Origin of the sequence: Mesonia oceanica (assembly GCF_902499555.1) — a bacterium.
GTDB lineage: Bacteria > Bacteroidota > Bacteroidia > Flavobacteriales > Flavobacteriaceae > Mesonia > Mesonia oceanica.
Window position 1 is genome coordinate 57672 of the sequence record NZ_CABVMM010000014.1, and the last position, 57671, is coordinate 115342.

Sequence of the window (57671 nt, forward strand, 5' to 3'; positions counted from 1 at the left end):
AATACGGAAATACAACTGCAGCTTCCATCCCCATTGCATTGACGGAAGCTTGGGAGCAAGGTAAAATAAAAGAAGGGGATCACGTAATTTTAGCCGCTTTTGGAAGTGGATTTACATGGGCAAGTGCGGTAATTAATTGGTAAAAAATAACCCTTCAAGCTAGTGCCCAAAGGGTTTATCTAAATAAATCTGTTAGTTGATAGATTTTTTAAAGGCTAATTCAAATAAATTATAACTAACACCCATTATTATAATAGACGAATAAATTATTAAAAAGTTGCATTTAACAATAGTATTTAACAATTTGTTAATATTCGTTGTGTATTTTATAAACCCGTCAAAAAAAATGACGGGTTTTTTATTAACCAAATAAATTTCTTTACCTCAACTATGAAAATTTGGTTAAATATTTTCTGGTGTTTATTTCATCTTCTATCTTAAGGACGAACTAAAAAAATGCATGTTACAATAATGTCTGAAAAAAATGAAACTTTAGTAATTGGGGCTTCTTTAAAACCAAATCGATATTCCAATATGGCGATTAAAAGATTGCGTGATCATAAGCAAAACACGAAAGCAATTGGTTTACGGGAAGGCGAAGTAGAAGATGTGAAAATAGAAACCAAGCAGAAAGGTTTTCAACATATAGATACAGTTACACTCTATTTAAATCCGAAGCGTCAACGTGACTATTATAAATACATTATTGGCTTAAACCCAAGAAGGGTGATTTTTAATCCCGGTACAGAAAATCCTGATTTTTATAAGATGCTTCGGGAAAATAATATACAAGTTGAAGTAGCTTGTACACTGGTTTTACTTTCGACGAATCAATACTAAGCCAAGAAAAGTAATTAATCCGTTTACGATAAGTAACTCATAATTAAAATGATAACCGCCAAGGTATTCTGCGGGTAAATTCCCTAAGACTGCTGTTATCGCTACAGAAATAATAGCGACTAACCAAACCCATTGGTCATTTATTTTCCATTTAGTAAAAATTCCGAAGCTGAATAAGCCTAATAAAGGTCCATAGGTATAGCTGGCCACGGTAAGTAAGGTATCAATCACACTACTATCCAATAAGTATTTAAAGGAGATAATCACCACAATCAAAAGAACACTTATCACGATGTGAATTCTTTTTCGGAGTCCTTTTTGAAGGGAAGCTTCTTTCTTTTCAATGTCTAAAAAATCAACACAAAAACTCGTGGTGAGTGAAGTAAGCGCACTATCGGCACTAGAATAGGCAGCAGCGATTAAACCAAGTAGAAAAATGACGCCTAGGCCAAGTCCCATATTTCCGTTAAGGGCAATTTCGGGGAACAACAAATCGGTTTTTTCTTTTCCATCCAAGATGGGGACCCCAATACCTTGCTGATCGGCATAAATAAATAAAAGTGCTCCTAAAAATAAAAAGAGAATATTTACCGGAATAAACACAAAACTATAGGAAAGTACATTCTTTTTAGCGTCGCTTAAGGTTTTACATGTTAGGTTCTTCTGCATCATATCTTGGTCTAAACCCGTCATACAAATCGTAATAAACATACCCCCAAAAAAAGCTTTAAAGAAATAATTCTTATCGAGAATACTTTCAAAATGAAAAGTTCTTGTATATCGTTCTAATTCTGGAGCCGTAAAAAAGTCTTGAAAACTCCATTGCAGTTCTTGAGAAATAAAATAAATAGAAATAATAACCGAGCCCAGCATAAAAAAAGTTTGTAGCGTATCGGTCCAAACAATGGTTTTAATTCCGCCCCGTGAAGTATAAATCCAAATCAATAAAATGGAAATAACAACGGTTACCCAGAAAGGAATATTCCACGCATCAAAAACAAAATATTGTAAGACGGTAGCCACTAAAAATAGTCGGAAAGAAGCTCCCAAAACCCGGGAAATAAAGAAAAAGAAAGCTCCGGTTTTATAACTTACATTCCCAAAACGTTCCTTTAAATATTGATAAATAGAAGTGACATTTAAGCTGTAATAAATGGGGAGCAGCACAAATGCAATCACAAAATACCCCACCAGATAACCTAACACCACTTGCATGTAGCTAAATTCAGAAGCTCGAACCCAACCTGGAACCGAAATAAAGGTAACCCCTGAAAGGGAGGCACCTACCATACCAAAAGCCACCACATACCATGGTGATTTTCCTTCGGCTTTAAAAAATGCATCATTACTATCATTTTTTCCTGTGAAATAAGAAATGAGCATTAATACAGCGAAGTATAAACCAATAAGTAGAAGGATATGGATAGGTTTCATACGGAATGATAAGTTTTATGCAAACTTAATAATATAGATGATGCAAATAACAATCTTCTAAGTTTGAATTTTATCGAGAAGTAATTTATTCAGAAAAACTTTTATAAATTGTAAGCCATATCCTAAACTCAACTAACATGATGATTAAAAAATATTTACTTGTGGGAAGCTTCTTGGCCAGTGGTTTTTTGGTAGCACAAAATCAAAATACCGAAGAAGCCGATCAACTTTTCGCTAATTATCAATACGTAGATGCCATTGATGAATATTTAGAATTAGTAGATAAAGGCAAAGCCAATAGCTATGTATACAAACAATTAGGCGATAGTTATTACAGAATCTTTAATATTCAAGAAGCAGCTAAATGGTATAGCAAAGCTGTACAGAAAAAACAGGATGCTGAAACCTATTACAATTATGCGCAGACCCTAAAATCACAAGGGAAATATAAAGAAGCTAACGAGCAGTTAGATAAGTTTGCGGAGTTAAAACCGAAAGATCCCCGCGCCATAGCGCATTTAAAAAACCCAAATTACATTCCGAAGTTATCTTCAGATGATGCGAAATTTACGGTAGAAAAACTTCCATATAGCAGTAAAGAATTTACTGATTTTGGACCCATTGCTGTCGGAAATACCTTGTATTTTGTAAGTACCAGAAATAAAAGCAATAAAAAAGATAAATGGTCTAACCAGCCATTTTTAGATATTTTTCAAGTAGATCTAAACGGAAAAGCAGAGCCGGAGCCTGTAGAGAATATTAATACTAACCATCACGATGGCCCTGTAACTATAAGTAAAGACGGGAATTTAATGGTTTTTTCTAAAGATGGTCACGAAGAAGGTTTATATAAAAAAGGAAAAGGAAGAACCAAGATCGCGCAACAAGGTTTGTATTTAGCCAAAAAAGTAAATGGCGAATGGGAGTACATTAAACCGCTTTCCATCAATAGCTCAGCATATTCTGTGACGCATCCGGCCTTGAGCGATGATGGGAAAACCTTATATTTTGCTTCTGATATGCCGGGAGGTTTAGGCGATACCGATTTATGGAAAGTTGAATTTTCGGAAGATTCCCTTGGGAAACCAGTTAACTTAGGTGATAAAATTAACACACCAGCCAAAGAAGGGTTTCCTTCCGTTCGGGAAAATGTATTGTATTTTTCCACCAATGGAAGACAAGGATTAGGCGGATTTGATGTGTTTAGCTTTGACTTAGAAGAAGAAGAAAAAGCAGAAAATATGGGCGCCCCTATTAATACTGAAAAAGATGATTTCTCCTTCAGTATGGATATGGAAAATAAAAACGGTTATTTTGCTTCCAATCGTGACGGCATTGACCAACTTTACATCGCTAAAGGGATTTGTAAAGCTGAATTACTGAATTTAATTAAAGATGAAAAGACGCAAGCTCTTATCGCCAATGCAGAGGTGGCTATTTTAGATGAACAAGGAAATAAAATTACCACGACTAAAACCAACGCTGAAGGAAAAGTAAGTTTTGAAGTTTCTTGTGAACATCCGTATCAATTAGAGATCTCTAATCCGGGCTACGAAACCAAAATGCTTATGATTGAGAAACCCGTTGATGGCGTGAATGAAAAAGAAATATTATTAACTCCGGAAGAAGTAGAAATTACAGAAACTGAAGTAAAATTAGATAATATCTATTTTGAATTTGATAGAAGTTTTATCACGCAACAAGGAGCTAAAGAATTGGATAAATTAGTCCGTGTGATGCAGAAATATCCAACGATGAACATTATGGTAAAATCACACACCGATTCTAAAGGAAGTGCTTCGTACAACAAAAAGCTTTCTAACGAACGTGCACAATCTACCGTGCAATATTTAATTTCTAGAGGAATTTCAAAAGATAGATTAAGTGGACAAGGAATGGGAAGCACCGAACCGAAAATAGATTGTGGAGCTAATTGTACCGAAGAAGAAGACGCGCAAAATAGAAGATCGGAATTCATTATTGTCAAGGAGTAAAAATAAATTGTAATTTTGTAAAACATAAAGTCAGTCTTCATTTTTAGACTGACTTTTTATTTTCCTTTGTTTTATGAAATTTGTATTCCTTAGCTTCCTCATCATGTGTCCTTTTTTTGGGATTGCACAGCAACCCAACGATTGTGTAAATGCAATCGTGATTTGCGGGAACGGGAGTTTTAGTTCTAATGCTAGTGGAGCAGGAGTGCAAGAAGTTTCCGGTTGTTCCAGTGAAGAACATAATTCTATTTGGATACGGGTAGATATTGTACAATCAGGTACGTTAGGTTTCGATTTGATTCCTGAAAATACTGATTTATCAGTAGATTATGATTTTTGGGTATATGGTCCCAATGAAGATTGTTCCAGTTTAACTACGCCTATCCGGTGTTCTACGACAAATCCCATTGCGGCAGGACAAACCAATAATCATACAGGTATTGGTGACGCGGCGATGGAAACTTTTGAAGGTCCAGGAGAAGATGGAGATAGCTATGTGGAATGGATGAATGTGTTGGATGGAGAATCGTATTATATTGTTATCGATAGACCAGTCGGCAATGGTGGTTTTGAAATTAATTGGACAGGAACTGTCTCTGAAGGAACCGGAGCATTTCCTGAACCACCTGTGGCAAATTTAATTGCAGATATAGAAGAATGTAGTGATACCGGTAGTGCTAATTTTAATTTAGGAAATTTAAGAAGTAGTATTAATCCGGATTTATCGGAGAATGTGGTCAATTTTTATGAAACTTTAGCCAATGCTACCGATAATCTTAACCCGTTAGCAGATACTTATACTTCCTCACAAACTATAAAAACCATTTATGCGAAAGTTACCAGTAATCTTACTCAATGTACCAATGTTACTGAATTCAATTTAATTATTAACCAAATTGAAAACGTGAGTATTGCTGTTTCAGAGAATCCAATCTGTGCTCCAAAAGAAGTAGAAGTCCTATTTTCAGGATCAGAAAATGCGATAGTAGAATACCAAATTAATGGCGGAAGTACACAAGAAATTCAATTAGATGCTGCAGGAAGCGCTGAAGTTGATCAATTTATTAACTCAACTACAGACATTACGGTAATCAATACCTATGTGGAAGACATCGATGGAAGTATTATTTGCTCCGCAAGCCAAAATGAATCTATTAGCGTAACTATTGCAGGAATTTCAGTAGGTGATAATTTAATCGATTTTTATGAATGTGATGGAAATAAAGACGGGAAGGTTGTTTACCATTTAACAAGCAATGATTCCATTGCGTTGTCAAATGTGGGGAGCGGTTATCAAGTCAATTATTATACTTCTCAAGATGAAGCAGAGCATAGAAATAATCCAATAATTACCCCTGCTTCTTTTGAAAATACCACCTCCCTTCCACAAGAAATCTGGGTAAGAGTAGAAGATGCAAGTTTTACCGATTGCTATGCAATAAGCAGTTTTCAATTAGATGCCTATACCGATGCGCCACCAAGTTTTGAGGTAAAACGAAGTAATTTGAATTTTGAAGAACAACATAGCATCACCATTTCTAACGTTACCGGAATAGGAACCTATGAATTTAGCATCAATGGTGAAGATTGGAAACAGCCGGATGAAACCAATACGTTAACTTTAACCGTAGAAGGTGGCGGACAATTTGTAGTTACGGGGCGTCATACCGAAGGTTGTGGAAGCAGTTTTAAAACTACCACCTTTATTGATTATCCCAGGTTTTTTACGCCTAACCAAGACGGTATTCATGATACGTGGAATATAAAAGGCTTTCAGCAACAAAACGCTGACGCAAAAATTTTAATTTTCACAAGGTTCGGGAAGCTTTTAAAAAGTTTATCACCTTCTTCAAGAGGTTGGGATGGAAGCTATCACGGAAAACAAATGCCTTCTAACGATTATTGGTTTTTGGTAGAATACGTAGAGCAACTTCCAGACGGGACCACCATCAATAAATCTTTCAAAAGTAATTTTACGTTAAAACGCTAATCACCCGTTTTAAATTTGTAAATTTGCAGCTATGGATTTTTCTTCAAAATTGTTGGAAAATGCTGTACATGAGATGGCACAACTTCCGGGAATTGGAAAGCGTACAGCGTTACGTTTAGTCTTACATTTATTAAAACAGCCTGAAGAGCAAACTACGCATTTGGCAAAAGCTTTGGTAGATTTAAAAACCGAAGTGAAATTTTGTAAAAACTGTCATAATATTAGTGATTACGATGTATGCGAAATTTGCGCCAGTCCCAATCGCGAAAAAAGTATCGTTTGTGTAGTAGAAGATGTTCGCGATGTGATGGCTATTGAAAATACCAGTCAATATAAAGGTTTGTATCATGTTTTGGGAGGGAAAATAAGTCCGATGGATGGTGTTGGACCCAATCAATTGCATATTTCAACTTTGATAGATAAGGTGAAAAGGGGAGAAGTAACTGAAATCATCTTTGCTTTAAGTAGCACGATGGAGGGTGATACAACCAATTTTTACATATATAAACAGTTACAGGATTTTGAAGTGACTACTTCTACTATTGCACGGGGAATTGGCGTAGGGGACGAACTGGAATATGCCGATGAGGTGACTTTAGGGAGAAGTATTTTACACCGTGTACCTTTTGAAAATTCACTAAAATCATAGTCGAATTGATGGAACATTAATTAGCTATTTTTATTACTTTATGAAAATAATATTAGCAGATTAAATGTTACATCACAATCATTAATCATCAAAACGGTAGGTTTTACATTAATTGTTTTTAAATGAAGGAAGTACTAATTAAGCATTTTAAAACTATTATTTTATCTCAAAAAAATCAATAAGTAGTAAATGAAGGTGCTAACTTTAAACACTAAATCTTTTGAGGCAAATAGTTTGAGATTGATGTCAAAACTTGATGCCGCACCAGATTTAGTTGTAGGTATATTAACTGGTGGTGGCTATGTGTTAGAAGCTATTAAAACACATCCTAATATTAAAGACTGCTTGTTTGAGGTTGTTACTTTACAAAGAACATCTACCCATTTTAAACAACGTTATCTAAAACCGATTTTTTCGATTTTGCCGTATTTCATTTTAAATTGGTTCCGGGTTTTGGAATCAAAAAAAGTAAAGCATAAAATTTCTAATTTAGATCAGAATAAATTGCAGGAGACCAAATTAGAATTTAATTTAGAAAGTGAAGATTCAAGCTTTATCAAAAAAATTCTTATTGTAGATGATGCTATAGATACAGGAAAGACAATGTTCATTGTAAAAAACAATTTGCAAAAAAAGTTTCCTCATGCAACAATAGAAATAGCAGTAATGACTTGGACTATTGAAACTTCGGTTGTAAAACCAGATTATTATATGTATAAAAATACACTACTAAGATTTCCTTGGTCTAATGATTATAAGTAATAAAAAAGTAAATAAAAAAGTACTTGTAATAGATTTAGATGGTACGCTATATCGTATAAATACCTTTCATTTTTTTATCAAGTATCTGCTGAATTTTAGTTTAAAAAAACTTCATGTTAAATTATTGTATACTCTTTTAAAAGCTATCTTTTTAAGACTGCTGAAGATTGTTAATCATTCTAAAATGAAATTTCTAATCTTAAAAGCTATTAAAGAATATGATGAAATAGATATGGAGGGTTTTGTGTCTAGTTTAAAAGAATATAGAAACCAATTGCAAATACTTGAAGATGCTACTTTTGGTATTAAAATTTTAGCTACTGCAGCGCCAGATTGCTATGCGAAAATTATAGCTTTAAATGAAAGATTTGATGTTTGTTTAGCAACAAATACCCCTGTAGCTAACTATCAACATGATTTTGAAAATGTTAGAAATGTTAAAAAACAGGGAGTTGTCCATTATTTAAATTCAATTGAAGTAAACCACTTAGATACTATGGTAACAGATCACTATGATGATTTACCTTTAATGAAAATCTCTAAACAGGTAGTTTTAGTAAATCCAAGTAAAGAGACAAAAGATATTCTCAAAAAAAACCAAATATTTTTTAATATTGTATAGAAGAAAAAGAATTAAGATTTATTTAGGTTGATGTTTTAAATTTATTTAACCTTATGATTGATTTTTTAATTAAATTCGCAATCGATAATAAAAAAAACACCTTCAAGTTAACAATATGGCAAGATTTGAACTGAAATTACCCAAAATGGGAGAGAGTGTTGCGGAAGCAACAATAACTAATTGGTTAAAAGAAGTTGGTGATACCATCGAAGAAGACGAAGCAGTATTGGAAATTGCCACCGATAAGGTGGATAGCGAAGTTCCCAGTGAAGTAGATGGGGTCTTGGTAGAAAAACTTTTTGAACCCGATGATGTAGTTCAAGTAGGGCAAACCATAGCGATTATAGAAACCGAAGGCGAAGTAGAACAAAGTGAAGCCACTACTTCAACAAAAGAATCTTCAGCAAACGTAGCTGCTGTTGAAGAAACTGTAAGCCAAGCTAAAGCTACGGCGAGTAACGATGATTATTCTGATAGTGAGCGTTTTTATTCTCCGTTAGTGAAGAATATTGCCAAAGAAGAAAATATAGGATTAGATGAACTTGAAAATGTAAAAGGTACCGGTAAAGATGGCCGTGTCACCAAAGACGATATTTTAGCGTACGTAAAAAATAGAGGGCAACAACAACCGCAAGCGGCTTCAAAACCGGCTAGTGCTCCTCAAAAAGCTGCACCTAAACCAACAGCAGCACCTATCAGCGTAAATGGGGAAGATGAAATTATTGAAATGACCCGAATGGGCAAAATGATTTCTCACCATATGGTGAATAGTGTACAAACTTCAGCACACGTACAATCTTTTATTGAAGTAGATGTTACTAAAATCTGGAATTGGAGAAATAAAGTAAAAAATGAATTCGCTAAGCGTGAAGGGGAAAAGTTAACCTTTACTCCAATTTTTATGGAAGCGGTAGCAAAAGCCATCAAAGACTTCCCGTTGATTAATATTTCGGTTGATGGAGATAAAATTATCAAACGTAAAAATATTAATTTAGGAATGGCAGCCGCACTTCCTGATGGGAACTTGATTGTACCGGTAATTCATAATGCAGACCAGTTAAACTTAGTTGGTTTAGCCAAAAAAGTAAATGACTTGGCCAATCGTGCACGTGGAGGAAAATTAAAACCGGACGAAACCCAAGGCGGAACCTATACCGTAACCAATGTGGGAACTTTTGGCAGTGTATTAGGAACACCAATTATCAATCAACCACAAGTAGGGATTTTAGCTTTAGGAGCGATTAGAAAAGTTCCTGCGGTAATAGAAACCCCGGAAGGTGATTTTATAGGAATCAGACACAAAATGTTCCTATCGCATAGTTATGACCACCGTGTGGTTAATGGAGCTTTAGGTGGACAGTTCGTACAACGCGTAGCTCAATACTTAGAAGCTTTTGATGAAGATAGGGATTTTTAAATTATAGAATATAGATTACAAGAAAGCCTCAAGAAATTGAGGCTTTTTTTATACAATCTTCAAATTACTATAGCCTTGTCCGTTTTGTGTAAGTTGAATTTGTGTAGCGATGCGCTCTTTTAAACTTTCTACATGGCTAATCACCCCAATCATTTTGGAAGATTCTGCTTGTAAAACTTCTAAGGTATCTAGCGTCTGGTCTAAAGTTTCCGGATCTAAGGTCCCAAAACCTTCATCGATAAAAAGACTATTGATTTCGATATTTCGGGAAGCTAAATCAGAAAGTGCCAAGGCCAAAGCTAAACTCAAAATAAAAGTTTCTCCACCCGAAAGGGTTTTGATAGAACGACGTTGGCGACCCATATGTTCATCAATGGCAACTAAACTATCGTCTTCCTCATCAGTGGGTTGGTCAATGCGGTAGCGATCGCTCAAATGCATCAAACGTTTGTTAGCTAGTTGCAGCAATTGCGCTAAGGTTAAATCTTGCGCAAAATCGTTAAACTTATTTCCGGTTTTATCGCCAATCAAATCATTTAAGATTTTCCAGTGTTCAGATTGTTCTAATTCTTTTCCAATCTCATGTTGTAGCTTTTTAATTTTATTTAAATTTTCTGTTTGGTTTTTCAATAAGCGCGAAACTTCATTGAGTTCTTCCTCATTTTTGGTCAAGCTTTCTTTTTCTTGCTGGAGTTTTTCCTGTAATTGTTCTAAACTTGTTTCAGTGTCTTTTTCCTTTAGCAACTTAATCTCTTCCTGTAATTTTTGCTGAAGTGTTTTTAATTCAATATTCTTTTGTTGAAGCTGCTCTCGTTCTTTTTGCCAAGTTTGCGCTTCGTAAGCTGAAAGTCTTAGGGATAAAGCTTTTTCGATACTAGCATAGCCTTTTGCTTGTAATTTGTTGGACAAGTTTAGATTTAGTTTTTCCAACTGCTGGTTAACTTCTGCTAGGCTCTTTTCAGTAGTTGCTAACAGTTGCTGCTGTTGGTAGATATTTTGCTCATTACGGTTCCAGGAAGTTTCTGCAGTGCTAATTTCATTTTCAAAATGGGTCCCTTTAAAAAGTGATTCAATGGCTTCACTTTTTGCTTTTCCTTTGGTAATCAGTTCTGCTAACTCTTTTACTTTTTCTGCTAAGTTTTGAAGTTGGTCTAAGTCTTCCTGAAGTCGTTTTGCTTGGTCTAATTCTTTTACATTAGTTTCTAGTTTCGTTTCCATTTCAGCAAAAGATTGCTCTTTTCTCTGCTGAAGAATTACCTTGAAATTTTCTTCAAACTCCTTTTCTTTTTCAGCTAACAGTTTTTCAGTTGGTGTAAATTCTTTTTCAAGCTTTTCCTGTTGCTGCCGAAATTGTTGAAGTTGCGTTTCTAATTGCGTTAACTCTTTTTGTAATTGCTGAATTGTTTTTTGCAACTGCTCAACCTCTGTTTTTAAAGAGTTTTCAACTTCGGGATGTGCTGAAGCAAAAGGGTGATGAGTCGATCCGCACAACGGGCAAGGTTCATTTTCTACTAAATCTTTGCGATAATCTTCCAATTTTTTTTGCAATTGCTCAACTTCTAAAGTTTTTTGCTTGGCTTCTAGCTGTGCATTTTTCAGTTTTAATTCTTGCTGAAGTTTTTCAACTTGTTGAGGTAATTTTTTTAAGGAATCACCTAAACTTTGAAGCTCTTTTGTTTTTTGATCAATTTCTTTTTTGAGTTGTTGAATTTCAAAACTTTCTTTTTCTGCTGCTCGATTCAGTTTTAATTGTTGCTGAATTTCTTCTTGCCAAACAGGAATATATTTTTCTTGGAGCTGAAATTTCTCTTTCAATTTTTCAAAAGAAGAAGATTTTTCAGCTTGTTTTTCTTTTACTTCTTGCAAAAAAACTTTTGTATTCGAGGGTTTCGATGCAAACTGAAAACCTTTCATAAACCCGGAAATATTTTGTTCTGAAGTCTTATAAATCGATAATAATTCGCTTCGTTCTGAAATTAATCTTCTAAGGTTCTCTTTATAGATAGCTAATTTATCTGAAGCATTTTCTGGAGTGATCTCGAGTTGAAATGTTGATGAAAATTCAGTTTGTAAATGCGTTCGTTGTTGGTTGAATTCTTTTAAATAATGCTGAATTTTAGCAATTTCTTCCGTATTCTTTTTTTGCTCGTTTTGTAAGTTTTGCCACAAATTCAATTCTTCTGAGAACAATTGAATTTCTTCATGCTGTTTGAGCTGACTGCCTTTGTCCTTTTCAAATGTAGTGGTTGCAGCTTCCACTTCAGTAATTTGCTTTTCTGTAGTTGAAAGTTGATTTTGCTGTTCTTGCAACTTCTTTTTTAACTGAAGTGCTTCTGCGTTTTTTTCAATAGAAAGACTTAGATTTTTCTTTTCCAATTGAAGTTTTTCAGCCTGATTTTGTTTTTCCGCATAAACTTCTTCAGCTAATAATTGTTCTCTAAAGGTTTCAATTTTTAAACGCTTTCCTTCAATTTGCGTTCCTATTTCTTTATATTTTAAATACGCTTCCTGACCGATGTTTCTGTAAATTTGCGTTCCGGTAATCTTTTCGAGTAAAGCACCACGTTCCTTTTTGGGTACTTGCAAGAACTTAGCAAATTCACCTTGCGCTAAGACTACCGATTTGATAAACTGGTCGTAACTTAGTCCAATTAATTCTTCATTTTTGCCGGGCACATCAGATTTTTTTAAATCGAGATGCCCGCTTTCCAAGTTTGCCAATTCCATATGGTAATCCCGAAGGTTTCCGGTTCTAGCGGTAGAAATTTCCCAAGTGGAAGCAAAAATTCCTTGTTTACATTCGTAAGTGATTTTGGCGTAGGCTTCTTGCTGATTTCGGGTAAGAATAGCTCCTTTCTTAAGAACTTCTGTGGTACTCAATTTTCCCAATCTTGGTACTTGATTAAACAAGGCCAAGGAAATTACATCGAGAATCGTAGTTTTTCCACTTCCGGTAGGTCCGGTAATCGCAAATAAACTGTTCTGCAAAAACGGTTCTTTAGTAAAATCTATTTCGTGCTCGCCGCGCAGCGAGTTAATATTTTTAAAAGCTATTTTTAATATTTTCATTGAAATACGAGCTTGTCAACTCGAGCGGAGTCGAGTGATTGTTCATTCGTTAATTATTGTTTATTCCTTCTACCAATTCTTGAAAAGCGATCGTAACTTTTTCTTTTACATCTTCAGGATAACTGTGTTGGGCTAATAATTTTTGAAAGACTTCTTGTGGTTTTAAATCTTCTAAATGTCGATGGCTTTCAAATAATTTTCCGCTTTCCCGTAATTGATTTTTAAAGGTGGCGCGGTGTTTAACAATTTCAAAATTAGGTTGTTCAAAAGTGGTTACTAATTCATCCAATTGTGCAATTAAGTTAGCGTCGTAATTTTCTTCTTTTAGTTCAACTTCAATTAAATTGGTTAGGCTTCCTTGAAGTTCAAGGTTTTTTAATTTTCCTTTAATTTCAGGAATGCTTCCGCTAATGCGAATTAATTTTCTAAAGTTTGGAATAGAAATGCTTTCCGGTTCAAAACCTTTTTCTGTATCAATGAGTAGTAATCGCTTTTCATCTTTACGTTCACTAAACGAGAGTGGGAGTGGAGAACCACTATAAAATGTGGGAATTTGTGCACTTACACGCTGTGGTTTATGAATATGTCCTAAGGCCATATAACTAAATTCTTCACCAAACTGACTCGCTTGAAAAGCCGCTTGATTCCCGATTTGGATATCCCGTTCGCTATCGGAAGTTTCGATGCCCGCTGCATATAAATGCCCCATTGCTATAACAGGTAGTTCAGGATAAAGACTTTTGCTTTTTTCTGCAGCTTTGCTAAAAGTTGCTTCGATGCCTCTTCGAATGGCTTCAATTCTATTTTCGTAGACTGTACCTTCTTCAATGGAGCGTAAATCGCTATCGCGTAAAAAGGGTATCGCTGCGACAATTACTTCGGTTTCTCCTTTTTTGTTCTGAAGCGGAATTAAGCATTCTTCTATTTTTGCCGGCATTCCGCCAACAATAGTTACATTTAATTCTTGCAAAATCTCTTTAGGAGCGTCGAGCATACTGGGAGAGTCGTGATTTCCGCCGGTGATAATGAGCTGGCAATTGGTTTTTCTAAGCTGAAGTAAAGCTCGGTAATATTGTTTTCTAGCTTCGGCAGAGGGATTGGCCAAATCAAATACATCACCGGAAACTAAAACCACTTCAATTTCTTGTTCTTGAATTAATGGAATTAACCAATTGATAAACAAGTTGAAATCTTCATATAAATAATGTTTATGCAGTTTTTTACCAATATGCCAGTCGGCCGTATGTAGAATTTTCATAAAATTGAGCTATCAAGAAAAAGAAAGTTCAATTTACAAAGTAAACTGAACGTATAAAAGTGTGCTGCGTTGCTTTTGTAAACAATTATTTATCTTTGCTGAAAAATAAAAATGGCAAAGTCAGGTGCTCAAAAAAATACAAAGAATAAAGCGAAGCATGCCAAATTGATGGCACGTAAAAAGAATAAACTTCGCCAAGAAAAAGAAAACCGAAAAGCCAGATTGAAAGAACTGACCGCTAAAATGAATACGCAAAAAGAAAATTAGAGATCGGTTTTTCCTTTTACATGTTTATAAAATAACTGAAGCAGTTGATAGTCTTTATCATAATTTCCGGTAGGATAAAATGCTTCTCCAATTTTCACTACTTTTTTTCCATAATCAAAAGCCACAGGAATAATGGGAACTTTTGCAGATACAGCAATCCAATAGAAACCACTTTTCCATTTTAAAACTTTTTTACGGGTTCCCTCGGGTGCTAAGGCTAACCTGAATTCTTCTTTTTCCTCAAAAAGCTGAGCGATAGCTTCTACTTTGTTTTGTCCCTTTGTTCTATCAAGCGGGCTTCCCCCCATCCATTTTAAATAAGCGCCAAGCGGACCTTTAAATAATTCTTTTTTTGCAATGTAATTAATATCTACCTGAATGATTTTTCGGGTAAATGCACCTACGTAGAAATCATGCCAACTTGTATGCGGAACCACGATAACTACTGATTTTTTAATGGATGGATCAAATTTTCCGTCAATTTTCCAACCCATTAATTTATTAAAAATGAATTTGAACATCTTCTAAATAATTCGGAGATAAATTTAATTTTTTTGAATTAATTATTTCCTGATTGTCTGAAATATATCATAAAAGTTACCCTAACCACAGGAATAGTTTCAGTACTTGATTCTTCAAATTCTGTTTTTCAAATCTGTGTTATTCTAGATCAAGCCTGCTTTGTAAATAGGTAATTGCTTCATAAATAATATTTTAAAATACATAAAAATAATTAATGGTTTGTATATAATATATAAATAAAAATATATGAATTATGTTTTAGACATTTGCACCGATAAATAATTTAACACAGAAAATGTTCGTGAAATCTCCACAAGTAACCGCAAACAAAAACGCTACAGGCCTTTTTTCATTAGCAAACTTACTGCTTTGGGTGCTGTTTGTTACTAACCTCGTATTTCTTATGGTTTGTTATTCAAACTTACCTGAATGGAAATTAGGAGGAGTAATTTATATCAATAGTTTTAGCTTTCTTATCTGGACAGTTGTATTATTCTTTGCGGCCCTTATTACCAGCTATTCCAAAAATTACCTTGTTGGTTTTAAATTCAGGAGAAGTTTTATTTTAAATTGTTTGGGCTTTACGCTCTCGGTAATAATTCTGGTAATAGCCAATCATATCCTGCTGTTTTTAGCCTGTTGGTTTTTTATGGGAATTTTTATGGCCAATTTAATAGGTGTCAATAAAGATTGGCCTGAGGCAAAAGCGGCAGCTAGTTATGCCCAAAAGTTTTTTCTCTTGGGTTCTTTTTGTCTTGGTGTGGGCTTATTTTTATTGGCTTGGTTCACTAGTGAGTTCACTATAGTAAAAATAAGCGAACAGGTGAGTAATTTACCTTTATTCGCAAAAATTTCAGCAGCCTTGGCGATAATATTAGCAGCCATTATTCAATCTGCCATATTCCCGTTTCAGCGTTGGTTAATGTCGGTGATGACGTCACCTACGCCTGCTTCAGCTTTAATGCACGCCGGTTTTGTGAATGGAGGCGGAATTTTATTGGCCTTCTTTTCCAGCTTGCTTTTTGCATCTCACACCTTAACCATTCTTTTTGTGATAGGTGGTGTTACCGCAGTTACGGCGCAGTTCACCAAACTTCTGCAGGTAAATATCAAGCAAAAATTAGCTTGTTCTACCATCGCACAAATGGGCTTTATGATTATGCAATGTGGTTTGGGATTTTTTAATGCGGCTGTAGCTCACCTTATTTTACACGGCTTTTACAAGGCTTATCTATTCCTTTCTGCAGGTGAGGAAATTAAAAAAAGTGAGCCTGCTTCAAAATTAAAAATTAAAATAAAACCCCTGCAGGCTATTGCTGTTCTCATTTTTGGAAGTTTGGGAGCACTTCTGTTTTCTTTCTTAACCGGTAAAGGGACCAGCGCCGATAGCGGAATTATTTTAACGCTGGTGGTAGCCATAACGGTAGGTCAAGTAGCTTATAACATTTTTAAAGAAAAGAGCTTAACAACGTCTCAAAAAATAATTTATCCTACACTAATGTTTGTGTTAGGGATTGTTTTATATGCAGGGCTTTATAATGCTGTGACCTACTTCATGCATCCATTACCACTAACAGATCACCCTGTAGATATTTCTTGGGTACATATTGTTTTTGGAATTATATTTTTAATCGGCTTTTTCTTAATGAAGTTAGGAGTCTATAAAAAGTTCCCCTGGCTTTACCTCAAGTTAATCAATGATTCGCAACCCTATCACAAAACCATTTTCAATTCTAAAAATAAGTAAGATGAAAATAACTGAATGGAAAAAATCCCTGGAAGAAATCTCTAAAATTGTAGATAAAACTTCGCCATTATATGCTTACATCACTTCCAATCAACTTTCAGGTTTTGAGGAACATCATTTCAAGGAAGCCGTAAACAAAGCTTCTACATTTTACAATGCACAAGGATATCCTAAAGCCGAAGTATTTAAGGAAGCACTGGATAGAAAAGAACTTCACAGCCGCGAATTAGAGAATTTATTGATAGAAAATGGTTACCAAGATCCTGTGGAAACGTATTTGAAAATCCTTGATCAAACTTCTGCAATAAAAGAACAAACCGATAACCTGAAACTAAATAGATTAATGCTCAAGTGGCTTTCTATTTTTTTAGATGAAGGTTTGGCAGAATGGCCAATGCCCAACCGGGAAAAAGGCTTCTATAAAGCTTGGTTGGGTTTAGCTAAATACGATAAAGACTATCAGATAGATAAAGATACGCCACAATCAGCCTCTATAGCTTTAGACCAATTATTTAAAAATTGTTCCGAAGAAGAAATACATCATAGCATTCAATTTCATTTAACGAGTCTTCCAGGTTGGGTGGGATATATTAAACAACGTCAATCTTCCGACTCGGGATGGAAAGAAGAAGCACCCATCTCTATGTTAGAATATTTGGCCGTTAGGCTTACAATCGCAGAAAAATTAAACCTAAAGATAGAGGTAGTGCCTACTTTTAAAACTACCAATGAAAAACAACAGGAATTGGCTTATTTATTTTTAAAAGCTTGGGAAATAAGCTGGCAAAAAGAGCTTGCTGAACAACTTACCCATAACCAATCACCTGAAAATAGCACTATACCAGACGCTCAGATGGTATTTTGTATCGACACACGATCTGAGTTAATAAGAAGGAAAATAGAAGAATCAGGAAATTATGAAACATTTGGATATGCAGGTTTCTTCGGTATTGCCATGGATTATAAAAGTACAGAAGATGGATTAACAAGAAAATCCTGTCCTCCAATTTTGGATTCTGCTTACAAAGTTTTTTATCGCATAAAACAAGAACAAGAAACTCAGGCCAAAGCTTATAAAAAGCAGCTCAAAAAAATTAAATTCAAAAACTATTTCTTTAAAAGATTGAAAAATATGCTGCCTTCTGCCTTTGGGTATGTAGAAGGAACAGGAATCTTGTACGGTTTATCTTTGTTGGGGAGAACTTTGTTGCCTACCAAATACCATCAATTAATGAATCGTGGTAAAATAGCTGCGGAAAAAAGCTACGAACCTAAACTGGGAAAAAAGGAGCATCAACACGATATTTCTTTAGAAGAAAAAGTAAATCTTGTAAAAGCAACCTTTAATTTAACGGGTTGGAAAACCTTTGCTCCAGTCATCATTTTTACCGGTCACGGAAGCCATACTTCTAATAATCCATTTGCTTCCAGTTTAGATTGCGGTGCTTGTGCAGGAAATCCGGGAAGACACAATGCCCGAACTTTAGCTTCTATTGCTAATGAAAAAGAAGTAAGGCTAGCATTAAAAAATAATTTTGGAATCGATATACCGGAAAGCACAATATTTCTGGGAGCCGAACATAATACGGTTACTGATGAAATAGAGATTTTTGATACCGAATTTGCTCAGGATCACAAAGAGGCGCTTCAGAAAATTAACGAAAACTTGAAGCAAGCGCAATTAGAAGCGACTAGGGAACGATTGGGAACTGAAAAAGAGAGTTTAAAGATAGCCCACAAAAAATCAAATAACTGGTCGGAGACCAGACCAGAATGGGGCTTGGCTAAAAATGCTAGTTTTATCATTGGCCCAAGAGAGCTTACTAAAGGGCTCAATTTAAACGGCAGATGTTTTCTGCAATCTTACGATTGGAAAACAGATAAAGACGGCAGTGCGCTTTCTGGAATTATGCAAGGGCCTATGGTAGTTACCCAATGGATCAATAATCACTATTACTTTAGCACGGTAGACAATGAAAAATTTGGTGCAGGTTCTAAAATCACGCATAATATAACCGGCAAGTTTGGGGTGATGCAGGGCAATGGAAGCGATTTAACCAAAGGTTTACCATTACAGTCCTTAAAAATGAGTGACTCAGAGATGTACCATCAACCCTTGCGATTATCGGTCGTGATTGAAACACCTATTGATAGGGTAGAAAAGATTTTAAAAGAACAACCTCACTTAAAAAGCTTATTGGATAACGAATGGATTTACTTATTGGTAATCAACCCTGAGGAAGACCGTCAAATAAAGCGTTATGCATCGGGTTTAAAATGGGAAAATCTAGATAAGAATTCGACCAAGGATGCTGTAAAGCTTGCTGTTTAAATCGTGTAAATCTGAGTTTTACGGAGGCTGAGTGAAACCTTTGTAAAAATTTTTATATCGAAACTTCCCTTTTCGGTACAAAATGCCAGTAATATTCTAACGCAGGTTATCATCAATTTTCCTGGTTATTTAATAACTAGATAACCAGGAAAAATTTGCTTCATTAATACTTTCAATATGTTCGGTAAGGAAATCTAAATAAGCCACACCCGCGGGCGAGAATTTTTTACCCTTTAACCAAATTAAATTCCAAGAGGTTACAATGGGTAATTTTTTGATAGGTACAATTTGTATCTGCTTGTTTTTTATTTCATTCTCCAAACCAATTATAGGCATAATGCTATAGCCAAGTCCCGCCAAAACCGCTTGTTTTACAGCTTCGTTGGAAGTAAGCTGAATTTTTTTGGTTACCGGAATTTTATTCTGACTTATAAATTTTTCCATTGCCTGTCGGGTAGCAGAACCTTCTTCCCTATAAATCAGAGGTAAGTTTTCAGGAATTCTTTGGCCTTTAATTGGTACTGATTTTATAAGAGAAGGACTACCAAATAAGAAAAGTTTATTGTCTATAAATGTTCTTTTCTCGATCTGTAAATTTTCCGGTAGTACAGAAACCAAAGCAAAATCTATCTCATTTTTTTCTAAAGATTCCAATACCTGATAACGGTTGGTTACATCCATTACCAGATTTATACCATTGTGATTACTTAAAAAAGGAGCTAAATAAAAAGGCATTACATATTTTCCTGTAGAAACTACAGCTATGGTGAGTTGTCCCACCAGCTGACCTTTAAAAGCTAAAGACTTTTGCTTCATGTTTTCAACCTCCAATAAAATTTTTTCAGCAGCTTTTGCTATTTCTTCACCATAAGGAGTAACATATAATTGTCTGCCGATAACTTCGGTTAGCGGAATATCAAACTGATCCTGAAAATTCTTTAGTTGAATAGAAACTGCCGGTTGGGTAAGATGTAGTGATTCTGAAGCTTTAGTAATGCTTTTTAGCTCTGCTATTTTTAAAAATATCTTTAGCTGATTTAGGGTATAGTTCATAAAATTAATTAATGTATCACATAGTAAATATAAATAATAACTTATGAATTTCATCATTATCTTTACTTCCTAAAAAAGTAAAGATGGACAACTTTAATGAAGTTAAACTAATCACTGGAGAATTTAAACCTAACGAAGCTGAAGAAATTTTGTTTAGTATTATTGAAGATAAAATTAGTTTTAATACCAGACAAATATTTAGTTATGAAGAACGTGGTCTTGATGGTGCAGAACGCTATAAAAATAGGATAGTGGAATTACAGGAATCTAAAAAGAAAGTTGCAGATATGATTAATAGTTGCAAAGCAAAAAACAAAATCTTAAGTATAGAAAGCTCAATTGTAATTAAAGAAAAACCGGAGCTTTCTACTAGTTAAAAATTGGGAATAACTCTTTAGATGCTAGTCTGTCCAGATTACTTCTAAAGCAGATAAGAAAATAACAGGGCTGTATGGCCCTGTTATTTTTTGGCTAATTTAAATAAAAATTGATTTTAGGGGAAGACTTATAAATAACTGTGGTTAACTAATTTAAAATTTATAGTTTAAACTTAATCTAAAGTTTCTTCCGGGTTCACTTTGCCAATACACATAGCTGCCATAGTTTGCTCCAGAATATAAATATTCGTTTAAAATATTATTCATGTTTAATGCAATTTTGAATTTATTGTTTTCCCATGAAATACCTCCATCCATTCTAAAATAGTCAGGTAAATCTGTGTTGCCGTTTGCAGCCCAAGCCCAAGTAGAACGATCAACTAAATATTGATAACCTAATGAAATCCCTAAACCTTTAATTTCTTCTTGCTGAAACTTATAGTTAAACCATCCATTGGTGGTATGTTTAGAAAACCCAGGAACGGGGCTTCCATCTTCATTTTCAACATTGGTATAAGCATAGTTGAGAACTACTCCTAAGCCTTTTATGATTTCTCCGCGTAAATCAAACTCAACTCCTTTAGAGGTTATATCACTATCAACCTGAACTGAATAATTAGCATTTGCAAGGTCGGGTTGTAAGATCTTGTCTTTAGTGATGTTAAAATACGTGGCTGTTGCATTCCATTTGCCATCTAAAAATTCATATTTTAATCCTCCTTCAATATCTTCAGCTGTAACAGGGTCAAAAGGTTCCCCTGATGCATTTGTTCCTTGTTCAGGTAGAAATGATTGATCGTACATTCCATAGATGGTAAGTCCTTCGATAGGGGTAATTCCTAAAGCTACTCTTGGTGTAAAAACTTCATCGTCAGAACTTGCATTATAAGAACTTTCAAATTCAGTATATCTTCCTGCTAAGGTTAATCTTATTTTATCTTCTAAAAAGCCTAATTCGTCTTGAATATAATAGGATAAATATTGAGAAGTAATAATTCCTGAAGCTCTTTGTTGTAAATCTAGACTCCTATCAAAATCTGGTAGGTTGGTAGGAGCTTTAGGATTGTATATATTGAAGGGATCTTCTTCTGTATCTAAAGCTACTGTTTGTGACCAATCAGCAATATAATTTTTATTACCCAAATCTAACCCACCTAAAATTTTATGAGACAAGCCTCCTGTTTGCAAAGATCCGTTTATAAATACTTGTCCTAATTTTTGTTCTTCGTGAGCGTCCCAAATGCTAACCGTTCTAATAAGATTTCCTTCTTCTGTGACTCCATAGTCAACATTTTCTTCAGCAGGAATATCATTATTATAATTATAGGTGCTATCTATCCATAAGCTTTGACCTTGATGCTGGTAATTTAAATAGCTTAATTGCGCAGTTATATTCCAGTCATCATTTAGTTGATGATTAAAATTAATAAAACCATAGTGCTCTTTCATAATAGAAGGCCCTAAATTGGGGGCTGAAAGTGTAAAGTCACGATCTAAACTGGCATATTTACTAGGGGCGAATACGTAAGCAGAACCAATTAATTTGGTTTTATAATATTGATAAGTATATTGTGCAGTAACCGATGTTTTTTCATCTATTTGGTATTTTATAGAAGGAGCAAAAGTATACCGGTTTTGGGGTTCATAATCTCTATGTGATTCTTGAGTGGTTCCGGCTCCTACAAAACGATATTGTAATTTATTATCTGCTGTTAATTTTCCTTCCACATCAAGTGTTGCCCTAAGCGTATTGTAACTTCCGGTAGTTAAACCTATTTCTCCATGAGATAAGCCTGTAGGTTTTTTGGTGACCACATTGTAAAGTCCTCCGGGTTCACCACTAGAGAGCATAAAAGCAGAAGGCCCTTTTACGACTTCAATTTTTTCTACCATTGCCATGTCTTCTGCCATAGGTCCCCAAGTAGAAAGAACATTCATTCCATTTCTAAATGGAGGGATTCTAAAACCACGCATGTTAATACGAGCGAAATTTCCCCAATGTTCAATCATTTGAGCACCACTTACGTTTCGGGTAATATTCTCCATCATACTAATTGCTTGCTGGTCTTCGAGAAGATCACCACTAATTACTTGTATGTTTTGCGGGATTTTATTTAAATCTTGTTGTAGTTTAAGTGAAGGGGATGGGTTTTTTTCTGTGTATTCAGATTTTCCAGCTCCTGAGATAACTACATCATCAAGAGAACTTACATCGTTTTGTAGTTCTATGTTTAAAGTGATTTCTCCATTAATTTCGATATTTTCTGAGGTAAATGTTTTGTATCCTATATCTGATACGATTAGCATGTAATTTCCTGATTGAATATTACTTAAGTTGTAAAATCCGTTTTTGTTGGAGGAAGTACCGTAATTGGTGTTTTGTAAATAAACATTTGCGTTAGAGAGTGGATTTCCATCCCGGTCTACAATAGTTCCGGATATGGAACCATTGCTTTGTGCCTGAAGTGAAAGTGCAGTAAAAACCAACATCACCACTAAGACTAAGTTCTTCATTTTAGATATATTTAATTAGATTTAATTCAGATAGTGACGCAAAAGTATAAAATATTTTTATTTAGACTTGATATAAATAATTAAAAATGTGAATATTTTTTCCAAAAAAAATCCCTTACGTTGATCGTAAGGGATTTAAGTATTGAATTATTTTATCAGTGCTCTTCAATCGGTATTGATTACTTTATCAGTCTCATTTCTGAAAACCAATTGATCATTAAAAGCGTCGATTAAAATTATACTATCAGTTGTAATTTCTCCGGAAAGAATTTCTTTAGAAAGTTGATTTAAAACTTCTTTCTGAATAGTTCTTTTTACCGGTCTAGCTCCATACTGTGGATCAAAACCTTGTTTAGCTAAGTGTTTGATTGCTTCTGGAGTAGCATCTAAAGTAATATTTTGCTCACTTAACATTTTAGTGACTCCTTTTAATTGAAGTCCTACAATCTCTGAAATATTGGCTTGCGTTAGCGGCGTAAACATCACAATATCATCTATTCGGTTTAAGAATTCTGGTCTTACTTGTTGTTTCAATAAACCAAGAACTTCTACTTTGGCTCCTTCCATAGCTGTTTCCACATCATCAAGCGCTTCAAATTTTTCCTGAATAATATGGCTTCCCATATTGGACGTCATAATGATAATCGTGTTTCTAAAATCTGCTAAACGTCCTTTATTATCAGTTAACCTTCCTTCGTCTAATACTTGCAGTAAAATATTAAACGTATCGGGATGTGCTTTTTCAATTTCATCTAATAAGACTACTGAATAAGGCTTTCTTCGTACCGCTTCGGTTAATTGTCCGCCTTCATCATACCCCACATATCCCGGAGGTGCTCCCACCAATCTGCTCACACTGTGACGTTCTTGATATTCACTCATATCAATTCGCGTCATTGCATTATCATCATCAAACAAATATTCTGCTAAAGCTTTGGCAAGCTCTGTTTTACCAACTCCGGTAGTACCCAAGAACAAGAAGGAACCAATGGGTTTTTTCTGATCTTGTAAACCGGCACGACTTCTTCTAATAGCATCACTAACTGCTTGAATAGCTTCTTCTTGACCAACCACACGTCTGTGTAGTTCATCTTCCAATTTCAGTAATTTTTCGCGTTCACTTTGAAGCATTTTGGTAACTGGGATGCCAGTCCATTTCGCAACTACTTCAGCGATATCATCATTGGTAACTTCTTCTTGAATTAAAGATTTTTTTCCTTCACGCTTTTGTTCTTCTACTTCTTTTTGAAGTTGTTCTAGTTGTTCTTGCGCTTCTTTAATTTTTCCGTAGCGTAATTCGGCTACTTTACCGTAATCCCCTTCACGTTCGGCACGTTCGGCTTCCAATTTATAATTTTCAATATCGGTTTTTACCTGCTGAATGTTATCAACCACACTTTTTTCATTTTGCCATTGTGCGCTTAATTCAGCTCGTTCTTCTTTTAAGTTAGCAAGATCGGCTTTTAAGGATTTTAGCTTAGATTCATCTTTTTCTCGCTTAATCGCTTCAATTTCAATTTCCAATTGCATGATCTTCCGGTCAAGCACATCTAATTCTTCCGGTTTGGAATTGATTTCCATTCGCAGTTTAGAAGCAGCTTCATCCATCAAGTCAATAGCCTTATCAGGTAAAAATCTATTGGTAATGTAGCGTTGTGAAAGTTCAACGGCTGCAATAATTGCTTCATCTTTAATTCTTACCTTATGGTGTGTTTCGTATTTCTCTTTAATCCCACGGAGAATAGAAATGGCACTTTCAGTATCTGGTTCATCTACAGTTACTTTTTGGAACCGACGCTCTAGTGCTTTGTCTTTTTCGAAATATTTTTGATATTCATCCAAGGTAGTGGCTCCAATTGCTCGCAATTCACCACGAGCTAAAGCAGGTTTTAAAATATTGGCAGCATCCATTGCTCCCTGCCCACCACCGGCACCAACTAGGGTGTGAATTTCATCAATAAAAAGCACGATATTTCCGTCACTGGAAGTAACTTCTTTGATCACCGCTTTTAAACGTTCTTCGAATTCACCTTTATATTTAGCTCCGGCAATAAGTGCTCCCATATCTAAAGAATAAATCTCTTTGTTTTTTAGATTTTCAGGAACGTCGCCGGCTACAATTCTGTGGGCTAAACCTTCTGCAATAGCAGTTTTCCCGGTTCCGGGTTCACCTACTAACATCGGGTTGTTTTTAGTTCTTCTTGATAAAATTTGAAGAATACGCCGGATTTCTTCATCTCTACCAATTACGGGATCTAATTTTCCGTTTTCAGCTAACTGATTTAGATTCTTCGCGTATTTATTTAATGAATTATAGGTTTCTTCTGCACTTTGTGATGTTACTCGGTCTCCTTTACGAAGTTCTTCAATTGCCGCTTTTAGGTCTTTTTCACTCGCGCCTTGATCTTTTAGAATCTGTGCTACTTTACTTTTAGAGTTAAAAATGGCTAAGATGAGGTGTTCAATAGAAACATATTCATCGTTCATTTTTTTGGCAATAGAAGAAGCTTCATTTACAGTTTTTCCGGCTTCTCGGGAAAGTACAATGTCGCCTCCACTTACTTTAGGAAAACTTTCGAGGGTTTTATCTAATATTTGATTAAATAAACCGACGTTAATGTTTAGTTTCTTTAGTAAAAATGGAGTTACGTTCTCGTCTACAGAGGTAATGGCTTTAAAAATATGCTCATTCTCAATTTGTTGATGGCCCATTTCCTGAGCAAGCTGTTGCGCTTGCTGGATGGCCTCTTGCGATTTTATAGTAAAATTATTAAAGTTCATCGTTTTATTATTTGTTTTGGAATAGTCAAAATATATACCTTTTTTAAAAACCGACAAATTGACATATTAATTGAATTTTTAACCGACAAAATTACAGTTATTAAATCTTCTATAAAGTTACTGCTTTGTGTTTTTATTATTCTTAATTTTATTTTAAACAACGAATATTATGGGATTTTTAGATAAGATTTTTAAGGGTAGTGAAGAAGAGGAAAAAGCCGAAACTTCTAAAACCCCTTGGAATGATTTACAAACCGAATTGGATTTACATCAATTGGAAGATGAATCGAAGGAAAAAGTGGTAGTAATTTTCAAGCACTCTACCCGCTGTGGAATTAGCCGAATGGCGAAACGACAGTTTGAAAGTGAATATAACTATGAGGAAGAAAAAGTGAAATTGTATTATTTAGATTTGATAGCTCATCGAGATATTTCGAATAAAGTCGCCGAAAATTTTGGAGTGTTTCACGAATCCCCACAGTTATTAATTGTTAAAGATAAAAATGTGGTTTTCCATACTTCTCATAGTGGAATTAACGCTGAAAAAATAGCGGAGTTTGTGAATTGAAAGAACTAGTAAAATATTAAAAACGCCTACTGTGAGCGTTGAAAGCAAAAAGCCATTCAAATTTTGAATGGCTTTTTGTATGATTTTATAGTTGATATTTTATCCTTTATAGGTAGGAAGAAGTTTGGTTCTTACTTCACCAAAACCAATTCGAACATTTTTATTTTCACAATGGCCGCGGATAATTACTGTATCATTATCATTAATGAATTTACGATCGCCACCTTCTTTAAGTTTTATTGGCTTGTCACCATTCCAAGAAAGTTCTAACATCGAACCGAAGCTTGACTCTTTAGGACCAGAAATGGTTCCACTTCCCATCATATCTCCGCTATTAATAGGGCAGCCATTAATGGTATGATGAGCCAATTGCTGACTCATATTCCAATATAAATATTTAAAATTAGAGCGACTTACTACGGTTTCTGCTTTTCCTTCAGGTTGAATAGCAACCTCTAACGCTATATCAAAAGTTTTCTTTCCTTTAGATTGTAAGTAAGGCAGTTGTTTTTTTACTGGTTTAGGACCTTCAGTTCTAAAAGGTTCTATAGCATCTAATGTGACAATCCAAGGGGAAACCGATGAAGCAAAATTTTTGGCTAAAAATGGCCCTAAGGGGATATATTCCCATTTCTGAATATCACGTGCACTCCAATCGTTAAACAATACCATCCCAAAAATATATTCCTCAGCATCTTCCACAGCAATGGGTTCTCCTAATGGGTTTGCTGCTGTAGTGATAAAGGCCATTTCCAGTTCAAAATCTACCAAACGGGAAGGGCCAAAAATAGGATCTTCCGAGCCTTTGGGTTTCTTTTGTCCTTTTGGTCGATGAACGGGAATTCCGCTAGGGATGATAGAAGAACTTCTTCCGTGGTAAGCTACAGGAACGTGAAGCCAGTTAGGTAATAATGCATCTTCTTTTCCTCTAAATAATTCACCTACATTCGTAGCGTGTTCTTTACTTGAATAAAAATCGGTATAATCTCCAACTTGTACGGGCAATTGCATTTCAATTTCATCTAATGTGAAAAGTACAATACGTCGGTGCTCTTCGTGCTCTTTTAAACTTGAATTTTTTTCATCAAAAATATCAGCAATCCTATTTCTTACTGCACGCCAGGTTTTCCTTCCGTCAGCGATAAAATCATTCAAGGTATCTTGAAGAAAAATATCATCGGTTAACGGGATTCCTTCAAAGTAACCTAATTGGTGCAATGCTCCTAAATCTATGGCATAATCACCTATTCGGGTTCCTATAGTTATAATATCATCTCTAGTTAAAAAGACGCCAAAAGGTATATTCTGAATTGGAAAATCTGAATCTTTAGGTACGTCTAACCAAGTTTTTCGTTTTGGGTCGTTAGCAGTAATGGTCATAATTGTAATTCAAGTTTTATAAAGAATGCATTCAAATATATTATTTTCCCACAATTAACCGAATGCTTTTTATATTTTTGGCAAATATATTAATAGAAGTTTACTATGAATAGCAGAGATACTGAAATTTTTGATTTAATAGAACAAGAAAAAAATCGTCAAATTAATGGTTTGGAGCTTATTGCAAGTGAAAACTTTGTAAGCGATCAAGTGTTGGAAGCGGCAGGTTCTGTACTGACCAATAAATATGCTGAAGGCTATCCGGGAAAGCGCTATTATGGTGGTTGTGAAGTAGTAGATGAAGTAGAAAGTATTGCCATTGAACGTGCTAAAGAATTATTTAATGCTGAATATGCTAACGTGCAGCCCCATTCGGGTTCACAAGCTAATACAGCAGTTTTTGCTGCGTGCTTAAAACCGGGTGATAAAATTTTAGGATTTGACCTTTCTCACGGAGGGCATTTGACCCACGGTTCTCCAGTGAATTTTTCAGGAAAATTATACGAACCTGTATTTTATGGAGTAGATAAGGAAACCGGAAAAATTGATTATGATCACGTTCGTGAAATGGCAAAAAAAGAACGGCCAAAATTAATTATTGCCGGCGCTTCAGCTTATTCACGTGAAATCGATTATAAGAAATTTAGGGAAATTGCAGATGAAGTTGATGCTGTTTTAATGGCAGATATTGCACATCCTGCAGGCTTAATTGCTAAAGGATTGTTGTCAGATCCAATTCCACATTGTCATATTGTAACCACCACTACCCATAAAACTTTACGAGGGCCAAGAGGTGGTCTTATTCTTATAGGTAAAGACTTTGAGAATCCATTTGGATTAAAGTTGAAAAACGGTAAATTGAAGAAAATGTCAACTTTAATTAATAGTGCTGTTTTTCCCGGAAACCAAGGTGGGCCTTTAGAGCATATTATTGCAGCGAAAGCGGTAGCTTTTGGAGAAGCCTTAACCGATGAGTTTTTGCACTATATGATGCAGGTGAAGAAAAATGCGAAAGCGATGGCAGAAGCTTTTGTTGAAAAAGGTTACGATGTAATTTCCGGCGGAACCGATAATCATATGATGTTAATCGACCTTCGTAATAAAGGAGTAACCGGAAAGCAAGCGGAAGAAACCTTAGTGAAAGCTGAAATCACCGTCAACAAAAATATGGTGCCGTTTGACGATCAATCTCCTTTTGTTACCAGTGGGATTCGCGTAGGAACAGCTGCCATTACCACACGTGGATTAAAAGAAGAAGACATGAAAACAGTAGTCGATTTAGTAGATAACGTGATTACTAATATTGAAGACGAAGCTGTTTTGGAAGAAACTAAAAACAAAATACACTCGATGATGAGTGATAAACCTTTATTTAACCATTAAATATTATAAGAAATGAAAAAATTGTTAGTAGCTATAGCTTTAGTAAGTATTAGTTTTGCTGGATTTGCACAAGAAGATGCAGCGTTTAAAGCAGAGTTGAGAAATTTTGTAGAAGTTCAATCAGGAGCAGGTATCGATGCAGCTTTAACACAGGTTATGCCTATGATTGCTGAAAGCAAAAGAGAAGCGTTTAAAAAAGAATTAAATGCAGAAATAAAAGGAATGTATGGAGATATTACCGATATCTACATCGATAAAATTGGTAAAGAAGATTTACAGAAAATGTTAGATTTTTATAATACGCCGGCAGGAAAAAATATTTTAGCAAAAACTCCTGATGTAATGGAGGCAAGTATGTCTTTAAATCAAAAATACATGATGAAATTACAGCCTATTATTCAAAAATATATGGCGCAGTAATTTATAAATTGCATTAAACAAAAACCCTGCTATTTCTAGCAGGGTTTTTTGTTGTGTTTTATTCTTCAGGGAAAGGACTACTTTCATAAGCCCCACTATCAGGGGGATTACTTCTTGTAGTTCCTAAGATATCTTGATGAGTTGCTGTAGCAGGATTTGCTAATCCGTTAGCGGGAGATTCTTCGTTGATAAAAAGTTTATTTTCGTAGGGTTCATAAAATTTAGGGTCTTCATTGATGATCGTTCCCGGATAAAGGTTTTCATCTTCAAATGGATATTCTTCAGCAAAACTTCCGTCGAAATCATTAAACTTAATTAAACAGTTTTCAAATTTATAGTTAAAAGCGGCTCCATCACTTCGGCTAAAGAAAAGTTCACGGTTTTCATTTCCGTATATGATACAATTATTGAAATTGGCTTCTATTAAATTTTCAACAATAATCTGGTCAGGAGTTTCTAAAAGGTTCTCTACTAAAACTGCTGGATAAGGACGGTAACTTTGCGTCCAGTAATTGGCAAAAGTACAATTGGTGAAATTGTACCGTCCGCCTAACGAAATATTTAAAGAAGACTGTCCAGCTTTGTTAATCACTAAATTATTGGCTTCTACATAGCCTGTTCTGGCCAATAAACCAATGTTAGAAGAATTGTAGATTTTAGAGTTATTAATGGTAAGTGTCGGTTGGTTAGAGCCATCGTTAGAATCCATTAAAACACCAACGGTGGCATTTTTTATAGTGGCATAATCAATAATGTTATTGGTGCTACCTGCTGTAAGCCAAAGTGCACCCCACTGACCGGGAACCTCACTAAAACCGGGTTCTAAGCGGTCACTTTCAAAGATTACTTCATTTTCCAATAACTCTTGGTCGCTGCTTAACTCACCATTTACATGAAGCGATCCGTTTTCAGCAACAATAATTCCGCTGGCTTCGTGAAAATGAATTCGTGCCCCGGCTTCAATATCTAAAGTTCGGTTCCCGGGAACTGCAGCGTAGCCATAAATCACATAAGGTTTTTCGTTAGTGAAAGTAAGTTCGGTATCATCTAAGAAGAATCCTTCGATTAATATTTCATTTCCTTCTTCATCAAAACCAAATGAAAGTGATTCGGTAGTGCCATCGTCAAATTTTTCAGGATAAAGAAACACTGCATCTTGAATAAGGGTGACCAATTCTACTTTTTGCTGGTTAGCACCGGTATCAAATTCGATGGCGTCTGTTAAGAGAAATTGATTTTCCTGTGAGAAATTGTCAATATTAGTAGTAGACTCTATAAAAACGAAAATGCTATCTTCTGCTAAGATGTCTATATTTTCGAAAGATTTACCAGGTAAACCATCTACATTTAATCGGTAATTAGAATTTTCTCCTTTACCCAATTGAATGGTAGGGATGCTGATATCTTCGTCTGATCTGTTGTAAACAATGAGCTGATAGGTGCTTGAGCCAATATTGGAAAAAACAGTATCTAAATAAACCGTATCCTTAGAAAATGATAACCTTCCATTGCTGGGTTCTGTACTAAAATCATTTCTGCAGGAACTCCATAAAACAATAGAGCAGAGGAGGAGTAAACTATATAGGTATCTCATATTATTTTTCTACAATTTTCACTTCAAAAAGTTTGTCCCAGTTTTTACCGGTTACATATAGTTTTTTGGTGTCAGGATTATAGGCAATCCCATTAAGGACGTCTAATTTTTTATGTTGGGTTACTTTTTCCCGTAAACCTCTAAAATCTATTAAACCTTCAACATCGCCGGTTTTAGGGTCAATAATCACCACACCATCTTTTTGCCAAGTATTGGCATATATTTTTCCTTCTACCCATTCTAATTCGTTAAGTTTAGTAATGGTAGATTTATTGGTGACTGGCTGAATGTAGCTCTCTTCTTCCAAAGTTTCAGGGTTTAAAATCCAGATTTTTTGGGTACCATCACTCTTGTAAATTTTTTCGCCATCGTTACACAATCCCCAGCCTTCTTTACTATTATTGTATTTAAACGTTTCTAATCGTTCAAAAGTATTTACATCGTAAACTAAACCATCGCCGGAGCGCCAAGTGAGTTGGTAAAGTTTATTGTTAAGAATGGTTAGGCCTTCACCAAAATAAACATCACTTAACTTTACTTTTTTAAGCACTTTACCTGTCGTGTAGTCTACTTTTCTAATGCTGGATTTTCCATTTAAACCGGTACTTTCATAAAGTGTATCTTTATAAAATTCCAATCCTTGGGTGAATGCATCTTTATCGTGAGGATACGTATTAACAATTTCGTACGTATAAAGTTTTGTTTTTTTATCACTATGAACAATTACTTGTTCTTCAATTTTGTATTCTTCTCCATCACTATAAACTTTCGCTGTAAAAGTATTTTCGCCTAACGGAAGGTCAAAGGTGTAGGAATTGTTTTTTAAGTTGACTTTTTCTCCAGCAAAAGAATAGATAACTGAATCTATAGTTTGTTCGCCTTTGGGCTGAAGTTGAATTTTTGCAGTTTGCCCTCGCTGTATTTTTTCTGAAGCGCCTTCAATTTTTAAGCTGAAAGGAGCTTTGTTATTATTTTTTTTCTCTCCGCAAGAATAAACTAATACAACTAAAATTAAGGCATTCAATAAGTTATAAAATCTCATAAAATCTTATTTAAAAAAGAGTGGCTAATTTAGTCATTTCCTATTAAAAAATGCTTGCAGAAAAAGATAAAGCTTGTATATTTGCATCGGCAAGTCCCACACAACCAGCTCCTGTCGAATTCCCCCAGGGCGGGAACGCAGCAAGGGTAGACGGTCGTAGCGGTGTGATGTGGGTCGCTTGCCATTTTTTATTTCCTCTTTTTAAATATTTCCCTTTCAATTTTTAAGCTTTCTATTAAATAATCGATATTTGCGTTTCTATTTTTAGAAGTTATGACAAATAAAGTTGTTTTAATTACCGGAGCATCTTCAGGTATTGGTAAAGCTATTGGTGAGTTTTTGGCTGCAAAGGGGTATCGAGTTTACGGGACCAGCAGGAATCCGAAAGAACAAGAAAAGAACGGGATCAAGTTTTTAGCGCTGGATGTTACTAAAGTTGAAACCATTGAGCAAGTGGTAGAAAAAATCCTTCAGCAAGAAAAAAGAATAGATTACTTGGTGAACAATGCAGGGATGGGAATTACCGGTCCTATTGAAGAAACTCCGGATGAAGAAATAAGAAAGGTTTTTGATACCAATTATTTTGGAGTGATTAATGTAATTAAGGCAGTACTTCCTGCTATGCGTTCACAAAAAGATGGTTTTATTATCAATATAACTTCTATTGCCGGCTATATGGGGTTGCCTTATCGCGGAATTTATTCTGCAACTAAAGGAGCTTTGGAGCTAACAACGGAAGCTTTTAGGATGGAACTAAAAGAGTTCAATATAAAAATGACGAATATTGCTCCGGGTGATTTTGCTACGAATATTGCTGCCGGAAGGTATCATGCTCCTGTTGTAAAAGGTTCTCCTTACGAGAAAAACTACGGAAATACGTTAAAGTTAATGGACGAGCATGTAGATAAAGGTGAGAATCCTATGGTGATGGCCAAAAAAGTTTATGCGGTGATGCAGGAAAAAAATCCTACTATTCATTATAAAGTTGGCGAGGCTTTACAGAAATTCAGTATTGCTTTAAAGCATATTTTACCAGATAAGGTTTATGAGAAAATGCTCATGAACCATTATAAACTATAGCCTTATTGATTCAAGAATTCGAGCAGTTGATTTTCAAAATCAGGATCAAAAATATTTAATCCTGATTTTTGAATAATTCCCTTCTGATCGATGAGTAAAATTTTGTTCAGTAGGTTTTTATATAAAGAGAAGTCTTTACCTCGTTCCCTTATTTTATATTCAAATTCCTTATTGTAATCAAAATTTTCTAGTGCTTTTCGCCATAATTCAATAGAGTCTTCATTGTCAATATTTACTCCTAGAAAATCAACTTCAGGATATCTATTTCTTAATTCATTTATTCGTTTGTGTTGTCTTTTATGGCTGGATACATAAATGGACCAAGTGAAACTAACGATAGGTTTTTTTCCTTTTTTTATTATTTCTTTTAAAGCATATTTTGTGCCATCCGGGCTAAGCAATTTAGCCTCAGAAACATCGTTTCCTTCAAAATAATTTTTTTGGAGTTCCCCTAAATCTTTAAGCTCTTGAAATTGATCTTTAGGCAAATCAAAACTAGAAAGTAACGCTAAGGTAGAATCTATTTCTGTATCATTCTCTGCATAATTTATTTGCTTTCTTGCAAAACGGGTGATGAACCTATATCTAAGGTTTTTAACCTTAAATAGACTGTCTGAGATAATCAACCTGTTTTTTAAGTTTTTTACACTTTTAGTGTCAAAACATTCTTGAGAATTGTTTTGTTCTAGGCAGACTTCAATTGCTTTGTTTTTTAAGTAATTGTCAAGAAAGCGTTGGTATATGTAATAGGATTGTAATTCTTTATCGTTAAAATTTATATCATCTCTATATTTAAAAAAATTAGCGGGTATTTTATTCCTGAATTCATTGAAATATTTATTGATGAAAAAAGCATAGCGCTCTCTTAAATCATAATATTCATAGTCAATGGTTTTTTTGGCTAAATTCAAAAAGCTTTTAGAAAACTCATTTTGATCTTGAAGTTTGTCTAACCTTCTTTCTCGTAACTTTTTTATGGAATCAGTTTTTTGAGCAAATTCCTTAGGGCTTATTTTGTAGTAAGATAAAATAAGATCATTGTCTTTTTCATTCAACAGGTACATTTCCATGAGAAAATTATTTTCTCCGGCTTTATCTCCGGTAAACATTAAAGATTCATCAAATTCTTTGGTGTTTACCCTAAATAATAAGCTATCTCCTTCTTCAATAAAAAAAATCTGACTCTCGGGAGAATACCTAAATGTATAAATACCTTGTTTAAAATTCTCCTTTTTAAATTGATAAGAAAACTTTCCGTTTTTTTGGACAGGAATAGAATCTATAAATTCGTTATCTTTTTCTAAGGAGAGGTAATTAGAATTTCCATTAACAATTTCTCCGGCAATATAAGTGCCTGTTTTACTGGCAGGTTTGTCTTCACAACCCAATAAAAATAAGGTACTAACAAAACAAAGAAAAACTTGCCGCATATAGTGAAAATCAATTATTGAATAGCCCAAAATTATGATAACCTTTGTTAAGTCTTGTTAATTACCCGTTAAATAGAAAACTTAAAAAGTTAATCTTTTATCTTATCAAGTAAATTAGTTACTTTCGCAAAAATTTTATAATTGTCTATGTTATCTGTATCAAATTTATCTGTTCAGTTTGGGAAAAGAGTTCTTTTTGATGAGGTAAACACTTCGTTTACTCAAGGAAACTGTTACGGAATTATTGGAGCGAACGGAGCCGGAAAATCTACTTTTTTAAGAATATTATCCGGCAAGATGGATCCTACTTCTGGGAATGTACATCTAGAGCCTGGAAAGCGTATGTCGGTTTTAGAACAGGATCACAATTTATACGATGAATATCCTGTTTTAGAAACGGTCTTGAGGGGGAATCAACCACTTTTTGAGGTGAAAGCTGAAATGGATGCGTTGTATGCCGATTATTCAGATGAAAATGCTGATAGAATAGGAGAGCTTCAAGTGCAATTTGAAGAAATGAATGGTTGGAATGCCGATAGTGACGCCGCTTCTATGCTTTCTAATCTAGGGATTAAAGAGGATTATCATTATTCCTTAATGAAAGATTTAGATGGTCAGCAAAAAGTACGTGTGTTATTAGCACAAGCTTTATTTGGAAATCCCGATGTATTGATAATGGATGAGCCTACCAACGATTTGGATTATGAAACCATTTCTTGGTTAGAACATTTTTTGGCGAATTATGATAATACGGTCATTGTAGTTTCTCACGACCGTCACTTTTTAGATGCCGTTTGTACACATATTTCAGATATCGATTTTGGAAAAATAAATCACTTTAGCGGTAACTATTCATTTTGGTACGAGTCTTCTCAATTAGCAGCAAGACAACGTGCACAGCAAAACAAAAAAGCTGAGGAAAAGAAAAAAGAACTACAAGAATTTATTCAGCGTTTTAGTGCGAACGTAGCCAAATCTAAACAAGCTACTTCTCGTAAAAAAATGATTGAAAAATTAAATGTGGAAGAAATAAAACCTTCCAGCAGAAGATATCCTGCGATTATTTTTGAAAGAGAACGTGAAGCAGGTGATCAAATTTTAAATATAGAAAATTTAGAAGCTACCTTAGAAGGGGAAACTTTATTTAGTAATATTCACATTAACCTCTCTAAAGGAGATAAAGTGGTTGTTTTCTCTCGTGATTCTAGAGCTACTACTGCCTTTTACGAAATTATCAACGGTAAGCAGGAAGCTGCAGGAGGAAAATACGAATGGGGAGTTACCACTAACCAATCTTATCTTCCGGTAGATAATTCAGAATATTTTGAGAAAGATATGACTTTGGTAGATTGGTTGCGCCAATACACTAAAACTGAAGAGGAACGCGAAGAAGTATATGTTCGAGGATTCTTGGGGAAAATGCTATTTAGTGGCGAAGAAGCTTTGAAAAGTGCGCGAGTACTTTCTGGAGGGGAAAAAGTACGTTGCATGTTAAGTAAAATGATGTTACAGCGAGCCAACGTATTAATGTTAGATGAGCCTACCAACCACTTAGACTTAGAGTCGATTACGGCATTTAATAATTCTTTAAAGAACTTTAAAGGAACCGTGCTGTTAACTACTCATGACCACGAATTTTCACAAACTGTAGGTAACCGAATAATCGAATTAACGCCAGGCGGAGTAATTGACCGTTACTTAACGTTTGATGAATATATGAGCGATCCTAAAATCAAGGAACAAAGAGATAAAATGTATGCGGTGAATGCATAATGCCTTCCCTAGAGGGTAGAAATATAGGTTATACCTGCCGCTTCCATCCTTAACGCAAAAACATAATTTAAATATTAAAACCTTTCTGTTAATTTAGAAAGGTTTTTCTATTTTTAGCACATCAACTAAAATATGGGGTATGCATACATTACCAAAAGGAAGTAAAAAATTATTGAATGCTTGGGCTTTTTACGACTGGGCTAATTCAGTTTACAGTTTAGTTATTTCCTCGGCGATATTCCCTATATTTTATGGAGCGTTGACTATTACTATAGATGACGGAATTATTACTAATGATACCGTTACTTTCCTTGGAATAGATTTTAATAACGATACATTAATTAGTTACGTAACCGGCTTAGCTTTTTTAGTTGTGTCTGTGTTGAGTCCATTTTTAAGTGGAATTGCCGATTATGTAGGCAACAAGAAAAATTTCATGAAATTTTTCTGTTATATGGGCGCTATTTCCTGTATCGGTTTGTTTTGGTTTAACCTAGAACAGTTATGGTTTGGCTTGTTGTGTTACTTTTTGGCCTTAATCGGTTTTTGGGGAAGTTTGGTCTTTTATAATTCTTACTTACCTGATATTGCTTTCCCTGAGCAGCAAGATAAAATTAGTGCAAAAGGTTATTCTCTAGGATATATTGGTAGTGTGCTTTTGCTTCTTCTTTGCTTAGGAATGATTTTATCTTACGAGACTTTTGGTTTTAAAGATGAAGGCTTACCTACGCGATTATCTTTTATACTAACCGGCGTTTGGTGGATTGTTTTTAGTCAGTATACCTATTATTATTTACCTAAAGGAAATAAGACGAATCATAAAGTTACCAAAGATGTATTGTTCAATGGATTTAAAGAATTGAAGAAAATTTGGTTCCGGATAAATGAAAATTTACAGCTCAGAAGATATTTATATGCTTTCTTTTTATATAGTATGGCAGTGCAAACCATTATGCTAATCGCAACTTATTTTGGTATAGAAGAGTTAGATTGGGGCGGGCAAGATTCAACTACCGGGTTAATTGTAAGTATTTTGCTTATACAGTTAGTGGCCATTTTAGGAGCTTTTTTAACATCGAGAGCTTCTGGAAAATTTGGTAATATTCAAACCCTAATTGTTATTAATGTAATGTGGATAGGTATTTGCATCTATGCGTATTTTATTACGACTCCGTTTCAGTTTTATGGAGCTGCTGCTTTGGTAGGTTTAGTCATGGGAGGTATTCAATCCTTATCACGTTCAACTTATTCAAAGTTATTACCAAGAGATGCTGTTGATACCGCTTCCTATTTTAGTTTTTACGATGTTTCAGAAAAAATAGGAATTGTAATAGGAATGTTTACTTATGGATTTATCGCTCAAGTTACTGGAAGTATTCGATATTCAATTTTGTTTTTAATCTTATTTTTTGTGTTAGGAGTTGTATTGCTTTTGAGAGTTCCTAAAACAAAATTTTAATTTAACATTATTTTAATTAAGTTTGTGACACCCAAATAAATATACATTTATGAAAAAAATCTTATATCCTGTTTTTTTTACGCTTTTTGCGTTAATCGCTTCTTCTTGTGATAATGAACCTTTAGAAGGGGAATTTGGTGATCTTGATGGAGGAAATGGAGGTGGAAGTAACGGAGGCTCTTTTGTAGCTACCATCGATGGAAACTCTTTTGTGGCAGATGGAGCTATTGCTATGACTTTAAATAGCGGAGATATGGTACAAACTACAATTTCAGGAACTAATCTTTCCGGAAATTCTATTTCTATACAAATTTTATCTTCTGGTACAGGCACATATGAATTGTCAGATCCTGTAGATTTTGATAATCCTGGTGATGGTACTGGAATGTATGCACAGTTGAGCAGTCAGTCTTTTCCTTTCGTTACAACTATGAATTCTACAGGTACGGTAGAAATAACTGAATATGATACTGATAATCTAGTAGTTTCGGGAACCTTCTCTTTTGAGGCAGAAAGAGAAGTTGAAAATGAAGATGGTTCAACTGATGTTGAAACAGTAAGTATCACGGAAGGTGAATTTACCAATATACAGTTACAAATACAAGGAGAAGGAAATGGTGGCGAAGGCTCCGGTGGAGAAGGTGAAGGTGAAGGCTCTGGTGAAGATGTACTTTTTCAGGTGGAATTAGATGAGGAATTGTTTGAAGGTGAAGAGATTCAGGCTGTTAATAATGAAGATGGTTTACAAATTGGAGCTAAGAATGGTACCATTCTTGTTTCACTGCAAATCTTTGATCCTGCAATAGGGGATTTTGATCTAGGAAATGAAGATGAGGCTATTGTATATTATACATTAGATGCGGAAGATGAAGATGCTCCTTTATATATTTCCAATAGTGGAACGGTAACTATCACAAGTATAGATTTTTCTACTAATACAGTAAGTGGCTCATTTGTAGGTACAGTTTCAGATGTATTTGGAGATCAATCAGAAGTAGTGATGACTAATGGGGTTTTCGAAAACATTTCGTTTGAATCTGTTGCTGGAGTAGATAGTGCTACAGCACTAGTTGATGGAGAGCAATTTCAAGCAAATACTTTCGCAGAAGCATCTGTTGAAGGAAGTTCTGAGGTTACTTTAAATTTTGTTTCCGATTTAGATGATAGGATAACAATTACAATTCCACAGCAACCAGAAGTAGGAGTTTACCCTATAAGTGAGACCCCTCCTTATTCTGCAAGTTTTACTGCTTTTGTTGATGATCCTACAGAAGTGAATTATGAAGCTCAGGCAGATTCTGGAGAAATAGAAATTATTTCATTTGAAAATGATATAGTAACCGGAACATTTAGTTTTACCGGAGTAGCAGATAATGGAGACACCATCACAATTACTGAAGGTGAATTTACTTATGAATTTTAAGTGAAATTAATCACATAGAAAATTTTAAAACTCCCGAGTTAACTTCGGGAGTTTTTTGTTTAATCAAATAAGGCTTTTATTAAAGTATTAACACCTTTAAACATCAAGAAAATAGCTCCCGCGCAAGCCACAATTCCTAAAATAAGAACCGCAACATATAATGGACTTTCTTGATTGTGGAAAGCACTGTATAAAATGCTTGGTCCAATAAACATTAAAGGCAATGCGCCTGCTAAAAATCGGATCCCTTTTCCTAAGACTTCTTTATTTGTTCTCTTTGTCATTTTCCTGTAAATATTGAATAGCTTTTCTAACGTTGCCAAATTTTAGCAAAGCTTCTTTTGAAATTTCTTGATTTTCTCCCGTTGCTTCCTGTATCATTTTTGTGCCCCGCTCAATCAGTTTTTGATTGCTCAATTGCATGTCGACCATTCGATTGCCTTTTATTCGGCCTAACTGAATCATGGTCGTTGTAGAAATCATGTTCAAAACCATTTTTTGTGCAGTCCCAGCTTTCATTCTAGAGCTTCCGGTCACAAATTCAGGTCCTACGATTACTTCAATAGGAAATTGGGCAGTATTTGCTAATGGACTATTTTTGTTACATGTAATACATCCGGTAGGAATTTGATGCTCATTGCATTTTTCCAAGGCTTGAATCACGTAAGGTGTGGTTCCGGAAGCTGCAATGCCCACAACCACATCTTTAGAAGAAATTTGATGAGATTTTAAATCTTCCCAACCTTGTAATAAATTGTCTTCTGCATTTTCCACAGCATTTCTAATAGCAGTGTCGCCACCGGCAATAATACCTTGTACTAATTCTGCAGAAACACCGAAAGTGGGCGGACATTCACTCGCATCTAAAATTCCGAGTCTTCCACTGGTTCCGGCGCCAATATAAAATAAGCGTCCCCCGTTTTGTAACTGCTCAACTATTTTTGAAATTAAATCTTCAATTTTTGGCAGTACTTTTTCTACCGCTAAGGCTACTTTTTTATCTTCTGTGTTGATATGTTCTACCACTTCAGCAATACTCATTGCTTCTAGGTGGTCATAATTAGAAGCTTGCTCGGTAGTTTTAATAAATTCTTTACTCATTATTCAACTCTATAAATGGTATCAAATCGTTGAGACATTCTAAAATATCCAAATGCAAATTTACCTGGATTTTCGGGATTTATCACATTTCCCCTAATAGAAACTGGATTGGTGGCAAAAGGGTTATTTGACTGTCCGGTTTGTGATAATACTAAATTTATATAGTTATTAAAACGTTTGCTAATGCCTTCAATAGTGAGAGAAATATTGTCGTTGGGTTCAAATTCATCGGCGTAATAGGTAGAAATTTCATTACCATTAAAAAGCTCATCATCCGTATTATCGGCAATCCTCCCATGTCTCTCAGAAAAGAATTCAAAATAATAGTAGTTTTCTTCTTCGCCGGGATCAGTAAAATAGGCATTGATAGCCGTGTAATTTTCATCAAAAGCATTGGAGCTTTGTTCTACGCGATTAAATGGTACAGTCTTGTAGAGTTGAGTAGTGGCTTGGTATTGTTCTCCTTCAAAAGTTACAGTTAAGGTGTAATCTTCATTGTAAACAGCAGGAAGTGTACCTATGTATTGTAAAATATTATCTTCATTATTTTGTAAGGAGTAAGTCTGGTTATTCAGTTCGATTAACATTTCAGCATTCTCAAAATAGTTGATCTTATTACTGTAATAAGAACTGGTTTTAGAGATTTTTCCTTTTACAATAACTTCATTATTAAAGGCTTGTTGTATTCCGGTTACTTCAATAACCACTCTAGGTGCTTCATTTTCTAATTGAACATCTACAATGTCTTCACAAGAAGAAAAAAATAAACCTAAGCAGAAAATGATTATTAAATTCTTCATATTCTAAAATTTAAAATTATAAGCAACCGATGGGATGATCCCAAAAATAGATAGCCTAACGGCTTCATTTTGAAAATCGGTATCTTTATTATTTTGAAAACTGATAGAAGCTGCGTTTCTACGGTTATAAACATTATAAATACTAAAAATCCATTCGCTTTTCCAATTTCTACGGTTGTTCTTTTCTGGAGTGAGCGTGGCCGAAATATCTAAATGGTGAAAAGAAGGAAGTCGGTTGGTGTTTCTGCTTCCATAGTTTGGTATTTCAAAACTGTTGTATTGGTAAACTGAAACAGGATAAGTAGCCGGTCTTCCGGTTTGGTAAACAAAACTAGCATTGAAAGACCATTTTTTACTGAGTTCATAATTTCCTACTAACGAAATATCGTGGGTTTTGTCCCAAGCAGTATTGTACCAATTTCCGTTGTTTATTCCGTTTTCCAGAGGTGTTCTTCCCGGTGTTCGTTGTTCACTTCTAGAAAGTGTATAAGCCAACCAGCCGGTAAATTTTCCCTTATTTTTTCTGAATAAAAATTCAAGACCATAAGCACGCGATTCCCCATTTAAAATTACTCGCTCAATCGCCTTATTGGCAATCAGTTCGGCACCGTCAATATAATCTATTCGGTTGTTTATCGTTTTATAATAAACCTCAGTCTCTAAACCATAAGCTTTCTTAATCAAACTATTAGCATAACCAAAAGAAACTTGGTTGCCTTGTTGAGGTCGAATATACCTACCGCTCGGTGCCCAAATATCTAGTGGAGTAGGGGTATTGGAATTGGAAAGCAAATGAATGTATTGATTAATTCGCTGGTAATTTGCTTTAATCAGTTCTTTATCGTTTAATGAGTAAGAAATGGAAGCCCTTGGTTCTAGATTTATAAAACTTTTACTGACTTTACTTTTACTTTCAGAATAGGTTTCTTGAATTTCGGCACTTTCATAAATCTGAAATTCTTTATTAAAAATAACAGGCTGATTATTTTCATAAAGATTAATTTCATCTTGTCCCATTCTTAAAAACTGGTTTAACCTTAAGCCGTATCCCAAGGTAAAATCTCCTAATCCTTGATTTACCTGAAGGTAAGCTGAATTTTCAAACGCGTATTTTTTAGTTAACTGATCTCGCTCAATACCAGAATCTTCGCGGGAAGGCTCAATATAACCGGGATTAAAATTGTAATAAATTGCTTGTATCCCATAAGCTAGACTTGTATTTTCTGAAAGTTGGTGCTGAAGGTTATATTTTAAATTGAAGTTTTTGATGCCGCTATCCCAATTAAAACCAATAAAATCTATTGTTAGGCCAAACTGGTAATTAGAGAAAATTAGTGAAAGTTCAGAATTTAGCTTAGTTGAAAAATGATGCTTCCATTGAATGTTTGCTAAGGCATTTCCGTAGATATTTTTAAAACTATCATTTATTTTAAAAACATCCCGACCAAAATAGCCCGATAAAGAAAGCGTATTTTTTTCATCGATTATAAAATTCAGTTTTGAATTTAAATCATAAAAAAAAGCTGAATTGGGATTGTTGATTAACTTTAAAAATAAATGCGCATAAGAAGTCCTACCGGAAACCAAAAAAGAACTTTTATTTTTTTCAATAGGTCCTTCCACCGTTAATTTACTGCTTACTAAACCAATACCGCCATTAACCTTTACAGTTGTTAAATCTCCTGTTTTTTGAGAAATATCTAAAACTGAAGAAGCCCGTCCGCCAAAATTACTAGGAATGCCACCTTTATACAATTGAATATTAGCAACCGCATCTGGATTAAAAATAGAGAAGAACCCAAATAAGTGTGATTCGTTAAACATCATTGCATGATCTAGTAAAATCAGGTTTTGGTCTGCTGCACCACCACGCACGTGCAGTCCGCCGGAAGCTTCTCCTGCTCCGGTAACTCCGGGAAGAAGCTTAAGTGATTTAATAACATCATTTTCTCCTAAAACAGTAGGGATTTTTTTTATGGTTTGCGCATCCAACTTGTTTACGCTCATCGTAAGTTGACGCTTTGTTTTCTGCTGAAAATCTTGCTTAATAATTACTTCATCCAAACTTTCCGTGGAAGCGAGTAATTTAAAGTTTAAACTAAGATTTTGGTTGACTTCTATTTTTTCTGAATATTGTTCGTAACCTAAATAAGTAATTAGAAGAGTATAAGTGCCCGAAGGTAATTGGAGCTGAAAATCACCATCTTTATTAGTAGAAGTTCCACGATTTAATTCTTCCACAAAAATATTTACATCAGAAAGCGAAGCGGAAGTGCTAAAGTCTTGAATGCTCCCTTTGACCAAAAAAGTATGTTGACCTTCACTTTTTTGAACAAAAAAACTCGCAATTAATATACATAAAAGGAGTCGGTATAAAGGCATTAATTTTTTGATACTAAAGATACATTTTAAGCTTAAATCCAGCTTTATTTTTACGTTAAAATCATAAAATTTAGCCAAAAAAAATTGTCGTTTTAGGGCTGAATTTGATGTTTTTGAAGTTTGGTTAACATCAAAACCTCTCTGTATTAGCGGACTTTGGTAAGGATTTTTGTTTTGATTGTCAGTGTTTTAGAGGTGTTTTTGAGCTTAGTGATAATTTAACACCTTTTTTGTTTCCACATTAAAAAATGGTATATCTTTGCCCCGCTAATTTAAAGGCGTGAAGCTTTTGTAAAAAAAGTGCCTTTTAAACAATTTGTGTTGAGAAGTATTTTAACAAAAATAATTTCTATACCAGTAATTGTTGGAGTGGTTTTATTATCGGGATTCTCCAATAAAAACGAAGCAATTGTTGCTAGTGTTACAACGAACAACCTTCCAGAATATTATACTGTAAAAGTTAAAGACAGTATTCTTAACCAACAAATAATCTACCCCATTCTTAAAAAAAGTTATTTAGGTTTTAAAGAAGCGATTGCTTTTAAAGAATCTGGAGGTAGTTATAATGTTATCAATCAATTTGGATATTTGGGAAAATATCAATTTGGAAAAGGAACCTTAAAATTGATAGGTATTTACGATACCCAAGAATTTTTAAATAATCCTGCACTCCAAGAAGCGGCTTTTTATGCGAATGCTTCTAGGAACAAATGGATTTTAAGGAGAGATATTAAACGGTATGTTGGTAAAAAAATTGCTGGCATAGAAGTGACCGAATCAGGAATTTTAGCTGCAGCGCATTTAGCTGGACCAGGAAGTGTGAAAAAATTCTTGAGAAGCGGTGGAAGCGAAGTTTTTTCTGATGCTTTTGGGACAAGTATTAAATATTACTTGAACCGATTTAAAGGTTTTGATACTTCTTTCGTTGAACCTAATCGAAAAGCAAAAGCAGAATTACCAAAACCTAGTAAGTTTTTTACTGCTCTTTCTGAAAAATAAATATACTAGGCCTCTTTTGGAGGTCTATTTTTATTTTCTTCCATTCCTTTACCGTTCTTGTTAAAATAAATTCTGTGGAATGAGTAACATCGCAACCTACACATAAGGTAGTTTGCGGATGAAGGTATTGGAGTAAATCTGCAAAAAACTTTTCGTTTCGGTAAGGCGTTTCTATAAAAATCTGTGCTTGATTATTTTCTAAGGATTGCTTTTCAAAAGCCCGAATAGCACTTTTTCGTTCATTTTTATCAATAGGAAGATAACCGTGAAATGCAAAATTTTGTCCGTTCAGGCCGCTGCTCATCATTGTTAAAAATATAGAGGAAGGTCCAACTAAGGGAACGACTTTAATATTTTTAGAATGAGCCAATTTTACAATATCTGCACCGGGATCTGCAATCCCTGGGCAACCGGCTTCACTAATTACGCCCATATCTTTACCTTCTAAACAAGCTGTTAAAAATTCCGGTAAATCTTCTGGTTTTGTGTATTTGTTAATAATGCTAAAGTTTAAAGAAGGCTGTGACTTTCCTGGCACCATTTTTTTTATAAACCTTCTTGCTGTTTTTTCATTTTCAACAATATAATCGTTAATGTCTTCAATTTTCTTTTTTACGCTAAGTGGTAAAACTTCTAAGGGAGCAGAGCCTCCTAAATCATTAGGGATAAGATAAAGTTTCCCAGATTCAAAATTATATGCTTCAGGCATTCAGTAGTTATTTTATGATAAGCTGCTTGGTGGCAGTTTCTTCTTTGTAATTGGTAAATTTAAGTAAATATAAACCACTTGCTAAATTAGAAAAGGCTAATTTTCTAGAAGAATTATGAGCAAAGCTGTTTTTTACTAGTAATTCACCTTGAATAGAAAATAATTCTACCTGCTGAATGTTTTCTGCAGCATCTAAAAATACTTCTCCTGAAGTAGGGTTGGGATATAAAACCAAATTCTCAAAAGAATCATTTTTGGCCGTTAGGCTCTCATCAATTACTTTATAAATCGTTCCGCTAGAAATTCCTGCTACATATAAATTGTTGTTTTGATCTACACCAAAAGATGAAAAATTATTTCCCGAGAATGGTCCAAAGTAAGTAATATTTCCAGTATTGTCTACCATGCCTAATTCATCACTGCAAAAATCAGCAAATACATAATTTCCTAAAAGATTGGGGAATTCTGAACCACGATAAACAAATCCGCCGGTGATAGAACACTTGGAGAGTCCTGAATTGTTATGCGTGTATTCAGCAAAGGGAAAAGTAAGTTGGTTGTTTTCTGGGCAATTGCCAGAAGAATCGTAAACCTGGTTTCCTTCATAACAACGCCAACCATAATTTAAACCTGCCGTATTATTAGTTTTATTAATCTCTTCAATTTCATTTTGCCCTACATCAGCAATCCAAATTTCTTCGGTGCTGGTATCAAACGAAAATTTCCAAGGGTTTCTAACTCCAAAAGCCCAGATTTCGTCTAAAGTATTGCCGTCGTTTACATAAGGATTATCGGAAGGAATATAAGGAGCTGCGATATCAACATCCAATCTTAAAATTTTTCCCAATAGGCTATTTAAGTTTTGAGCATTATCATTAGGGTCGCCGGCACTTCCTCCATCACCGGTAGCTACATAAAGCATTCCGTCTGGGCCAAAAGCAATGCAACCGCCATTATGGTTGCTAAAAGGTTGGGCGATAGAAAGTAAATTTACTTCAGAAGAAGCATCGGCAGCATCTGGGTTGTTGCTATCTACCGTAAATTCTGAAAGTTGCGAATCTCCATTAATATCGGTGTAATAAATATAAAATTTTCCGTTGGTTTGGTAGTTGGGGTGAAAAGCTAAGCCTAGCAATCCCCGTTCACCGTTACTGGAAATTTGATTGGAAATATCTAAATAGGGAGTAGGGTTGGTGCTAAGGTTGTTGAGAATTTTAATGAGTCCGCCTTGTTCGACAACAAACAAACGTTCATCGCCTGCATGTTGAATATTCAACGGACTTGAAAAACCAGTAGCGAATTCTTCAATGCTGAGTTGTTGTGCAAACGAAATTTGAGCTAATAAATAAAGAAAGAGAAAGACTAAGTTTTTCATAACCAGAGGATTATTTTCTTAAAGATAAGAAAAAACTTCTAGTTGTTTAATTCTTTGGCAATTATGTTGGTAGCTTCATCTAGCATTTTGTAGACATTTTCAAACCCGTGCTCACCACCATGGTAAGGATCTGGGACCGAAGCTTCTTCATCTGGAAAAATTTTATCAAGAATAAGCGAAACTTTTTCTTGATCTTTTTTGGTTCTGGCAAGTAGGATAACATTCCTGTAATTGGAATTATCCATCACATAAATATAATCGAAGGTTTCAAAATCGTCTTGAGTAAATTGCCTTCCCAATTGGTGGGTAATATCCAAACCGTGTTTTTTAGCTACTTCAATAGATCTGGGATCGGGAGTATCGCCTACATGATAATTGGAAGTTCCTGCAGAATCTACTATCACCTTATCAGGATTTACTTTAGATTTAAGCAGGCCTTCTGCCAACGGCGACCGGCAAATATTACCTAAGCAAACCATTAGCACTTTTGTTTTCATAGGGCTTACAGTGTTAGTTTTTTATGAAGATCTTCTACAAACTTCTTAAACTGTTTGTCGGTACTAGAAAGGTTGTTTACCGTTTTGCAGGCATGTAATACCGTAGCGTGATCACGTTTACCAATTTGAGTACCAATACTTGCTAATGAAGCTTTGGTTAATTTTTTAGCAAAGAACATAGCTAATTGTCTCGCTTGAACGATGTGTCTCTTTCTGGTTTTAGATTGAAGTGTATCTACATCCATCTGGAAATAATCACTTACCACCTTTTGAATATATTCAATAGAAACTTCTTTCTTAGTGTTCTTAACGTAGTTTTCTACGATTTTTTTAGCCAAGTCTAGTGTAATATCCTTTTTGTTGAACGAAGAATGTGCGATTAGCGAAATAATGGCACCTTCTAATTCACGGATATTGGTTTTAATATTATTGGCCAAATATTCAATAATGTCTTCCGGCATTTCAACTCCATCTCTGTACAATTTGTTTTTGATGATAGAAATACGAGTTTCAAAATCTGGATGTTGTAATTCAGCGGAAAGCCCCCATTTAAAGCGTGATAGTAAGCGTTGCTCAATATCTTGCATATCTACCGGAGCTTTATCACTGGTAAGAATTACTTGTTTTCCATTTTGATGTAAGTGATTGAAAATATGGAAAAATACGTCTTGCGTTCCCGCTTTTCCTGATAATAACTGAATATCATCTACAATCAATACATCTATAATTTGATAGAAATGAATAAAATCGTTTCTATTATTCTTTTTAACCGATTCGATATATTGTTGCGTAAATTTTTCAGCAGAAATATAAAGAACAGTTTTTTCAGGATATTTATCTTTAATCTCAACTCCAATTGCGTGCGCTAAATGGGTTTTCCCTAAACCAACACCACCAAAAATCAATAGCGGGTTAAAAGAAGTACCTCCAGGTCGGTTAGCTACGGCTAATCCTGCCGATCTTGCCAAACGGTTAGAGTCTCCTTCTAAAAAGTTATCAAAACTGTAATTAGGATTAAGTTGCGAATCTATTTTTACATTCCTAATTCCGGGAATGATAAATGGATTTTTAAGTTCTGGACTTTTATTTTTTACAGGAACATCTATTTCCTGTGAAGAAACATTACTGCGCTGTGAACTTGGTATTTTTTCTGTAAATGGTTGTTTGTTACCATAGGTATTTTCCATTTTGATTACATAAACCAATTTCGCTTTCTCGCCGAGTTCTTTCGTCAGGGATACTTTAAGTAGTTTTACATAGTGTTCTTCTAACCATTCATAGAAAAATTTAGAAGGAACTTGGATACTCAAAGCATTATCAGAGAGTTTTACTGCTTTAATTGGTTCAAACCAAGTTTTATAGGCTTGGGGGGTAATATTGTCTTGAATAAAAGACAAACAATTTTCCCAAACTGATTCAGCAGTTTTACTCATAGTTGTTGATTAAATTTTGTGTTAGATGTCGTATTAAAATGGAAATGAGATGCTTAAAAATAAACAGCTAGTTATCATTTCGAAGGAACAAATATGTGAACAAAAAAAGTAAAAAAAAAACTCAATGGGTATTGAATTTATTCTTTTTTTTTCTCATACTTAAATTCTCTATAAACATACAAAATCTAATTCAAAATTCTTTTATAAAATTTATGAAATCTTTCCCAACTTCCATTAGAGTTCGATATGCAGAAACCGATCAAATGGGTGTAGTGCACCACGGTAATTATGCTCAGTATCTGGAAATTGCACGAATTGAATGGCTAGAGCAGTTTAATGTTTCCTATAAATCGATGGAAGACGATGGTGTAATGTTGCCGGTCTACGAAATGAATTTTAAATACAAGCGTCCGGCACATTTTGATGAACATTTAACCGTTGAAACTACTTTAGAAGAAAAGCCCGATGTTCGAATAAAATTTAACTACAAGATTTATCGAGGAAAGGAGTTATTAACAATTGCAAAAACGACTTTGGTATTTATGGATTCAAAAACTAAAAAGCCAATTTCTTGTCCTGATCATATTTTAAAAGCTATCGGGTTTTAAATTTTTTAGAAGCTGAAGTTGAACTTGAAAATTTTACTTATTACAATCGTCATTCTGAACTCGTTTCAGAATCTCAGAAACATTGTAATAATACTGTTTCAAAATTTAAACGTTGAAAATTTGTATTTAATTGAAAAATCAAAATATTGCTAATTGCTAACTATTCCACTTCTTCAATTTTAACTCCGTAAATACCATCAAATTTATCATAGATGTTTTCGGCTTCATTTTCTCTTACTGAAATAAAAATTTGACAATCCATTTCTAAAATTTGATTGGTGACATTCAAATTTTTCTCTTTAATAACGCGCATCACTTTATTCATATTAGGGTAATCACAAGTGACTTTATATTCGGTATTAATGGTTTTGGTTTTTATGGCAGAAGCTTCCAAAGCCATTTGCGCTGTAGTTTTATAAGCGTTTATTAAACCACCCACACCAAGTTTTACACCTCCAAAATAACGTACTACAACTACTAGAATATTAGTTACTTCAAATGATTGTAACTGACCGTAAATAGGCATTCCTGCAGAATTGGAGGGTTCTCCATCGTCATTGGCTCGATAGTGCTCATAGCGTTTTCCCAGTTGCCAAGCATAACACCAATGTCTTGCTTTGTGGTGTTTGCTTTTCATTTCTTCTAAGGCTAAATTGATTTCATCTTCACTTTTTACCGGAAAGGCATAGCCAAAAAATTTACTGCCTTTGTCTTTAAACAATACTTCTTCGCCGGGAGTGAAAATGGTTTTATAGAGGTCTTCTGCTTCCAAAATTATCGGGTTGTAAAGGCCACTAAAATAATACTTACCACTGCCAATGCAATACCAATCCAGTTTTTTCTAAGTAATTTCTCTTTAAACAAGAAGATTCCCAACAAGGTAGAAAATAATACAATGGCTACATTATTCAGAATAAAAACCGTGGTGCTGGGCATGCCACTGCGAAGCGCTTGTATAAAAAAGTAAATGGAATAATAATTAGGAATGCCCAAAGCAATACCGCCTAAAATTTCTTTATAAGTGAATTTTATTTTCTTTTTGGAGAACTGAATAATTCCGGCAACGGTACCGATGGTCGCAGCACAAACAAAAACCGAAGTAGAAAATAAAGCCACATCTTCTTTGGCGACATAATTTTGTTCTAGAAATTTAATAAGGGTTTCTATAATTCCACTGCCCAGAAAAACCAAGAGCGGGAAAATAAGGGTGTTCTTTTCAAGCTGAATTCCCTTTTTGGTTTTTACAGAAGAAAGGTAAACGGCGATCAGTGCTAGTATAATTCCAAATATTTTTAGAAATCCGGTGGGTTCATCGTAATAAAAAATCACAAATAAAATAGGAATGGCTACACTCATTTTACTGGCAACCGAAACTGCTGAAAGTCCACTTTTTTGTGTGGTCAACGCCATTAGGTTAAAAACCGTAATAAACAAAACCCCTAAAATGCCAGCTCCTATAATCCAATCTTGAGCCAAGGTATCTTCTACAGAAAAAGTACGTTCTAAACCCAAATAACCGGCTACACAAGCGGTAAAATAATTAATTATGATAGCGTAAAGTGAATTTATACCAAATTTATCAAGTAGTTTAAAGACCACGTAAATCGCACTTGAAGACAATATGCTCAGTAAAAGATAAATCAAAAGAGTTCTGCTTTTATGTTGAATAAATTCACGATGTCTTCCTGTTTAGGGTCGATGTTCCAAGTGTATATTCCTAAGCTTTTTGCTGCATCGGTATTTTCTTTGGTATCATCAATAAACAACACTTCTTCAGGTTGAAGTTGGTGTTCTTCTAAGACAAATTCATAAATATCGGCATTCGGTTTTCTAAAGTTGATTTCGTGAGAAAGGTAGAATGCATCAAAGCAGGACTTAAATTCAGCAAATGATTCAATATTTTGTTTTACCCAAGAAATATGTAAATCGTTGGTGTTACTCAACAAAATAAGTTGATAATTATGTTCAGCTTTTAATTGCTGAAGAAATTGTAAACGATGCTCAGGCAAATCTAACAAAATAGCATTCCAAGCATTTATTAAAGTTTTAGAAGAATTTTCCGGAAGCCGTTGAAGGTAAAAGTCAACAAATTCTTCTGAAGAAATTTTTCCCATTTCGTAAAGTTGATTCTGCCGGATCATTTCCGAAGAAAAATCATGTAAGCCTAATTTATTTAATTCCCTAAAGGTGGCTGCTTTGTCTAAATTGAGAAAAACGTCGCCGAAGTCAAATAAAAGCGTTTTAATCATTCTTGTAAATTTCTAATTGGTCGCTTGCAATTTCTTGTTTTTCGATGATTTTTCCACTAAAGGTGGGTGCTTTAATTCCATTTTTAAAAAAAGCTTTCCCGGTAAAAACCCTTGCTTCATCCCAAAGATTCACATCAATAAAAGTTTGTAAGGTTTGTTTGCCGCCTTCGATGATTACCGATTGTAGTTCGTGCTGAAAAAGAACTTTACAAATTTCTTCTGCTAAATTCAAATTGAAGTTTAGCTTTTCAAAATGAATATTTTCTTTTTTCAATGCTGAAGGAATTTCAGTTTTAGCATCAATAATCACAATTGTTTTTATATTCCCATCCAACAAATGAGAATCCGCCGGAATCCGTAAATTTCTATCTAAAACTACTCTCACAGGATTTTTACCTTCCCAAAGTCGGGTGTTCAGTTTGGGGTTATCTTTTATGGCAGTTTCTGTTCCCACCAAAATACTTTGTTCTTCGCTACGCCATTTATGTACCAATTGTTTTGACCCTGAATTGGTAATCCAAACCGGTTCACGGCTGTTTTGTGTTTCTGGTGCTATAAAACCATCTTTTGTTTGTGCCCATTTTAAAATAATATAGGGACGTTGGTGTTGATGAAAGGTGAAAAATCGTTTGTTCAATTCTTGACTCTCCTCTTCTAAAACTCCCAAAATCACTTCACAACCTGCGCTCATTAATTTTTGAATTCCGCGGCCTTGCACTTTTGCAAAAGGATCCATGGTACCAATTACCACGCGTTTAATCTTGTTTGCAATTATCAAATCGCTACATGGTGGCGTTTTTCCGAAGTGAGAACACGGTTCTAAACTCACATAAATTGTTGCTTTTTTTAGAAGTGATTTATCTTTTACTGAATTTATAGCATTTACTTCCGCATGAGGTTCACCGGCTTTTTTGTGCCAGCCTTCACCAATAATTTGGTCATCATAAACAATCACACTTCCTACCAAAGGATTCGGGTAGGTGTTACCCATAGCATTTTTTGCCAACTGGATGCAGCGTTGTAAATAGAATTCGTGTTTTTTCACTTCTCAAATTTTTCAGAAATTTTTATTTTCTATTAGAAAAATCAATTTTTTTAATAAGTAGTTATTTTCTCTGAGTAAATCAGGTATTTCTCTAAGGCTATCTAAAGTTTTGCTGTCTATATTATCATCTTTTTTATCAATAAAAATTTCTCCTTTACCAGTATATAGATATTCAGCTCTTAAGTCAGGAAATTTATTAATCAACCTCTCAGCAAGATTAGGAGTGATTTTACCAGTTCCCGTATCCGTGGTGATATTATAGATGGAGTTGTGGCTTTTATAGCCTAGATCTTCTGATAATCTTTTTGGATTGGTATGTAGCGCTTCTATTACATTTTTTAGAATTTCTTTGTCTTTAATTTTGTTTTCTTCCATTGTCTTGGTATTTGATATATTACTTTGCCGGAAAAAATGAAAATAATAGGCACCTTTGCAAATCAAAAATAGCATGAAAAATTTACAATGAAGCAACTTATTATACGTCGTATTCAACAAAAAGATAATCCATATGTAGCGCAGATGATTCGTGAGGTTTTAGTTGAATCTGGTGCGCCAAAAGTAGGAACGGCTTACGAAGACAAAACTTTAGATAAAATGTTTGAAGCTTATGCCGAAGAACGTTCTGCTTATTTTGTGGTAGAAGAGGCGGGTAAAATTATTGGAAGTGCCGGTATTGCTCCTTTAGCTGGAGAAAAAGAACATATATGTGAATTACAGAAAATGTATTTTTCTGCGGAAGCTCGTGGCAGAGGTTTAGGAAAAGAGATGATGAAGGTTTGTTTAGCTTTTGCCAGAGAACAAAAGTTTACGCAATGTTACTTAGAAACTTTACCTTATATGAAAGCTGCTCAGAAATTGTACAAACGTACAGGGTTTAAAGAAATTAACCACCGAATGGGAAGTACAGGTCATTACTCTTGTGATGTTTGGATGTTGAAAGAATTGTCTTAGCTTTAAATTTTAAATACAATAGGTAAAGCGTATAAAACCCCAACTGGTTTTCCGTCAACTTTACCGGGTTTCATTTTAGGTAATTTCTTTAGGATTCTTAAGGCTTCTTTTTCTAGTCTAGGATGATCTCCACGAGCTTCAATATCAACTACTTTTCCATCTTCATCAATTTTAAATCTAGTGTAAAGACGGTTAATTCCTTTTTTACCGTATTTTTTTGAAATTTTTAAATTAAATTTTTCCGATACAAATAATTTAATCATTTCAGACATGCAAGCTTTTTTCTCTTTATTTGATGAAGCGTTTTCACAACCAGGATATATAGGGACTTCTTCTATTTTAGCAAAAGGCGCTTCGTTATTTTCATTTAAAATGTCTTCTTGGTTTTCTGTTTGAGAATAACATAATAAGGAACATAAAACTAAAAAAAATGTAATTATATTTTTCATAGGAGAATTAATTTACTGGCAATATAATAAGTTTTTTTCCAATCAACTTTAATTGAATTTATAGTTTATTAGTTTTACTGTTTAAATATTGAAACCTTGAAACTAAAAGAATTTAAAGCTGAATTTTTTAGAAAACTGCTTCCACTGTTTCCAGAGACAGAAGTGGAATCGTTCTTCTATTTGTTAACCGAAGCTTATTTGGAGAAAAAGAGAATTCAGTTAGCCTTGGAACCAGAATTGGAAATAAATGAAGAACAACTTGAGCAGTTTCAGAAAGCTTTAGGGCGATTACTTCAGCAGGAACCTATTCAATATATTTTAGGAAATACCGAGTTTTTTGGTTATCCGTTTCAAGTAAATCAACATACCTTAATTCCACGTCCGGAGACTGAAGAATTAGTCGCTTGGATCATTGAAGATGTAAAAAATAAGAATCAAGAGAATTCTCACCACAAACCACTCAACTCTAAAATTACTATTCTAGACATTGGTACAGGAAGCGGCTGTATTCCTATAAGTTTGGCTAAGGAACTTCCGTATGCAAAAATCAGTTCAATAGATGTTTCTAAAGAAGCTTTACAGATGGCTCAAAGAAATGCTGAACTTAATGAAGTAGAAGTTAATTTTATTCAACAAGACATTTTAACTACTGAAAGTTTGCCTGAAAAGTATGATGTGATTGTTTCCAATCCGCCTTATGTTCGAATTTTGGAAAAAGAAATGATGCATCAAAATGTGCTTGATTTTGAACCGGATTTGGCATTGTTTGTTGAAAATGAAAACCCGTTAATTTTCTACCGAAAAATAGCCCAATTAGCCAAAGAGGCTTTGACCGAAAACGGGACTTTATACTTTGAAATCAATGAATACTTACCTGAAGAAATGAAATCTTTGTTAAAAGGTTTCGGCTATAAGGAAATTGAACTGAAAAAGGATATTTTTGGTAAAAATAGAATGTGTAGCGCATCATTACGGTAAGAAAATAATATAAATGGAGCGTGCTTGAAACATTCAAATTAGAAATTTTTTAGCAAGTTTAAGATAAATTGCTTTTCTGTTATACGGAGTCAGTTAAATTAGATTCCTTTCTTAATTAGGGAAGGTTGATTTTTTAAATTGATTTGAAAAAGACAGAAGGGTAAAAAACTAATCCAATATGAATTCAACAAAAAAATCTTCTCCCAATTTTATCAAAAGCATTGCGGTTTTTTGCGGTAGTAGCGATAGCAATGATGAATTTATTTATAGCCAAGCATATGAATTGGGACGTACGCTGGCCGGTAAAAATATAGATTTGGTTTACGGTGGAAGTAAACTCGGGTTGATGGGACAAGTGGCCAAGGGTACTTTGGAAAACGATGGACTTGCCTTTGGCGTGATTCCTGAATTTTTAAAAACCAAAGAGATTGTTCATCGGGAACTCACTGAGCTTATTACTGTGCAAGACATGCACGAGCGTAAACTAAAGATGCACGAAATGAGTGACGGTTTTATTATGCTTCCCGGTGGCTTTGGGACATTTGAAGAATTTTTCGAGATCGTTACCTGGGGTCAATTAGGTTTACATCAAAAACCAATTGGAGTATTAAATACCGAAGGTTATTACAACGATTTGCTAATGATGTTCAATAATATGGTAACCAAAGGCTTGTTGAAAAAAGAGAATTTAGAATTGATTTTAGTGTCCGATTCGATTGAAATTTTGTTGGATAAAATGCATAACTATGAATCGAATGTGGAAACAAAATGGTTAACCAGTAAAGAACAAACTTAATGAAGATTAAGCAACTTCATATTTACACTAAAAATTTACAGGAACAAAAGAGGTTTTATGCAGAAGTTTTAGAACTTCCGGTAAGGCAAATAGGTACCAATATGATTCAAGTTCTGTTAGGTTTTTCTGAAATTTTTATAGAAGAAAAATCAACAGCAAAACCTTATCATATAGCTTTTCATATCATGCCCAATAAAATTGAACAAGCTCAACACTGGTTAAGTGATAAGGTTGAATGTTTGACTTTTGAAGGAAATCCTATTATTGAATTTCCAGCATGGAACGCGAGGTCTCTTTATTTTTATGATGAAAATAAAAATATTGTGGAATTTATTTCTCGTAAGGATTTGTTCCCAAAAACAGAAAAAAACTTTGATGCTGAACAAATTTTAGGAATTGCAGAAGTTGGTTTGGTGACCGAAGATGTAAACGAGAAATTTACTTATCTTCAACAAGAAATTGGATTGGGAAGGTATGATGGCGATCAAACCCGTTTTTGTGCAGTTGGGGACGACCTAGGTTTGTTAATCACCATTAACCGTCAAGAAAAAGACTGGTTCCCCTCTAATGATAAAGCTTACGTGGCAGATTTTCAAATAGCCATTCAGCATAACGAAAAAGATTTTATGCTTCGATTTGAAAATAATAAGCTGTTGAAAATTAAATAATTGCTGGTAATTTACCATGAGGTTGTTATCACATTTATTTTCACACTGAGCGGAGTCGAAGTGTTTATTCAAGAGATTATCTCAAAAGGTGAAATGATCACAAATAAAAATAACTAATGGAAATAATTATTAGCATCCTTATCGGTTTTATAGCCTTTTTTCATCTTTACATTTTATGGTTTGAAATGTTTGCTTGGGAGTCGAAAGGGCCAAAAGTTTTTAAAAAATTTCCTAAAGACCTATTTCCGGCAACAAAAGCCATGGCTGCCAATCAAGGACTTTATAACGGATTTTTAGCAGCGGGGTTAATTTGGTCTTTTTTTATTGAAAATGAACCTTGGCAACGTAATATTTCCCTCTTTTTCTTAGGTTGTGTGCTCATTGCTGGGATTTATGGTTCATTAACCGCAGACAAGAAAATTTTCTACATACAAGCCTTACCTGCTTTAATGACCATTCTATTAATTGTCATTAATTTTTAAATTAGCATTCCAATTATAGCATACATGAACACCGAACAAAAAATAAACGCACTTCGCGAAGAATTACGTCAACATAATTACAATTACTACGTTTTGGATCAACCGCAAATATCAGATTATGATTTTGATATGAAGTTGAAAGAACTACAGGAACTCGAAGAAAAACATCCTGAATTTCATGATCCCAATTCGCCAACACTTCGCGTTGGAGGGCAAGTTACCAAAAACTTTGCAACGGTTGTTCATGAACATCGTATGTATTCGCTTTCTAATTCTTATTCCAAAGAAGAATTGGAAGATTGGGAAGTTCGCATCAAAAAACTCGTAGAAGGAGAAGTAGCATATACCTGCGAATTAAAATATGATGGCGCTTCCATCAGTTTAACCTACGAAAACGGAGAACTGGTTCGTGCCGTTACACGTGGAGATGGAATTCAAGGAGATGATGTTACCCATAATATAAAAACCATTCGTTCAGTTCCTTTAAAATTAAAAGGTGATTATCCCGATAAGTTTGATATCCGTGGAGAAATTGTCTTGCCGTATGAAGGTTTTGCTAAAATGAATGCGGAGCGGGTAGAAAATGGTGAAGAACCTTATGCGAATCCACGAAATACAGCTTCCGGAAGTTTAAAATTACAAGATAGCTCGGAAGTATCCAAACGTCCGTTAGACTGTTTGTTGTATAGTATTGTGGGGGAGAATTTACCTTTTTCAACACAATTTGAAGGATTACAAAAAGCACGTGATTGGGGCTTTAAAGTTCCAAAAGAAGCAGAATTGGCAAGGAGCACCGATGCTGTAATGGCATTTTTAGAACATTGGGATGAACATCGTCATGATTTGCCTTACGAAACCGACGGTGTAGTGATTAAGGTGAATAACTTAAACCAACAAGAAGAATTAGGCTTTACTGCCAAATCTCCACGTTGGGCAATGGCCTATAAATTTAAAGCAGAACAAGTTTCT

At 34.6% G+C, this 57671-nt stretch carries 52 protein-coding genes and 1 other RNA gene (2 of these 53 cut by a window edge); 28 read left to right on the top strand and 25 right to left on the bottom strand.

What is annotated here, in order from left to right:
* Both FVB9532_RS16185 and FVB9532_RS16190 read left to right on the top strand, forming a co-directional pair.
* Window positions 1-143, top strand: the end of a protein-coding gene (locus FVB9532_RS16185; protein ID WP_150546229.1) for a 3-oxoacyl-ACP synthase III family protein. Its footprint begins 868 nt before the window's first position; the window shows 143 of its 1011 coding nt (coding positions 869-1011); its start codon lies off the left edge, out of view; its stop codon occupies window positions 141-143.
* A gap of 313 nt (window positions 144-456) precedes the next feature.
* Window positions 457-840 carry a CoA-binding protein gene (locus tag FVB9532_RS16190; RefSeq protein WP_228482373.1) on the top strand — a complete coding sequence of 128 codons (384 nt, stop codon included), beginning with the start codon at window positions 457-459 and terminating at the stop codon, window positions 838-840.
* Here the strand turns inward: FVB9532_RS16190 and FVB9532_RS16195 are convergent.
* Window positions 817-2274, bottom strand: a complete 1458-nt coding sequence (locus FVB9532_RS16195; protein WP_150546230.1) for a sodium:solute symporter — start codon at window positions 2272-2274, stop codon at window positions 817-819. The genes FVB9532_RS16190 and FVB9532_RS16195 overlap by 24 nt on opposite strands.
* A gap of 137 nt (window positions 2275-2411) precedes the next feature.
* Here FVB9532_RS16195 and FVB9532_RS16200 point away from each other — a divergent pair, with 137 nt between their 5' ends.
* From FVB9532_RS16200 to FVB9532_RS16225, 6 genes are all read left to right on the top strand, one after another.
* Window positions 2412-4268: an OmpA family protein gene (locus tag FVB9532_RS16200; RefSeq protein ID WP_150546231.1), complete on the top strand. Its 1857-nt coding sequence runs from the start codon at window positions 2412-2414 to the stop codon at window positions 4266-4268.
* Between the two features lie 73 nt (window positions 4269-4341).
* Window positions 4342-6258: a T9SS type B sorting domain-containing protein gene (locus FVB9532_RS16205; protein WP_150546232.1), complete on the top strand. Its 1917-nt coding sequence runs from the start codon at window positions 4342-4344 to the stop codon at window positions 6256-6258.
* Between the two features lie 31 nt (window positions 6259-6289).
* A complete protein-coding gene (gene recR, locus FVB9532_RS16210) occupies window positions 6290-6907 on the top strand; it encodes a recombination mediator RecR (RefSeq protein WP_150546233.1) in 618 nt (205 codons plus the stop codon).
* 243 nt (window positions 6908-7150) lie between these two features.
* Entirely contained in the window at window positions 7151-7669 is a 519-nt protein-coding gene (locus FVB9532_RS16215) for a phosphoribosyltransferase family protein (RefSeq protein ID WP_194716568.1), read from the top strand.
* Window positions 7656-8291 (top strand): HAD family hydrolase, encoded by a 636-nt coding sequence (locus FVB9532_RS16220; RefSeq protein WP_150546235.1) that lies wholly within the window; start codon window positions 7656-7658, stop codon window positions 8289-8291. Before FVB9532_RS16215 ends, FVB9532_RS16220 begins: the two co-directional genes overlap by 14 nt.
* Window positions 8292-8406: 115 nt before the next feature.
* The gene (locus tag FVB9532_RS16225; RefSeq protein WP_150546236.1) at window positions 8407-9708 is read left to right on the top strand and encodes a dihydrolipoamide acetyltransferase family protein; all 1302 of its coding nucleotides are present in this window, start codon (window positions 8407-8409) and stop codon (window positions 9706-9708) included.
* Between the two features lie 48 nt (window positions 9709-9756).
* Here FVB9532_RS16225 and FVB9532_RS16230 read toward each other — a convergent pair whose 3' ends face one another.
* Together FVB9532_RS16230 and FVB9532_RS16235 are read right to left on the bottom strand one after the other, a co-directional pair.
* Complete coding sequence (locus FVB9532_RS16230; RefSeq protein WP_150546237.1) at window positions 9757-12777, bottom strand: AAA family ATPase; 3021 nt, start codon at window positions 12775-12777, stop codon at window positions 9757-9759.
* A 49-nt stretch (window positions 12778-12826) separates the two neighbouring features.
* The gene (locus FVB9532_RS16235) at window positions 12827-14035 is read right to left on the bottom strand and encodes an exonuclease SbcCD subunit D C-terminal domain-containing protein (protein ID WP_150546238.1); all 1209 of its coding nucleotides are present in this window, start codon (window positions 14033-14035) and stop codon (window positions 12827-12829) included.
* A gap of 111 nt (window positions 14036-14146) precedes the next feature.
* On the opposite strand from FVB9532_RS16235, the gene FVB9532_RS19535 reads away from it, so the two are divergent.
* Complete coding sequence (locus tag FVB9532_RS19535; RefSeq protein WP_194716569.1) at window positions 14147-14302, top strand: hypothetical protein; 156 nt, start codon at window positions 14147-14149, stop codon at window positions 14300-14302.
* On the opposite strand, the gene FVB9532_RS16240 is transcribed toward FVB9532_RS19535, so the two are convergent.
* Window positions 14299-14823 (bottom strand): 1-acyl-sn-glycerol-3-phosphate acyltransferase, encoded by a 525-nt coding sequence (locus FVB9532_RS16240; protein WP_150546239.1) that lies wholly within the window; start codon window positions 14821-14823, stop codon window positions 14299-14301. The two genes, FVB9532_RS19535 and FVB9532_RS16240, sit on opposite strands and share 4 nt — an antisense overlap.
* A gap of 296 nt (window positions 14824-15119) precedes the next feature.
* On the opposite strand from FVB9532_RS16240, the gene FVB9532_RS16245 reads away from it, so the two are divergent.
* Entirely contained in the window at window positions 15120-16571 is a 1452-nt protein-coding gene (locus tag FVB9532_RS16245; protein WP_228482374.1) for a proton-conducting transporter transmembrane domain-containing protein, read from the top strand.
* Between the two features lies 1 nt (window position 16572).
* Entirely contained in the window at window positions 16573-18903 is a 2331-nt protein-coding gene (locus tag FVB9532_RS16250) for a DUF2309 domain-containing protein (protein ID WP_150546240.1), read from the top strand.
* Between the two features lie 129 nt (window positions 18904-19032).
* On the opposite strand, the gene FVB9532_RS16255 is transcribed toward FVB9532_RS16250, so the two are convergent.
* Window positions 19033-19956, bottom strand: coding sequence for a LysR substrate-binding domain-containing protein (locus FVB9532_RS16255; protein ID WP_150546241.1), 924 nt, complete (start codon window positions 19954-19956; stop codon window positions 19033-19035).
* Between the two features lie 83 nt (window positions 19957-20039).
* Here FVB9532_RS16255 and FVB9532_RS16260 point away from each other — a divergent pair, with 83 nt between their 5' ends.
* The gene (locus FVB9532_RS16260) at window positions 20040-20333 is read left to right on the top strand and encodes a hypothetical protein (protein WP_150546242.1); all 294 of its coding nucleotides are present in this window, start codon (window positions 20040-20042) and stop codon (window positions 20331-20333) included.
* 153 nt (window positions 20334-20486) lie between these two features.
* Here FVB9532_RS16260 and FVB9532_RS16265 read toward each other — a convergent pair whose 3' ends face one another.
* Window positions 20487-22847 carry a TonB-dependent receptor gene (locus FVB9532_RS16265; protein WP_150546243.1) on the bottom strand — a complete coding sequence of 787 codons (2361 nt, stop codon included), beginning with the start codon at window positions 22845-22847 and terminating at the stop codon, window positions 20487-20489.
* 165 nt (window positions 22848-23012) lie between these two features.
* Complete coding sequence (gene clpB, locus FVB9532_RS16270) at window positions 23013-25628, bottom strand: ATP-dependent chaperone ClpB (RefSeq protein WP_150546244.1); 2616 nt, start codon at window positions 25626-25628, stop codon at window positions 23013-23015.
* Window positions 25629-25797: 169 nt separating this feature from the next.
* Here clpB and ytxJ point away from each other — a divergent pair, with 169 nt between their 5' ends.
* Window positions 25798-26196, top strand: coding sequence for a bacillithiol system redox-active protein YtxJ (gene ytxJ / locus FVB9532_RS16275; protein ID WP_150546245.1), 399 nt, complete (start codon window positions 25798-25800; stop codon window positions 26194-26196).
* 99 nt (window positions 26197-26295) lie between these two features.
* Here the strand turns inward: ytxJ and fahA are convergent, their stop codons facing one another.
* Complete coding sequence (gene fahA, locus FVB9532_RS16280; protein WP_150546246.1) at window positions 26296-27576, bottom strand: fumarylacetoacetase; 1281 nt, start codon at window positions 27574-27576, stop codon at window positions 26296-26298.
* 105 nt (window positions 27577-27681) lie between these two features.
* Here fahA and glyA point away from each other — a divergent pair, with 105 nt between their 5' ends.
* Window positions 27682-28959 carry a serine hydroxymethyltransferase gene (gene glyA, locus FVB9532_RS16285; protein WP_150546247.1) on the top strand — a complete coding sequence of 426 codons (1278 nt, stop codon included), beginning with the start codon at window positions 27682-27684 and terminating at the stop codon, window positions 28957-28959.
* A gap of 12 nt (window positions 28960-28971) precedes the next feature.
* Window positions 28972-29379 (top strand): DUF2059 domain-containing protein, encoded by a 408-nt coding sequence (locus FVB9532_RS16290; RefSeq protein WP_150546248.1) that lies wholly within the window; start codon window positions 28972-28974, stop codon window positions 29377-29379.
* A 58-nt stretch (window positions 29380-29437) separates the two neighbouring features.
* Here FVB9532_RS16290 and FVB9532_RS16295 read toward each other — a convergent pair whose 3' ends face one another.
* Window positions 29438-30973, bottom strand: coding sequence for a right-handed parallel beta-helix repeat-containing protein (locus FVB9532_RS16295; RefSeq protein ID WP_150546249.1), 1536 nt, complete (start codon window positions 30971-30973; stop codon window positions 29438-29440).
* A 1-nt stretch (window position 30974) separates the two neighbouring features.
* Complete coding sequence (locus tag FVB9532_RS16300; RefSeq protein WP_150546250.1) at window positions 30975-32015, bottom strand: glutaminyl-peptide cyclotransferase; 1041 nt, start codon at window positions 32013-32015, stop codon at window positions 30975-30977.
* 87 nt (window positions 32016-32102) lie between these two features.
* Here FVB9532_RS16300 and ffs point away from each other — a divergent pair.
* An RNA gene (gene ffs / locus FVB9532_RS16305) (signal recognition particle sRNA small type) lies at window positions 32103-32202 on the top strand.
* Window positions 32203-32288: 86 nt separating this feature from the next.
* Window positions 32289-33095: an SDR family oxidoreductase gene (locus FVB9532_RS16310; RefSeq protein ID WP_150546251.1), complete on the top strand. Its 807-nt coding sequence runs from the start codon at window positions 32289-32291 to the stop codon at window positions 33093-33095.
* A 2-nt stretch (window positions 33096-33097) separates the two neighbouring features.
* Here FVB9532_RS16310 and FVB9532_RS16315 read toward each other — a convergent pair whose 3' ends face one another.
* Window positions 33098-34525, bottom strand: coding sequence for a TlpA family protein disulfide reductase (locus FVB9532_RS16315; protein WP_150546252.1), 1428 nt, complete (start codon window positions 34523-34525; stop codon window positions 33098-33100).
* Between the two features lie 147 nt (window positions 34526-34672).
* Here FVB9532_RS16315 and FVB9532_RS16320 point away from each other — a divergent pair, with 147 nt between their 5' ends.
* The 3 genes from FVB9532_RS16320 (at window position 34673) to FVB9532_RS16330 (ending at window position 39180) form a co-directional block, all read left to right on the top strand.
* Window positions 34673-36298: an ABC-F family ATP-binding cassette domain-containing protein gene (locus FVB9532_RS16320; RefSeq protein WP_150546253.1), complete on the top strand. Its 1626-nt coding sequence runs from the start codon at window positions 34673-34675 to the stop codon at window positions 36296-36298.
* Between the two features lie 139 nt (window positions 36299-36437).
* Window positions 36438-37757 (top strand): MFS transporter, encoded by a 1320-nt coding sequence (locus FVB9532_RS16325; RefSeq protein WP_150546254.1) that lies wholly within the window; start codon window positions 36438-36440, stop codon window positions 37755-37757.
* 49 nt (window positions 37758-37806) lie between these two features.
* The gene (locus FVB9532_RS16330) at window positions 37807-39180 is read left to right on the top strand and encodes a DUF6252 domain-containing protein (RefSeq protein WP_150546255.1); all 1374 of its coding nucleotides are present in this window, start codon (window positions 37807-37809) and stop codon (window positions 39178-39180) included.
* A gap of 59 nt (window positions 39181-39239) precedes the next feature.
* Here the strand turns inward: FVB9532_RS16330 and FVB9532_RS16335 are convergent, their stop codons facing one another.
* From FVB9532_RS16335 to FVB9532_RS16350, 4 genes are read right to left on the bottom strand one after another with little or no spacing between them, the layout of a single operon-like run.
* Entirely contained in the window at window positions 39240-39464 is a 225-nt protein-coding gene (locus FVB9532_RS16335; protein WP_150546256.1) for a DUF6095 family protein, read from the bottom strand.
* Complete coding sequence (murQ, locus tag FVB9532_RS16340; RefSeq protein WP_150546257.1) at window positions 39445-40281, bottom strand: N-acetylmuramic acid 6-phosphate etherase; 837 nt, start codon at window positions 40279-40281, stop codon at window positions 39445-39447. Before murQ ends, FVB9532_RS16335 begins: the two co-directional genes overlap by 20 nt.
* Window positions 40281-41081: a DUF4249 family protein gene (locus FVB9532_RS16345; RefSeq protein WP_150546258.1), complete on the bottom strand. Its 801-nt coding sequence runs from the start codon at window positions 41079-41081 to the stop codon at window positions 40281-40283. The genes murQ and FVB9532_RS16345 overlap by 1 nt, the downstream gene beginning before the upstream one ends.
* Window positions 41082-41084: 3 nt before the next feature.
* Window positions 41085-43541: a TonB-dependent receptor gene (locus FVB9532_RS16350; RefSeq protein ID WP_228482375.1), complete on the bottom strand. Its 2457-nt coding sequence runs from the start codon at window positions 43539-43541 to the stop codon at window positions 41085-41087.
* Window positions 43542-43784: 243 nt separating this feature from the next.
* On the opposite strand from FVB9532_RS16350, the gene FVB9532_RS16355 reads away from it, so the two are divergent.
* Window positions 43785-44462: a peptidoglycan-binding protein LysM gene (locus FVB9532_RS16355; protein ID WP_150546259.1), complete on the top strand. Its 678-nt coding sequence runs from the start codon at window positions 43785-43787 to the stop codon at window positions 44460-44462.
* Here the strand turns inward: FVB9532_RS16355 and FVB9532_RS16360 are convergent.
* From FVB9532_RS16360 to dnaA, 4 genes are read right to left on the bottom strand one after another with little or no spacing between them, the layout of a single operon-like run.
* Complete coding sequence (locus tag FVB9532_RS16360; protein ID WP_150546260.1) at window positions 44440-45171, bottom strand: SAM-dependent methyltransferase; 732 nt, start codon at window positions 45169-45171, stop codon at window positions 44440-44442. The two genes, FVB9532_RS16355 and FVB9532_RS16360, sit on opposite strands and share 23 nt — an antisense overlap.
* Before the next feature lie 7 nt (window positions 45172-45178).
* On the bottom strand, window positions 45179-46546 hold the full coding sequence (locus FVB9532_RS16365) for a PQQ-dependent sugar dehydrogenase (protein ID WP_150546261.1): 1368 nt from the start codon (window positions 46544-46546) through the stop codon (window positions 45179-45181).
* Window positions 46547-46584: 38 nt separating this feature from the next.
* A complete protein-coding gene (locus tag FVB9532_RS16370; RefSeq protein ID WP_150546262.1) occupies window positions 46585-47043 on the bottom strand; it encodes a low molecular weight protein-tyrosine-phosphatase in 459 nt (152 codons plus the stop codon).
* 5 nt (window positions 47044-47048) lie between these two features.
* Window positions 47049-48476, bottom strand: a complete 1428-nt coding sequence (gene dnaA, locus FVB9532_RS16375) for a chromosomal replication initiator protein DnaA (RefSeq protein WP_150546263.1) — start codon at window positions 48474-48476, stop codon at window positions 47049-47051.
* A 212-nt stretch (window positions 48477-48688) separates the two neighbouring features.
* Here dnaA and FVB9532_RS16380 point away from each other — a divergent pair, with 212 nt between their 5' ends.
* On the top strand, window positions 48689-49084 hold the full coding sequence (locus FVB9532_RS16380) for an acyl-CoA thioesterase (protein ID WP_150546264.1): 396 nt from the start codon (window positions 48689-48691) through the stop codon (window positions 49082-49084).
* Window positions 49085-49244: 160 nt separating this feature from the next.
* On the opposite strand, the gene FVB9532_RS16385 is transcribed toward FVB9532_RS16380, so the two are convergent.
* From FVB9532_RS16385 to FVB9532_RS16405, 5 genes are read right to left on the bottom strand one after another with little or no spacing between them, the layout of a single operon-like run.
* On the bottom strand, window positions 49245-49856 hold the full coding sequence (locus FVB9532_RS16385; RefSeq protein ID WP_150546265.1) for an IMPACT family protein: 612 nt from the start codon (window positions 49854-49856) through the stop codon (window positions 49245-49247).
* A gap of 2 nt (window positions 49857-49858) precedes the next feature.
* A complete protein-coding gene (locus FVB9532_RS16390) occupies window positions 49859-50728 on the bottom strand; it encodes an EamA family transporter (RefSeq protein ID WP_150546266.1) in 870 nt (289 codons plus the stop codon).
* Complete coding sequence (locus FVB9532_RS16395) at window positions 50725-51333, bottom strand: HAD family hydrolase (protein WP_150546267.1); 609 nt, start codon at window positions 51331-51333, stop codon at window positions 50725-50727. Before FVB9532_RS16395 ends, FVB9532_RS16390 begins: the two co-directional genes overlap by 4 nt.
* On the bottom strand, window positions 51326-52378 hold the full coding sequence (ribD, locus tag FVB9532_RS16400; RefSeq protein ID WP_150546268.1) for a bifunctional diaminohydroxyphosphoribosylaminopyrimidine deaminase/5-amino-6-(5-phosphoribosylamino)uracil reductase RibD: 1053 nt from the start codon (window positions 52376-52378) through the stop codon (window positions 51326-51328). Before ribD ends, FVB9532_RS16395 begins: the two co-directional genes overlap by 8 nt.
* A 12-nt stretch (window positions 52379-52390) precedes the next feature.
* Window positions 52391-52753, bottom strand: coding sequence for a hypothetical protein (locus tag FVB9532_RS16405; protein WP_150546269.1), 363 nt, complete (start codon window positions 52751-52753; stop codon window positions 52391-52393).
* An 87-nt stretch (window positions 52754-52840) separates the two neighbouring features.
* Here FVB9532_RS16405 and FVB9532_RS16410 point away from each other — a divergent pair, with 87 nt between their 5' ends.
* Window positions 52841-53329, top strand: coding sequence for a GNAT family N-acetyltransferase (locus tag FVB9532_RS16410; protein ID WP_150546270.1), 489 nt, complete (start codon window positions 52841-52843; stop codon window positions 53327-53329).
* Window positions 53330-53331: 2 nt separating this feature from the next.
* Here FVB9532_RS16410 and FVB9532_RS16415 read toward each other — a convergent pair whose 3' ends face one another.
* The gene (locus FVB9532_RS16415; protein ID WP_150546271.1) at window positions 53332-53778 is read right to left on the bottom strand and encodes an energy transducer TonB; all 447 of its coding nucleotides are present in this window, start codon (window positions 53776-53778) and stop codon (window positions 53332-53334) included.
* 96 nt (window positions 53779-53874) lie between these two features.
* On the opposite strand from FVB9532_RS16415, the gene prmC reads away from it, so the two are divergent.
* The 5 genes from prmC to ligA all read left to right on the top strand — a co-directional run.
* Window positions 53875-54756, top strand: coding sequence for a peptide chain release factor N(5)-glutamine methyltransferase (gene prmC, locus FVB9532_RS16420; RefSeq protein WP_150546272.1), 882 nt, complete (start codon window positions 53875-53877; stop codon window positions 54754-54756).
* Between the two features lie 178 nt (window positions 54757-54934).
* Window positions 54935-55552 carry an LOG family protein gene (locus tag FVB9532_RS16425; protein ID WP_150546273.1) on the top strand — a complete coding sequence of 206 codons (618 nt, stop codon included), beginning with the start codon at window positions 54935-54937 and terminating at the stop codon, window positions 55550-55552.
* Window positions 55552-56220, top strand: a complete 669-nt coding sequence (locus FVB9532_RS16430; RefSeq protein WP_150546274.1) for a VOC family protein — start codon at window positions 55552-55554, stop codon at window positions 56218-56220. Before FVB9532_RS16425 ends, FVB9532_RS16430 begins: the two co-directional genes overlap by 1 nt.
* A 116-nt stretch (window positions 56221-56336) precedes the next feature.
* The gene (locus FVB9532_RS16435) at window positions 56337-56702 is read left to right on the top strand and encodes a DUF1304 domain-containing protein (RefSeq protein ID WP_150546275.1); all 366 of its coding nucleotides are present in this window, start codon (window positions 56337-56339) and stop codon (window positions 56700-56702) included.
* A 24-nt stretch (window positions 56703-56726) separates the two neighbouring features.
* On the top strand, window positions 56727-57671 hold the 5' portion of the coding sequence (gene ligA / locus FVB9532_RS16440; protein WP_150546276.1) for an NAD-dependent DNA ligase LigA. It continues 1050 nt past the right edge of the window; only the first 945 of its 1995 coding nucleotides appear in the window; its start codon is at window positions 56727-56729; the stop codon falls past the right edge of the window.

Bases quoted from the DNA above. Each gene is read 5' to 3' on its own strand.
- FVB9532_RS16205 (WP_150546232.1), top strand. From the start codon at position 4,342: ATGAAATTTGTATTCCTTAGCTTCCTCATCATGTGTCCTTTTTTTGGG.
- FVB9532_RS16260 (WP_150546242.1), top strand. From the start codon at position 20,040: ATGGACAACTTTAATGAAGTTAAACTAATCACTGGAGAATTTAAACCT.
- fahA (WP_150546246.1), bottom strand. From the start codon at position 27,576: ATGACCATTACTGCTAACGACCCAAAACGAAAAACTTGGTTAGACGTA.
- FVB9532_RS16315 (WP_150546252.1), bottom strand. From the start codon at position 34,525: ATGCGGCAAGTTTTTCTTTGTTTTGTTAGTACCTTATTTTTATTGGGT.
- FVB9532_RS16330 (WP_150546255.1), top strand. From the start codon at position 37,807: ATGAAAAAAATCTTATATCCTGTTTTTTTTACGCTTTTTGCGTTAATC.
- FVB9532_RS16410 (WP_150546270.1), top strand. From the start codon at position 52,841: ATGAAGCAACTTATTATACGTCGTATTCAACAAAAAGATAATCCATAT.
- FVB9532_RS16325 (WP_150546254.1), top strand. From the start codon at position 36,438: ATGCATACATTACCAAAAGGAAGTAAAAAATTATTGAATGCTTGGGCT.
- FVB9532_RS16255 (WP_150546241.1), bottom strand. From the start codon at position 19,956: ATGAACTATACCCTAAATCAGCTAAAGATATTTTTAAAAATAGCAGAG.
- FVB9532_RS16370 (WP_150546262.1), bottom strand. From the start codon at position 47,043: ATGAAAACAAAAGTGCTAATGGTTTGCTTAGGTAATATTTGCCGGTCG.
- FVB9532_RS16295 (WP_150546249.1), bottom strand. From the start codon at position 30,973: ATGAGATACCTATATAGTTTACTCCTCCTCTGCTCTATTGTTTTATGG.
- FVB9532_RS16250 (WP_150546240.1), top strand. From the start codon at position 16,573: ATGAAAATAACTGAATGGAAAAAATCCCTGGAAGAAATCTCTAAAATT.
- FVB9532_RS16395 (WP_150546267.1), bottom strand. From the start codon at position 51,333: ATGATTAAAACGCTTTTATTTGACTTCGGCGACGTTTTTCTCAATTTA.
- clpB (WP_150546244.1), bottom strand. From the start codon at position 25,628: ATGAACTTTAATAATTTTACTATAAAATCGCAAGAGGCCATCCAGCAA.
- FVB9532_RS16415 (WP_150546271.1), bottom strand. From the start codon at position 53,778: ATGAAAAATATAATTACATTTTTTTTAGTTTTATGTTCCTTATTATGT.
- murQ (WP_150546257.1), bottom strand. From the start codon at position 40,281: ATGAGTAAAGAATTTATTAAAACTACCGAGCAAGCTTCTAATTATGAC.
- FVB9532_RS16240 (WP_150546239.1), bottom strand. From the start codon at position 14,823: ATGTTCAAATTCATTTTTAATAAATTAATGGGTTGGAAAATTGACGGA.
- FVB9532_RS16405 (WP_150546269.1), bottom strand. From the start codon at position 52,753: ATGGAAGAAAACAAAATTAAAGACAAAGAAATTCTAAAAAATGTAATA.
- FVB9532_RS16335 (WP_150546256.1), bottom strand. From the start codon at position 39,464: ATGACAAAGAGAACAAATAAAGAAGTCTTAGGAAAAGGGATCCGATTT.
- ytxJ (WP_150546245.1), top strand. From the start codon at position 25,798: ATGGGATTTTTAGATAAGATTTTTAAGGGTAGTGAAGAAGAGGAAAAA.
- FVB9532_RS16435 (WP_150546275.1), top strand. From the start codon at position 56,337: ATGGAAATAATTATTAGCATCCTTATCGGTTTTATAGCCTTTTTTCAT.
- FVB9532_RS16430 (WP_150546274.1), top strand. From the start codon at position 55,552: ATGAAGATTAAGCAACTTCATATTTACACTAAAAATTTACAGGAACAA.
- FVB9532_RS16220 (WP_150546235.1), top strand. From the start codon at position 7,656: ATGATTATAAGTAATAAAAAAGTAAATAAAAAAGTACTTGTAATAGAT.
- FVB9532_RS16225 (WP_150546236.1), top strand. From the start codon at position 8,407: ATGGCAAGATTTGAACTGAAATTACCCAAAATGGGAGAGAGTGTTGCG.
- FVB9532_RS16215 (WP_194716568.1), top strand. From the start codon at position 7,151: ATGTCAAAACTTGATGCCGCACCAGATTTAGTTGTAGGTATATTAACT.
- FVB9532_RS16200 (WP_150546231.1), top strand. From the start codon at position 2,412: ATGATGATTAAAAAATATTTACTTGTGGGAAGCTTCTTGGCCAGTGGT.
- dnaA (WP_150546263.1), bottom strand. From the start codon at position 48,476: ATGAGTAAAACTGCTGAATCAGTTTGGGAAAATTGTTTGTCTTTTATT.
- FVB9532_RS16230 (WP_150546237.1), bottom strand. From the start codon at position 12,777: ATGAAAATATTAAAAATAGCTTTTAAAAATATTAACTCGCTGCGCGGC.
- FVB9532_RS16360 (WP_150546260.1), bottom strand. From the start codon at position 45,171: ATGCCTGAAGCATATAATTTTGAATCTGGGAAACTTTATCTTATCCCT.
- FVB9532_RS16265 (WP_150546243.1), bottom strand. From the start codon at position 22,847: ATGAAGAACTTAGTCTTAGTGGTGATGTTGGTTTTTACTGCACTTTCA.
- FVB9532_RS19535 (WP_194716569.1), top strand. From the start codon at position 14,147: ATGGCAAAGTCAGGTGCTCAAAAAAATACAAAGAATAAAGCGAAGCAT.
- FVB9532_RS16235 (WP_150546238.1), bottom strand. From the start codon at position 14,035: ATGAAAATTCTACATACGGCCGACTGGCATATTGGTAAAAAACTGCAT.
- FVB9532_RS16310 (WP_150546251.1), top strand. From the start codon at position 32,289: ATGACAAATAAAGTTGTTTTAATTACCGGAGCATCTTCAGGTATTGGT.
- glyA (WP_150546247.1), top strand. From the start codon at position 27,682: ATGAATAGCAGAGATACTGAAATTTTTGATTTAATAGAACAAGAAAAA.
- FVB9532_RS16365 (WP_150546261.1), bottom strand. From the start codon at position 46,546: ATGAAAAACTTAGTCTTTCTCTTTCTTTATTTATTAGCTCAAATTTCG.
- FVB9532_RS16195 (WP_150546230.1), bottom strand. From the start codon at position 2,274: ATGAAACCTATCCATATCCTTCTACTTATTGGTTTATACTTCGCTGTA.
- FVB9532_RS16245 (WP_228482374.1), top strand. From the start codon at position 15,120: ATGTTCGTGAAATCTCCACAAGTAACCGCAAACAAAAACGCTACAGGC.
- FVB9532_RS16380 (WP_150546264.1), top strand. From the start codon at position 48,689: ATGAAATCTTTCCCAACTTCCATTAGAGTTCGATATGCAGAAACCGAT.
- FVB9532_RS16320 (WP_150546253.1), top strand. From the start codon at position 34,673: ATGTTATCTGTATCAAATTTATCTGTTCAGTTTGGGAAAAGAGTTCTT.
- FVB9532_RS16290 (WP_150546248.1), top strand. From the start codon at position 28,972: ATGAAAAAATTGTTAGTAGCTATAGCTTTAGTAAGTATTAGTTTTGCT.
- recR (WP_150546233.1), top strand. From the start codon at position 6,290: ATGGATTTTTCTTCAAAATTGTTGGAAAATGCTGTACATGAGATGGCA.
- FVB9532_RS16345 (WP_150546258.1), bottom strand. From the start codon at position 41,081: ATGAAGAATTTAATAATCATTTTCTGCTTAGGTTTATTTTTTTCTTCT.
- FVB9532_RS16190 (WP_228482373.1), top strand. From the start codon at position 457: ATGCATGTTACAATAATGTCTGAAAAAAATGAAACTTTAGTAATTGGG.
- FVB9532_RS16425 (WP_150546273.1), top strand. From the start codon at position 54,935: ATGAATTCAACAAAAAAATCTTCTCCCAATTTTATCAAAAGCATTGCG.
- FVB9532_RS16300 (WP_150546250.1), bottom strand. From the start codon at position 32,015: ATGAGATTTTATAACTTATTGAATGCCTTAATTTTAGTTGTATTAGTT.